Genomic DNA, 57,671 nt, shown 5'->3' on the forward strand with positions numbered 1-57,671 from the left:
GACGGCGAGTTGTTCCAGCGTCGCAGCGTTGGGGGCATCATCCGCAACGGGGGCAGGAATCTTTTCACCGTCGACATCCATCGTCACGATTTCCGCGGCCGCGATCTCAGTCGCCTCGGGAGCCGCGGTTTCGTCGATGGCTTCCTCGGCCGCTTCTTCAGCGAGCTCTTCGACGGCGAGTTGTTCCAGCGTCGCAGCGTTGGGGGCATCATCCGCAACGGGGGCAGGAATCTTTTCACCGTCGACATCCATCGTCACGATTTCCGCAGCCGCGATCTCAGTCGCCTCGGGAGCAGCGGTATCGTCGATGGCTTCATCCGAAACGAGTTGCTCCGCCGGTGCCGCGTTGGGGGCCGCGTCCGGTACGGGGGCCGGGATCGTTTCGTTGGCGACGATCATGGTCGGCACTTCGTCGGCCTGAGGAGCAATTTCGTCCGGCGTGAGGCTCGCGAGCCAGTCTCCCACCGATTCGCCGATGGAGTTGCCGAGGGCTGCGAACGTCAGGTCCGCGGCCCGTGCCTTCTCTGCCCAATCCGACGCGGTGTGAACCCATTCGTCGAGGAGGCAGTCAGGCGAGACGTTGACGGCCGGTTCGACGACATCGGCTTCTTCGGCAATCGCGATTTCCGTCGTTACGGCTTCGCTCGCGGGAAGATCGCTCTCAATTTCGATCGCGGCCGAGGCATCGTCCGCCAGGAATTCAGCGGGAGGCAGATCGGCGGGGGCGACCGTTTCGAGGTACTCGAGCGACTCTTCATCTTCCAACGCGAGTTCATCCGTCGCGGGCATCGTCACGTAATTCTTTGGCGTGATCGGTTGCACGGTCGAGAGATTCAGGTACTCCAGTTCCAGGTCGCGTTGGGCGATGTCGTAGGGCGAATACGCCTCGGGGATCGTGACGATCAGGGCCGCCGACCCGACGAGCGGGGCGTGATCGACCGCGTCGTCGGCTTCTTCGACTGCGGACTCGTTCATGTCCGCAGCGGTCGACGCGATCTCGAGGCTCTCATTCACCGCACTCTCAATCACCGCTTCGGAATCATCGACGGACTCAGCGGCGGCTGGTTCGTCGACGGCCAACTCATCGCTCTGCGGTGCTTCGCTCGCGACTTCGATGCTCGCGATTTCGACTTCGGCGGTGATCGCATCTTCGATCAACTCCGACGCGTCGGCGATGGCGGAACCGATCGCGGCTTCGGCTTTGGCGACGGGCTCGGATTCCTCTGGGGCCGGCGTCGACTCATCGAGCCACCATCGATTGAGCGCCACGGCTTCGGCGAGTTGTTGTGCCGACGGGATCGATTCGTTCAACACAGGTTCGACCGGCTGATCCGCAATTTGATCAGTCGGTTTGGCGGCGAGTTCCGCGGCGACTTCGGTCGATGGTTCGGAGGACAGTTCGGCATCGTTGGCGGGAACGGAGTCCAGCGGTGTCGTTGCTAACGGTTTCGATGCAATAGGTCCGACCATCGCAAACGGTTCGAGGAATTGCTCGACCGAGATTCCCACCTTGGCCGCCGAAGCGGAAACGGCTGCGGCGATGATTTCGTTGAATTGGTTTGACGTTCGGTGGGCCGCGACGTTTAGAGGTGTTTCGGCGGCGACGACGTCAGGGATGCTGTCGTGGGTGCCGACGGCGATGGTCGCGGGGGCGGCGTCGGCGATCTGGTCTTCGGTTGTGTTTGCTTCGGGGGCGGGTTCTTTGTTGCTCTTCTTTTCGACTGATGCGATTTTGGCATCGGCGGTTGTTGCGGCGTTGTCGATCGCGGCGTTCTTTGATTCGCTCGGTGTCGGAGTGAACTCGTGAACGAGGATCGAGATGCCGCCGCGGTTTTCGAAGGGCAATCCGGCCGCGGCGGATGTGGATGTCGCTGACCAGAATGTCGTTCCGCCGATGAGGGCAGCGAGCAAGAGGCGGCGGACGCGGCTGCGGCGATTTTTGCGCGAGCCGGCCGATCGTTGCGAAGCCGAGCGATTTGTGTTGGTACAAGAACGTTGGTTTGATAATTGCGTTTTCATCTGAATAATCCTTACGGTGATGAACCTTCGTGTATCGGCCGGTTGTGAACTCTTTCCGCCGGAAAACTCACGGGAATAATGGGCGAATACATCAAAGGTCAGCGGACAAATGAACGGCGTCCGCCGAGGGTGGGAACATTGAGGTGGGAGGCGATCGAGCGGAGGAAACAAGAAATCGGTAAATAGGATCCGGATAAAGATGAGCAACCGGATCGATCGTCCACTCGCTTCCATGCGTGATCGCTGCATAGCAGGTTATCGACGTCCTTGACGGGTGGGCGAAAAAGATCGGCCAGGGAAAGTTGCCATTCTGCTGAAAACAATCCGTTTGTGCGGATTAGGGAAGTCCATCGAGAGCGATTTGGTTCATGCCAGCACGGATGGACACTGGTCTTCGCCGATCGGACGCCTTTCGGAGTTCGCCGAGACAAGACACAATTGGAGTTCGGCCCGTTCCAATTCACTGATTTGATGGCAATCTGAGCATGGCTAAGGACTCGCAACTCGTTGATCCGACGATCCTGTTCCGATTTGAGGTGCGGCTGTTGCGGCATGAATTGAAGTGGACGTCGCGCGGTCTGACGCTGCCGGAGTCGTGTCGGTTGCCGTCGTTCGGCGCGTTATCGGGTGGGCCGATCTTTGCGGACCTGCGGGTCGCGTGGGCACCCGAAGGGATCGGGTTCACGGTCAAGGTCGCGGGAAAGCGTGCGATGCCGTGGTGTCGCGACACACGTTTGGACGAAAGTGACGGCGTGCATTTGTGGATCGATACGCGCAACAGCCCCAACATTCACCGCGCGACGCAGCATTGCCATCGGTTTTTGTGGTTGCCGGCGGGCGGTGGTCCGCAGCGAGAACGGCCCGTCGCACGATTGGTGCCGATCAACCGCGCCCGTGGTAATCCAAAACCCATCGGTGACAAGACGTTGCAGATTCATGCGGCACCCAAGCATGACGGGTATGAGTTGTCGGGCCTGATCCCGGCGAGCGCCATGACGGGATTCGATCCGATCGATCAACCGCGGATGGGGTTCTTCTACGCAGTTGCTGACCGCGAGTTGGGGTACCAATCGTTGACCCTGAGTGATGCGTTTCCGGTCGCGGAAGACCCATCGCTGTGGGGTGAAGCCGCCCTGATCTCGCCGTAGCGAACCGCTGTTTTGACGCCAGCTTCGCGATGGATCGATTGCTCGATCGGACTGATTGCGTCGTCGGGGGGAGCGTTCTTCGATGGGCCGCGTGACCTCGTTATGCGCAACGCCGCGTGAATCGATGGAACGATTCCTATGCCGAATTTTCCGCGGTGAAAGTGAGCGAAACGGGCGGGTTTCTTGTTGCAAAAGATTCCATTTCGTTTGAGGATGTCGTCCACTTTAAGAGCGTGCTTTGGATTTCAACTCGCCTTACACCTCTTTGTTTGGGCTCGTCGTTGACGTGTTGGTTGGCGGCCATTTTGTGGATGGTTAGAGTCTGTTGACCTGCCGCGTCGACGCTTCGGTAGCGCACGACGTTGGCATGAGACCTCACCGTGACAATCAGGAAACGCAACATGCACCGCTCAGATTTTCTATTGGTTTGTTTGACGATCGCAGGCACGTTTGCAATGGGCGTTGGCAACGTTCACGCACAGTCGACCGTCGAATCACCGTGGTATCAGGAAACTCAATCGCGGATTCGTGGAATCTACGAGCAGGGTGAGTTCAAGCCTCGCACGTTTGAAGCGACGTGGTTGCCTGATAGTTCGGGGTATGTCGTTCGTCAGCGTGATCCGAATTCAGATAAGACGACCGAGATGATTCACGACGTGCGTACGGGTGAAACGCGTGAGGCAACGAAAGCAGATTTGAAGTTCCAATCGGACGGTAAGACATCGCCCGACGGTAAACGTGTCCTCGAGCATCGTGGCGGTAACCTTATCGTCCGTGACCTCGAAAGCGGAACGCGGACGCGTCTAACGAATCGCCCCGAGGGCCGAGACATTCAGTACCGTGACGCGGAGTGGAGTCCTGATGGATCGTCGATCGTGTTCGTGGAGAACGACTCGACCGATGTGCGGCAGCGTCCGGTTTTGCAAACCGATGACCCGTCGTATCCGAGCGTTGAGTATCACCGGTTCGCTCGTGTCGGCGAGAAGATCGTTTCGCTTCGTGTCGGTGTGGTGAGCGCTCAGGATGGCGAGGACAACGCGGTTCAGTGGTTGCCAATCGAATCACCTGAGGAAGGTATGTATCTCGGCCAGGTCAGTTGGGCGGGGAACTCTTGTGAGGTGTTGATCGAAAAGATGAGCCGTTCGCGTGACCAACGCGAGTTCCTGATCGCCAATGTTGATGGCACGGTCAAAAAGATTTATGACGAAACCGATCCTGCGTGGGCGGTGGGTAGCCAAGGCAAGAACTCAGGATTGACGTGGGTTCAGGAAGGGAAGGCGTTTATCGTGGTCAGCGAAAAGGACGGATGGCGTCACGCGTTTTTGTGTTCGCGTGAGGGAAAGGAGTTGTCCACGCTGACTCCCGGCGAATACGACATCATCAATAAGGCGACGGTCGATGAAGAGGGCGGTTGGTATTACTTCTACGCGTCTCCCGAAAACGGCACCCAACAGTATCTCTACCGCGTGCCGTTGGATGGATCGGGAACGTTACAGCGAATCACACCCGAGGGACAACCGGGGACGCATGACTATGTGTTCTCGCCCGATGCGAAGTGGGCGTTTCACACTTACTCGTCGCTCGACACACCGCCGATCACTGAACTCGTCGAGTTGGCTGGGCATCGTGTTGTCCGTTTGCTCGAAGCTAACGAAGAATTGCATTCGCGTGCGAAGAAAGTGGTGACGCATCCGACTGAGTTTCTGCAACTCGACATCGGCGACGGTGTCACGATGGACGCGTCGTTAGTGAAACCGAAAGATTTCGACGAAACCAAGAAGTATCCCGTCTTCTTCTATGTGTACGGCGAGCCGTATCTGCAGACGGTGTTGGATCGTTGGGGAGCCGCACAGATTGATTTCCACCGTGTTATCGCCGATCTCGGCTACCTCGTTGTTTCGATCGACAACCGTGGGACCCCGGCACCGAAAGGGGCGTCGTGGCGACGAGCGAGCTACGGAAGCCTCGGTCCTTTGTCGACCGAAGACCAAGAAGCCGGCGTGAAAGCCTTGGCGGAAATGAAACCGTACGTCGATGCGTCGAGAGTCGGCATTTGGGGATGGAGTGGCGGCGGGTCCAACACGCTTAACGCGATGTTTCGCAAACCCGATACCTATCACGTGGGAATCGCCGTCGTGCCGAAACCGCAACCGCACCTCTACAACGCATGGTTCCAAGAAATCTACATGCGGACGCGGGAAGACAATCCCGAAGGGTACGAAACGGCCGCGGCGATCAATTATGCTGACGGGCTCAAGGGCAATCTGCTGATTATGACGGGGTCGGGTGAAACGAACACGCACATCCAGATCATCGAGGGGCTCGTCGATCGACTGATCGAACTCGGAAAGCCGTTCGACTACATGGTCTATCCGAATCGTGATCACGGATTGCGTGAAGGTGTTGGAACGTCGACGCACGTGCGGATGACGATTATCCGTTACTTGCTGGATCACTTGCCGCCCGGGCCGATGTAGCGACCTCGCTTTGCGTCAGCGACCTCGCTTTGCGTTATTGTCACACCGGGCAGGGACGTTGGGTGTGCGGTTAACGTTGGTCTCACCGATGCGGTTGCTCTCCTGAGCCGGGGGGCATGTGACCGAGGAACGCAGTGCTGCCTCGTCGAGTGTCATCGATCGCTGAGGTGGAAACGGGGATGTCTGAGGAACGCATCTACGAGCCGTTGTTCGTTCGCAATTTGTTCGACGAGATGTCGGCGACGTATGCGACGGTGAATTGGGTTTCGTCGTTTGGATTTTGTGAACGCTGGCGACGCCAGTGCGTCGAGCAGGTCGAGATGGCGAGCGGCCAGGTCGTGGTGGACTTGATGACGGGGATGGGGGAACTGTGTCCACGGATCGCGGCAAGGGTAGGGCGGCGGGGCAGGGTGGTGGCGATCGATTACTCTCCGGTGATGTGCCGGATCGCCAGACGCCGGATTGCAAAACACCAGAACGCAAAACACCGGATCAAGAAACTCGATCAGCAGGATGAGTCCGAGTGTGCGATTGAAATCACCGAAGCGGACGCGTTGTGCAGCGGGATTCCGAGCGGTTCGGCCGATGTGGTGATCGCTTCGTTTGGGTTGAAGACGTTTTCACGCGAGCAGATTCGAACACTGGCTGTGGAGGTGAAACGAATTCTGAAGCCGAACGGGAGGTTTTCGTTCATTGAGATTTCCGTGCCTGACGCGAGATGGCTCCGCATTCCCTATCTGTTCTATCTCAACCACGTGATTCCGGTGATCGGTTGGATCTTCATGGGCAACCCCGACAACTACCGCATGTTGGGAGTTTACACGCGTGCGTTTCGTGATTGCGGGGCTGCGTGTGATACGTTTCGCGATGCCGGATTCGAGGTCGAGACGCGATCCTTCTTCTGGGGCTGTGCGACTGGGGTGGTCGGGCAAAAGAAGCCCTCATGAGGCTGCCGTTGGTTGATGATCGTCGCACGCGCGATTGGCTTTGATCGCCTCACGACGAGCAATCGTTCCTCGTGGCGATCGGTGGCAGCAAATAAGGCACAGGAGAGCGGGCATCGAAGGGCACGGTGAACGGACGTGTTCGTTGTGTTATTATTTGGGGCCTCCCACGAAAATCCGGCATCCCCTGCCGTTGAATTCCCACCTGCATGACGTGAGCAAGATGAGCTGCAAGACGTATCGAAGCATGATGTTCGCCCTGATGTTGTTTCTGGGCCTCTCGACAACCGTGAATGCCGATGGCGAGTCGCTGCGGCTTGTCTATGACCAAGAGGCCCGGGCGTGGACGGACGCACTCCCCGTCGGCAACGGATCGTTCGGTGCGATGGTCTATGGAGGTGTCGAATCGGAACAGATTCAATTCAACCATGACACCGTGTGGGCCGGTGGTCCGAGATCGTATTCACGCAAGGGAGCGTCGCAGTATCTGGCTGAGATTCGGCAACTGTTGTTCGATGGGAAGCAGAAGGAAGCGGAAAACCTGGCGATGAAGGAATTCATGTCCGTGCCGTTAGGGCAGGCCGCCTATCAGCCTTTTGGTGATCTGAAATTGAATTTCGGATCGATTGAAAACCCCGTCGACTACACGCGTTCGCTCGATCTCGATGGAGCGGTTGCGGTAACGGAGTTTTCGTCAAACGGTGTCAGGTACACGCGAACCGTTTTCGCCAGTCATCCTGATGGCGTGATCGCGGTCCGGATTGAGGCCGACCAGCCGGGCAAGGTGAGCTTTTCGGCGACGTTGTCGACGCCGCATCAAAAGGCGTCTGGCGTCGGCAAGGTCGACGGTCGAACGTTGAAACTGCACGGCATCGTTGACGACCACGAGAGTCGCGGTTTCCGGTTCATTGGCGAGGTAGAGTTGGAAGCTTGGTTGCGAGTGTCGACCGAGGGTGGTCGTTCGAGTGTGTCGGAGCGTGAGATCTCGGTTCAGGATGCCGACGCGGCGACGTTGTATTTGGTGGGTGCGACGAGTTACGAGAACTACCGTTCGCTCGATGCGGATCCGGCGGGGCAGTGTGCCGCGACGCTCGATCGGATTGCGGAGAAATCGTACGAGCAAATCTTGGCGGATCATCAATCCGATCACCGTGCGTTGTTCCGAAAGGTGTCGATCGACTTGGGCGGCGGTCATTCGGCGGATCAGACGACGATCGAGCGACTCAACCAATATCAGGAAAAACCGGATCCGGATTTTGTGTCACTTTTATATCAATACGGCCGCTATCTCTTGATCGCCTCTTCGCGACCGGGTGGGCAGGCCGCAAACCTGCAGGGACTTTGGAATGACAGTAAGTCACCGGCATGGGATTCGAAGTACACGATCAACATCAACACTGAGATGAACTATTGGCCGGCGGAGGTTGCTAACCTCGCGGAGTGTCACGAACCGTTGTTTGACTTGCTCGATGACGTTGCGGTCACGGGGCAGGAGGTTGCGAAGGATTTTTATGATGCCGGTGGTTGGGTGGTGCATCACAACACGGACGGTTGGCGTGGGGCGGCGCCGATCAATCATTCTAATCATGGCGTGTGGCCGATGGGTGGTGCGTGGATGTCGACGCATCTTTGGGAGCACTACCTGTTCTCGGGTGACGAGGCGTTTCTGGACAAGCGGGCGTATCCGTTGATGAAAGGTGCGTCGGAGTTCTTTTTGGATTATCTGATCGAGGACCCGGTTAACGGACACGGTTGGTTGGTGAGTGGACCGAGCAATTCGCCCGAGCGTGGCGGTTTGGTGATGGCGCCGACGATGGATCATCAGATCATTCGTAGTTTGTTGAATGCCACCGCAGAGGCGGCGGAGATTTTGGGACGCGATGAAGAATTCGCGACCCGGCTGAAGGAAACGGCTTCGCGTATCGCGCCCAATCAAGTCGGTGCGGAAGGGCAGTTGAAGGAATGGTTGTACACAGAGGACCCAAAGACGACGCATCGCCACGTTTCGCATTTGTGGGGACTGCATCCGGGTTCCGAGATCACTCCGGAAACGCCTGAGTTGTTTGAGGCGTGCAAGAGGACGCTCGAGTTCCGCGGCGATGGGGCGACCGGTTGGTCACGCGGGTGGAAAGTCAACTTCTGGGCTCGGTTGCGCGATGCCGAGCACATGAACAAAGTCCTGACGGGCTTCTTTCAAAACTCCAGCGTGAAGAGGCAGGCGGGATTTTACAACAATTTGTTTGACGCCCATCCGCCGTTCCAAATCGACGGGAACTTTGGTTTGACGGCGGGAATTTCCGAGGCTTTGTTGCAGTCACATCGACGTGATTCCAATGGCAACCACATCGTTGATTTGTTGCCGGCGTTGCCCTCGGCGTGGCCGAGTGGATCGGTGTCGGGGTTGAGAGCTCGGGGCGGATTCGAGCTCTCAATGACCTGGGAGAACGGAGAGTTGACGCGGGCAGAAATCCGATCGATAGTCGGCAATCCGTTGGTGGTGCAGTACGAAAATAAAATCCAGACGTTGCAAGAATCGACGCGGCCTGGCGAAGTGTACGTGTTTGTTCCGTAGCGGAATTGCGTCGCGGTGACGGTCGACGCGATCGCTGAATCTTCGATCGGGTGACGCAAAACGTGAGTTCTGTGTCGCAAATAGCGGTTGATTAAATCGCGGTGGGGGGGCGTAATGGGACCCGCTAATTGAGTCGCGTGTGACGTGGCCGATGATGTCTCCCCAACCGCAGGTGAATTGTAATGCGACAGCTGTCCCTTTTTTCGATATTTCTGTTGGCAGGCTGGTTGTCGGCGGCGGATTCCAAGCCGAACGTCGTTGTCATTCTTGCCGATGATCTTGGGTACGGCGATGTTCAGTGTTTGAATCCTGAACGTGGGAAGATTGCCACGCCGGCGATGGATTCGCTTGCTAGTGAAGGCATGATTTTCACGGATGCTCATTCGGCCTCATCCGTGTGCACGCCGACTCGCTACGCGCTTTTGACGGGCCGCTATAACTGGCGGACGCACCTGCAGAAGTCCGTGTTGTATGGATTCGGTGAGCCGTTGATTGATCCAGACCGTTTGACGGTTGCCGGATTCCTCAAACAGCACGGTTACAACACAGCGGCGATCGGCAAATGGCATCTCGGTTTGGATTTGCCGAAGACCGACGACACTCCGTTTCGTGGGAACAATCCGCAGAACGTGGATTGGGACGGTGTGATCGAGAACGGGCCGGTGGACCGTGGGTTTGATTATTACTTTGGCATTTCAGCGTCGTTGGACATGCCACCGTACATCTACATCGAGAACGACCGTTTCGTCGGGAAAGGCACTGCGACAAAAGCGTTCAATCGTCGTGGACCGGCCGAGCCAGATTTTGAGGCGGTCGATGTGTTGCCGATGATTGGTAAGAAGACCGCGGAGTACATTGCGGCACAGGACGCGTCGACGCCGTTTTTCACATACGTGGCGTTGAACTCGCCGCACACGCCGATTTTGCCATCGGAGGAGTGGCAGGGGCGCAGCGACATTGGCATCTATGGCGATTTCGTGATGCAAACTGATGCGATCATCGGTGACATTGTGCAGGCGATTGATGATGCGGGTTTTCGAGAGAACACGTTGGTGATCGTCACGAGCGACAACGGGTGTTCCAAAGCCGCGGGGATTCCGGCGATGCAAAAACAGGGGCACTTCCCGAGTGCTCATTTGCGTGGTTCGAAGGCGGACTTGTGGGACGGAGGGCATCGCGTGCCGTTCATCGTTCGTTGGCCTCAGGCGGTGAAGCCGGGATCGCGATCGGACCAATTGGTTTGTCAGACCGATGTGATGGCGACGTGTGCGGACATTCTCGATGTCGAGATTCCCGGCGGGGCAGGGGAGGACAGTGTCAGCTTCCAACCCGCGTTGTCGGGGCTGCCGGTGCATTCATCCCGTGCGGGCGTGATTCATCACTCGATCGGTGGCTACTTCGCATACCGTCAGGGCAAATGGAAGTTGTTGTTATCGAAGGCGTCCGGCGGATGGACGTCGCCGACGGAAAAGCAAATGCCGTCGGGCAGTCCTCCCGCGCAGCTCTACGACATGGAAGCCGATCCGGGTGAGACGAACAATCTCTACACATCGAACCCAGAAGTCGCTGACGCGTTGCTGCAGCAGTTGACGTCGGATGTTGAGCGAGGTCGGAGTACGGATGGGCCGCCGGCTCAAAACGATGTCGATTCCATCCGCATTTGGAAGGGACAGGCTCCGGCCAATTGAACACGTGACAGCGAGTTAAACAGCGTCCCGCCAAGTAAGCGATTACCGGGCGGGAGCGAGTGACGCTGCTCGAGCGGAGCCGCGTTACTCTTTTAGTGTCGCGAGTGTTCGGCAGACGAGATGCGGGTGATGGTGAACATCAAAGTCTCGGCATGACGTGTTTTGTAGCGTCGTGGCGATGAGTTCACTGTCACCGCCGGTCACGACAACATGCTTGGGCGAGCCGTAGAGCCGTACAAGTCGCTCGATGCCACCGACGACGCTGGACAGAATTCCCAGCCGGATGGCGGCGGCGGTGTTGGTTCCCGTTTGGGTGGCCGAGTCGTCGCAGGCGGTTTGCCAGTCGAGGTGGGGCAGGGCGTCGGTGCCCGATGCGAGTGCGGCGGTTTGCATCTCGAGTCCGGGGATGATCGCGCCGCCGCGGTAGGTTCCTTTCTCATCGACCAAATCGACTGTCACGGTGGTTCCCGCGTCGACGATGACGAGCGGGAGCGGGTAGGCCGAGGAGGCGCCGAACGCACCGACGAGTCGATCAATGCCGACGCGGTCGGGATGATCGGTCGCGACCTCAATGGGAAGATCGACGCGTGTGATCCGGCGGAAGTCGATTCGGCCGTTGTTGATCTGGCTGTTGTCGAGTTGCTGAGTCGCGTCGATCAGTTCGGATGCGGCGGTGCGGTTCACGCTCGCGACACGCACGTCGAGGCGGCGGTGTTGTTCGGCGAGATCAACGAGCAAACGAGAGGTGTCGGGAATCGTTTGGCGATTGGCGACGCGGAGGACTTTCACATCATCCTGCGTGTCGATCGCAATTTTGATCGCTGTATTGCCGACGTCGATTCCAACAATCACGGATGCTCATCCGGATTGTCATCGTCGCCCGGTTGGGGTGTCGGCTGTGAAGGCGGCGTGGCGAGCGTTCGTCCCATCGGAGATTGTTTTCCCCAGATGGAAGGAATGTCTCGAGCCTGTTTGTCGTTGGACAATGACGAGGTGGGGCCGGACTTGTGTGGCGGGGTGCGTCGTGACGGTTTGGTTTCCGTCGGCACGTCGACTTCCCGGATCGGGTTGAGGTCTTCGCCGGCGTCGAGCATTTCTTGTCGTCGACGGGTCACACGCTGCATGATTTCTTCGACGAGATCATGCAAGCCGATTTCCGACGCGGCGCTGATCGCGAACAGTTCGCGTTCGTGTTCGACTTTGTTTTCAGCGAAGTGTTGTTGCAAGCGTTCGAAGACTTCGCGATCGGGATCGAGTTCACATTTGGTCAGGACAACCAGTTCGTCGCGTTCGCCGAGTTTGGTGTCGTATTGCCTGAGTTCTTCACGGATCGCGGAGTAGTTCTCGATCGGGTCGGTTCCGTCGACGGGGGTCGGTTCGACGAGGTGGACGAGCAACCCGGCTCTCTCGACGTGCCGTAGGAATTCGTGGCCCAGTCCGAGTCCCTCGCTCGCGCCTTCGATCAATCCGGGAATGTCGGCGGTCACGAACGATCGTTCTTGATCGACGTCGACGATTCCGAGGTTGGGGAATTTCGTAGTAAACGGATAGTCGGCGATTTCGGGCCGGGCGCTGGAGATACGAGACAACAGTGTGCTTTTACCCGCGTTTGGTTTTCCGATCAGTCCGACGTCGGCGATCGACTTCAGTTGCATGATCACGTGGCGGGTTTCGCCGTCGCCGCCGAGGGTTCGTTGCCGCGGGGTTTGGTTGGTTGCCGATTTGAATCGGGCGTTGCCGTGTCCGCCGCGGCCGCCTCGACAGATCACAAACTCTTCGCCGGGATGGGTGAGGTCTTTGATGACGAAACCGTCGGCGGTGTCGATGATGGAGGTACCGCAGGGCACGTAGAGACGCATCTCTTCGCCTTTTCGGCCGTGGCGCAGGCTGCCTTCGCCGTGTTTGCCCTTTTCGGCTCGGAAGAATCGGCGGTTGGCGAACATCGCGAGTGAGTTCACACCCACGCGGGCTTCGAGCACGATGCTGCCGCCTTTGCCGCCATCGCCTCCGTCGGGGCCGCCTCGGGGAACGAATTTTTCGCGACGGAAACTCATGCAGCCGTCGCCACCTTTACCAGCGGTGAATTCGACTTCGACGCGATCAATGAACATGAGGTTGAGAGTGGGGAAAGTGAGAGAGGGCCGCGTTCGAAAATGAAGCCGCGTGCCGGATGTTGAGCGATTCAATAAAAAGAGGACACGATGAAAACATCATCGCGTCCCCATTGGTTCTACACAGTACCACAATACTCGTGAGGCTGTGTTATTGTCGTGTTCTCGGTCTTAGGACGAGATGCGTGCGACCAAGTCGAGGACCTTGCAGGAGTAGCCCCATTCGTTGTCGTACCATGACACCACTTTGACGAACGTGCCGTCGAGTTGGATGCCGGCACCGGCGTCGAAGACCGAAGTGCGTGATTCGTCACGGAAGTCGGTCGAGACCACGTTGTCTTCGGTGTAACCGAGAACGCCCTTCATGGCGCCTTCGGATTCGGCTTTCATGGCCGCACAGATTTCTTCGTACGTCGCCGATTTTTCGAGTTCGACGGTCAAGTCGACAACTGAAACGTCGGAGGTTGGAACGCGGAAAGCCATCCCGGTCAACTTGCCGTTGAGTTCAGGAATGACTTTGCCGACTGCCTTGGCAGCACCGGTGCTCGAAGGAATGATGTTTTCGAGGATACCGCGTCCGCCACGCCAATCCTTCATCGAAGGACCGTCGACGGTCTTTTGCGTTGCGGTTGCTGCGTGAACGGTGGTCATCAGACCGCGTTTGATGCCGAACTTGTCGTTGAGCACTTTAGCGATTGGAGCCAAGCAGTTGGTCGTGCACGACGCGTTGGAAACGAAGACTTCGCCGTTGTAGCTGCTGTCGTTGACGCCCATGACGAACATCGGGGTGTCGTCCTTCGAAGGTGCCGACATGACAACCTTTTTGGCGCCGGCGTCGATGTGTCCTTGAGCCTTTTCGGCGGTCAAGAAAATACCGGTGGATTCGACAACGACGTCAGCACCGATGTCACCCCAAGCCAGCTTGGAAGGATCGGTTTCGGCGGTGATGCGAACGGTCTTGCCGTTAACGACGAGGCTGCCGTCTTTGACCGAAACTTCACCGTCGAAGCGGCCGTGAACGGAATCGTACTTGAGCATGTATGCTAGGTAGTCGACGTCCAACAAGTCGTTGATGCCCACTACTTCGATGTCATCGCGATTTACCGACGCGCGAAAAACCATCCGTCCGATACGGCCAAATCCGTTAATACCTACTTTGATAGCCACTTTGCTCAGATTCCCTATTAATTGAAGTTCAGTTACGACTGTGGCGCGAATTATAGGAACGTTCGCAAGAATTGAAACAGCCCCCGAACCCACCCCTGCGACAACAAGCCGTCTGCACCCGATGCCCGAACCCTCACCCGACGCCCCCGGTTCCCCGTCCCGCGGTTCGCATTCACGCTCTGGGCGGTCGGAAAAAGCGTCTTGGAGACGGCCGGTCGGTGTCGCCCCTGGAACATGGCGGTACGTTCACGAAGGGACGATCGCAACCCGCTACGACGAATTTGTGGCCGCCACACCGCTTTGTCAGGTGGATATGACGATGTTGTCGGAGGTTTTTCCCGGCGATCGGGCGGCCTCGGTTCCCGCAGAACGTGCCAGCGAGAGCGACGCGGCAGCGGGGCAGGGCAGTGCGGAAGGGATCACGGACCCCCTGCAAAAAAAATGGGTTTTCGATCTCGGTTGTGGCACCGGCAGGGCGTCAGAAGTGTTGGCAGCCAACGGCTATGAGGTCGCGGCGGTCGATCTGTCGATTCCGATGCTGCGCGAGGTCGCCGCGAGGCGGTTGTCGTCGGTCGTGACCATTCAGGCCAATTTGGTGGAACTCGACGCGATCGCCGACGACGTTGCGCACGGTGCGGTGTGCCTGTTCAGTACGTTGGGAATGATTCAGGGCAGGGCAAACCGTCGGCAATTCCTAACACACGTTCGCCGGATCGTTGCGCCGGGGGGCAAGTTTTATTTGCACGTGCATCATCGCTATTCGGCGCTGAGCAGTGTGCCCGGAATTAGGCAGCTTTTGACGACCGGGCTGCGGTCGCTGACGCGATCGGATTGGGAGTTCGGTGATGCGGTCTATGCGTATCGCGGGCTGCCCGACATGTTCTTGCATCAGTTCTCGCGCAGGGAATTGATGGCGGACTTTGCCGCGAGCGGTTGGCGGGTTGATCGATGGGTGGACTTGTCGATCGATGGGGCGAGTGTTCGCGATTCGAGATGGGGAATCGCGGGCGGGTTCTTGATTGTTGTCGAGTAGTGGTTGGTGCGTTTTGCCTTTTGCTGACTGTTTTGGGGCAGGTGGTGGGCTCGCGTGCTGTCGCCGAGGAGGCTAGCGAAACTGGTACGCGAGCAGTCTGGTTTATGCTGCACCTCGGACGAGGTGCAGCATGCATTTGATTAACAAGATCAGCAGGAAGAGGATCATCGAGTCACCACCGATCGTGCGCCCACTGCGATCCGCGTCGACGTCTCGGGGCTGATCGCGAGAGCGAGCCATCCGTCGCGGAGTTCGAGTTGACTAATCGCGAGACCGTTGGTCGCGGGATGTTCGATCAGTTTGGGAGTCGTCAGTGGGATGCTGCGGCCTTCGGCGAGGATCTTGTTAAACACCGCTCGAATCGGGATGCGTTGACGCATCGACATGCCTGGTCCGCTGATGCTGAGGTGACCGTCGCGGACGAGTTTGGCGTCGAGTCCGTCGATCTCGGGGCGATAGGCTGCCCGCACGATGAACCGTCGCAGCGACGGGCCTTCACCTTGCGACAGACTGACGACTCGCAGGGTGAGCCACATTTTGCCGTTTTCAATTTCGATCGTGACCGGGCGTGTCGATGCGAATTCGATCATCGCTCCGGCGGGCACGTCTTCGGGGAGGGCTTTCGCGTCACGACCGAACAGTTCCATCGTTTGGGTGTAAAACTGTTCGATGGTTTTGGATTGCCCGGTTGGCATCAAACGTTCCATCGTGTTGTTGATCGCCGATTGATGAACTTGCAAACTCATCCAACTGTCGCTCCACGCACGCGGGCGTGGCGTGTTGGACGCGAGTTGCCAATCGCCGGCCAAGCGGTAACGTGCGACCAGACGGCTGCGGGTCGTTTTCAGATCGATCACTTTGGGGTCGAGGTTCAATCGCCCGAGTGGTCCGAACACGAATTCGTCGAGTCGTGCCTCGGCCGCTTGAGATTTCTCGTTGAGTTGCGACTGCATCTCGGTGCTGACCTGATCGCGAATTTGGTTCTCGCTGATTTTTTCCGCGGCAGGGCGTGCGTCTTGGAATCGGCTTTCCGCGATACCGTGGACGAGCGAACCGAGGAGCGGCCATCGTTCGTAACGGCTGCGGATGCCGCGAAGTTGTTGGGATCCCGAAACGTCAACGTGCGTTTGGCCGATGTGATAACCGTTGGGGCGGATGATCAGCGGAGTCGTTGCGTTGAAAACGCTGTGCCCGTTGCTGAACACGGAGACGCCCGATTGTCCGCTTTGGCTGCGGGTATTGACACTGCCGTCGGTTGCGATTGCGAGGCTCCATGTGTCAGGCGACGGTTGCAAACTCAAGCTTAAGTTTGTGTTCACGGTGCTGGTCCCACGGACTTGGTTGCCCAAGACCGTGGTGTTGATCGGTTCGGTGCGCGGTTCAACGGGAGGTAGCAGCCGATCGATCAAGTCGACCGAGATCGCGGTCCGTACGTTGGCGTTTCGGTAAGTAACGTCGATGGCTTTGGCCACGCGAGCGGCGTCCGCGTCGTTTGAAAAACGTAACGACTGAAACGCTTCGCTGACTTTGATGGCCGCGAGGTCGATCGAGTCCGTTTCACCGCGTTCGATGTCTGAGAGCAAGCGAGCGTAATCGATCGGTTGAGCGGTCCAGGTTTGCATGACGGATGCCAACACGTGAATCGTGTCACGTTGCAGCCACTCGCGGTGAGCACCGTCCAACGAGTGATGATCCAATCGCGAGAGGAAACGTTGGGCGAGCAACGAACGTGCGTCCGCGTCGTCGCTGTCGGTTGCCTCGTTGATCTCGTCGAGCAGTAGGAAGTTGTTCCATCCTTCGACGTCGCCGGTTTCGACGAGTTCGTCACGCAACTGTTCGATCGTGTTGGTGATGTGATCGCCGATCGCGGGTGTTTTTTCGTGGAAACGGACCAGCGAATAGCCGTTGGTGTTGCCGAAGAGTCGTTCGCCGGGGACCGATGTTGCATCTTGGCTGATCGACGACGCGTTCTTGTCATCGGATTGGCGTGCCAATTGCCAGATCGGTCCCCAAACGGCGGCCCGACGCGAAAGAGCGTGCGATGCTCTGAGCCATCGGACTTGTTGGTCGCGTGCCGGCACGCGTTCGGCCAACTGCAACCCGGCTTCGGACAACGAGGCGAGTTTTCGAATCAGTTGTCCGCTGCGGTCATCACCGATTCGCGGTAGTGATCGCAATTGGTCGAGCGTGGTCTCGACGTTGTTGGCCCATCGGCCCATCACCACGGCGGTGGCTTGACGTTGCAGTGAACTGACCCCGTGGTCGAAATCGATACGTCGATTTCCGTCGGCGATCAGGTCTCGCATCGTGTCACTGGTCGGTCGATTGACCGATGTTAATGTTGCAATACCGTTGTGACGATCGAGCACGCGATTCATGTCGGCGTCCGACGCAATCAACGCGAGGTCTTGGCAGAGCTGTTTGGGTCGCGGCCATGTCACCGGGTTACCGACCAATGTTGCCGGACGCAGTGTCGCCGTTGCCGTTTTGAGGTCGGTGTTGCGGCGAGACTCGATGCGAATGGGTTGGCGACTCGGTTTGGCCAACACTTCCACGTTCTTCGGGATTAACGATTGAGGAAGGTCGCCGGGATGGAGGCGAGATTGGTCGTTCGTTTTCTCGTTCGTCGTGTTGTGTTCGCCAATTCCGGGCACGCTTTGGTAAGCAAGTTTCAACTCATTTTCGCCGGTCGTACCGGTGGCGGCTAAGGGATCGTCCACTCCAGGGCCGGGAGTGGCGAGGATCATCGAATCAGCCGTGGGCGCGGCGTCCGACGGCATGGGTGATGCCGATCCCGAATATCCCGCGAGCTCCGCCACCGGATCCAATACCGGTGCCAACAACATCCGAGCGATCACCTGGCTGCTCGCCTCCAGGTCCGCTGGCTCTGACGAGGTTGCGTTCTCGTCCAACATGATCCCCGCCTGGGTGGCACTTTTGTCGCCTGCCAGGTTTCCCGCCAAACGTTGCGGCATCGCAAGCCCACGCTTGCCCCGATCGGGACGATGGGCGGGTGCAACGTTCTGCAATGATTTCGTCATCGAGTCGTCCGCGAGTTCGTCACGTAGCAGCATCCCATGGTGCCGGGATGGACTGTCGGATCGATCACTCGGGCTGATCAGATGGTGCGCGATGCGAACAACACGTGCCAAAGTCGATGAGTCGATCGCAACACCGTGCGATCGGGAAGAATGTGATTGAGCGTCCCAGCAAAGGGGCAAAGTGGTCGCGGCGACGATAGCTGTTGAGCATATCACCGGCCACAAAATCAGTGCTCGTTTGACGTCCTTGTTCATCGTACCAATGCCCGTGGGAGCATCCATTGCAATCGGGGAGGAGGAGTGGGGCAGTCGTGATTTGCGGAGGTGGTGCATTCATTGCCCTCCGTGGTCAAACACGACTTTGTCGAGACTTGAATGGCTGTCGTGGATCTCACCACAGCTACCCTGATCCCGAGAGACGACGTGCCCCTTCAACTTTCACTCGTCGTCATGGCAGGTATCGTCGGTAAAGGGCTGAACAAAACAGAATCGATTGCCACGCCTGCCCATCACGCACGAACGACGGATTGAGCACGACGAGATGATTAGGAAAAGGTGGCGAAGGCGGACGGAAACGCAGGACGCGCGCATTCAGATCATTAGGAATACCTCTGTGGTGTTGCGCCGTGAAACATTGTGAAACTTTGGGGGTTGGCAGGGAGTTGGAAGTGGTGGGGCAGGGCGGCCATCTGTTCTGCGATTGGTTGCTCACGCAGGGATCCCGAAGGGATCGAAGAGAGTAGCCGTAGGTCGCGTAGCGCACCTACGGATGCCGTGCGACGACCGGATATTTTCGACCCCGGATGGGGGCGCAGAATTGCAGCGTGTTGTTCTGCGACCACCTTCGGGGTCGAGGTGCGTTCGTTTGAATTGATCCGGCAGTGTTCGCTTTGCTCGACTGCCGGCTATTGTCTGAAACGCCTTCGGCGTATTGACTCGTGTTGGATAGACGGTTCGCGAAGCCGTAGCGCTGTCGCTCTTCCCGGCGCCGCAGGACCGAGGTTCTGGTTGCGACTCTTTCGGGGTCGGAGGCCTGAGCCGGGGCTGAGAAGGGCAGGGGAGTTGTTGCCTGCGGGCTTGGTCTCGACCCTCGCGACCTGCGGGGCAGGTCGGAGGGGAGAAGGATGGAATGCTCGCGTCGGTGGATAAGAGATTCGACGCGGGCGTTGGTTGGCTTAGCCGGCGACGCGGAGTTGCGGGCGAGTGGCTGAGCCGAGGAGTTCACGCAGACGCTCGAACTCTTCGGCGTCGTTAAAGTGGATCGTGATTTTGCCGCGGCTACGTGCCGACGCTTTGATCTCGACCTTCGTACCGAACACCATCCGCATCTCTTGCTGCATCGCTTCGATGTGCGGCGGGATCGGTTTGCGTTTTTGGCGAGATTTGTTCGTGACCTTCAGTCCCGTCTCGGCGTCTTCTTCGGCACGCAACAATTCGCCCACTGCGTTCTCGGTCATGCGGACACTCCAGGTTTCCGAAACGATCTTGGTCGCCATCTGCATTTGGATTTCTTCCTCACCGATCGGCAGCAAGGCGCGAGCGTGGCCGGCACTGATCTCGCCTGCGGTCAGCATGTCCAAGATCGATTGCGGCAGCTCGAGCAAACGCATCAGGTTTGCGATCGTGCTTCGGTCGATGCTCAGGCGGCGAGCCAGGTCATCTTGTTTGCATTGGTGCTCGTCGATGTAGCGTTTGAACGACATCGCTTTTTCGATCGGGTTGAGGTCCTTGCGTTGCAGGTTCTCGATGATCGCCAATTCAGCGACGAGTCGATCGTCTGCCTCGCGGACTTCCGCCCGGATGGTTTTCAGTCCGGCGTGGATGGTCGCCCGCAAGCGACGCTCGCCACTGATCAGTTGGTAATTGCCGTCGACGATGCGAACGAGAACCGGTTGCAATTGCTGGTGGTTCTTGATGCTCTCGGCGAGCGACGCGATCTCGTCAGGATTGAATTCGCGCCGTGGTTGGAACGGGTTCGCGCCGATTTGATCGATGGGCAGTTCGAGCGTTTGGACCGACGAGGCGTTCTCGTTGTCGCCGGACGCGGCTGCCTTCTTCGGTTTGCCCGATCCGCCTTCGGCACCGAACGAGCTGCCTTCGTCGATCGGCATGCCGTCGTCGTCCATCGGTGTACCCAACAATGCGGCGAGACCTTTGCCGAGGCGTCGGTCCTTGCCGCTGCCGGTGCGTGACGCGCCGCCACGTTGAGATGAGCCTGACGAATTCCCTTGCGAGGATCCCTGGGTCGTTGCACTAGTCACGCTGCAGCACCTCCATGCACAGTTGAGTGTAAGCGAACGCACCGCGACTGCGCGGTGCGTATTGAAAAACAGTTTGGCCGTGGCTCGGGGCTTCGCACAGAGCGACATCCCGCGGCACGACGTTTTCGAAAACGATGTCGCCGAAGAAGTCACGGACGTCTTCGTCAATCTCCCGAGTTAGTTCGAGAGACTCGTCATACATGGTCAACAGGATGCCGCCGAACGTGAGTCGTCCGTCGGTCGCTCCGATGACCTTCTTAATGGTTCCGATCAATTGGGCGACTCCGACCATCGCAAAGTACTCGCACTGAATCGGGATCAGCACTTCGGTGCTCGCCGTCAATGCGGTTTCGGTCATCGCTCCGGCACTCGGCGGGCAGTCGATGAGGATGTAGTCGTAGTCGTCCATGACACTGTCGAGGTGGGCTCGCAGTTTGGTCGTGGCGTGTTCGTCCGAGTTCGCCATGACGTCAGCGTCTTGGAATCGCCGACTGCCGGGAAGCAGACTGAGGTTGTCGGTCTCGGTCGTGATCACGGCTTCGGCCAGCGGTGTGTCGCCGAGCAGGGCGTGATGGGCGGCGGGATCACTGCCGATGGCGCCCGTTGCGTTGCATTGCGGGTCGATGTCGATCAGCAACGTGCGGTTGCCCGACAGAGCCAGCGCGGCAGAAAGGTTGACTGACGTCGTGGTTTTACCGACGCCCCCTTTCTGATTCACAACGCTGAAGATCCTAGCCACGATTGATGTTCCTGATCGTGTCCTTCTGGGCCGCGGGATTGCGATCCATCTCTTTCGGACACGACCGGGAAACTAAGTGAAACGCGCGCTGGGAAACAAGGTCGGTTTCATAAGAAACCGGGGTTGACGCGGTCGTGCGATTCTGAATCGCGGTTCCCCGTGGAACGTGGAGGGGTTTTGAGGTTGCTAGTGGCTAGTGGCTAGTGGCTAGTGGCTAGTGGAGGGCAGAGCAGGGCGGGGGAACTTATTCGGGTTGGCGGATCCAGTGGCGTGTTCTTGTTGAGGGAACCGGTTGATGGGCTGCTGACGCTCTTGGTTTCGATTCGCTCGCGAGTTGGCCCTGGACCGTTTGTTCTTGATTCACTTGATTGGTATTCATTTGCTGGTTCTGGGAATCCCGGTGTGTCGGGGCTGGGCCGAACATCGAAGTGGAGGGCGGGGCAGCGGCAAACGCGGCGGCGGTCCGGGGGGGCGGCGTGGTCGCAACAGTGCCCGGTCCTGCGGAGTCGGCAAGGATCGATTGCGGAAGGTCGCTGTCCATCTCCCATGGGGCTCGACGTCGGTCGACAGAGTCCGATGGATCGGCTGCAACTTTCATCGATTCGTATCCCCGGGGGATGCCGTTCGAGCGGGGCGTTCGGTTCGCGATCGAATCCGTTGGGGATTGAGCGAGGGGGCTCGCGTTTTGTCTGGCTCGGTCTTGATGCGTTGCCAGTGCGTCGAATCGCCCGTCGGTGAAATGAGGCGTGTTCAGCGGCACGGCCAAATCGTCGTAGGACAGAGGCACACGCAGATCCCGTCGTGGTCGAGCGACGGCGTTGGAGGGAATCCCCTGGGGAGCGTCGGCGGACCGGACTTGCGACGCCAGCGACGTGGGGGACCCGGCGGCACTGCGACTTGGAACGCCGTAGTTCGATTCGGACGCCACCCACAGTTGTTCGAACGGGACCGAATCACCCGTCGTGGTGAGGTCAGACGACGGACCGGTGGCCAAGACGGATTCGTTGTTTTCGGGCCCGGTGGCGACGGAGGCTCGTCGGAAGGGCAGGGCAGCGACGGTGCCGCCGATGATGATCAGGGCGCCGATGGTGAGATTTCGCACGATAGGGGACTCGTCAGCTGGATGGTGGAGGAGACCAGCTTCGTCCTTGAAACGCACATTCTTTCGCTTCATGCGTGTGCTTGTCTCTCCTTCATCGGCGCGCACGCCAACGGAAATTTCCAGAATTCAGTTCCGGCGGCAGAACCCGTGGATGCGCAAAAGTTGCCGACGGCCGGTGGGAGGCTCGGCGGCGGCAGAATCGGAGGCCGTGGAGAGCGAGCAAAGACGCTCGCCGGAACGTGGTCCACCGTCGGGTGGCAGTGGCGACGGCAGAGACGAAGTACTCTGTCGAGGCAGCCGATTTGGCTCGGCGGCTGATTTGCCTAGGCAGCTCGGGCGGCCGGTTCGGCGGTGAGGCTGCCGATCGCGTCGCCGATCTTGTCGAGCACGAGTTCGCGGCGGATGACCGGGCGAGCCATCCAGGCGCGATTGAGCACCAACTCGATGCCGAGATACACCTCCTGCGAAAATAGCCCCCGCATCGCTTTCGTCAGCGAGTCGTTCGTGCCGCGGCCCGGATGATTGCGGCGAACTTTGAGGTCAGGCGAAATCGCGTACAGCTCTTCGATCAGATCCAGGCACCAATCGACTTCATCGGGATGTGACGGATCGTAGAGCAATCCCACGTCGCCGCGTCGCCATTTGCCTTGACTGGTTTTCGCGTCGTATGTCCTCACCGACAGATGAACGACGTACGACCAGCCGGTCAGCAAGTGCAGGATCGCTCGCTCGACTTGATTCCGATACGGCACGTAGATCTCTTCGACGATCGCGTCGCGGGTTGACTGGGGCAGGGCACGAACGGCGGCCGGGTAGAGTTCGCGGTGATGCAACGAATGGCCTACATCGATCAGATCGCCACGGTACTCGTTGCAGACGAGCATCGCGCCGCTGCGATAGGCGAGCCGACGAGCGGCGAGGTTGGATTCGCGATCGATGCCCGTGCGGAGCATGAGACCCGTTTGGGCCTGTGTGTCGAGTTGAGCCGAGACGTCAGGTTGAGCCTGATTGTCAGGTCGAGCGTGTGAGCCCGCGTGGGGCATCGGTTCGGTGTGCAGCGTTCCGGCGATCACCGAGCGATCACGCATCGTGTCAGCGGACTCGAGTTCGGTGCCCTCGAGACGTGAGCGTAGACGCGAAGGCGTTTTCCATCCGCCCGTGTCGCAGGTGATCAGCAGGCTCATGACGCTCTCGCTCCGCCGATGCGATTGGTCGTCCACGTGTGCGATCGGCCGGTCAGTGATTCCAAATCGGCCCAGAAGTCGGGGTAGGTTTTCCGGGTGCAGGCAGGGTTCAAAATCTCGATGCCGGGAATTCGCAGGCCCAGCAACGCGAAGCTCATCGCCATCCGGTGGTCGTTGTAGGTCTCCATCACGACGTCATGCCGGTGGCTCGATTGGGCGTCGCTGGAGAGCGGATGGATCGTCAGGCCGTCGTCATGCTCGTCGACGCGGCCGCCCAATTTGCGAAGCTCGATCGCGAGGTTGCCGATGCGGTCGGTCTCTTTGAAACGGTTGTGGGCCACGCCGCGGACCCGGGTCGGACCGTCGGCGAACAACGCGACGACCGCGAGCGTTTGCACTGTGTCGCTGATTTCACCCATCTCGACATCGACGCCACGTAGCGGGCCGCCTTTGATTTCGATCCCGCCATCGCGAACGATGAATTCGCAGCCCATCGTCTCCAGCACTCGAGCAAACCCGACATCGCCCTGGGAGGCGTTTTCATCGAGTCCCTCGACGAGGACCGAGCCGCCCGAGATCGCCGCCGCCGCCCAAAAATAGCTGGCCGCCGACGCGTCGGGTTCGACGTCGAATTCACATCCCTGGTAGGACCCGCCCACCGTGACGCTCCGCAGTCCACTCCACGGTTCGTCGCCGTCGAATTCCCATTCGCAGGTTCCGCCGAACGATTTCATTAATCGGGCGGTCATCCGAACGTAAGGGATCGACACCATCTCACCGACGATCTCGATCCGGATTGGTTTGCTAGCAATCGGGCCCGCCATCATCAGGCCGCTGAGGTATTGGCTGCTGACGCCGCCTCCGACTCGCATCGGTTGGCCGGTCCATCCGTTGGAGTCGATATCGACGGGCGGGCATTTGCCGTCCGAGGTCGCTACGATCCATCCGTCGAGGGCCGGGGCGATTGCGTCGACCAGGTCACCGATCGGTCGCTCGTGCATCCGGTCTACGCCCGATAGTTTGTATTTGCCACCAAATGCCGAGAGGGCCGCCGTCAAGAATCGAACGGTCGTGCCACTGTTGGCGATGAACATTTCGACGGGGGCGTCCGAGCTGATTTTGCGAGCGTCGTCGCTGACCACTCCGCCGACACCTTCCACGACGAGCGTTCGGCCGCCATCGACTGGTTTGATCGAGACGCCGATTTTCGCCAGCGAGTCGATCATGACTTCGGTGTCTTCGCTGACCAGGGTTCCGGCCAACCGGCTCGTGCCGCTGGCGAAGGCCGCACAGATCAACGCCCGGTTGGTCAGGCTCTTGCTGCCTGGTGGGCGGATCTTGCCTTCGACGGGGCCGCCAGGAACGACGCAAACTCTCGTGACTGTCGAGGCGGCGGGTTCGATTTTGACGGCGGGTTGAGTCATAAATTTATCCCGCGAAGAACGGGTCGTTGGATTCGCTAAGTGTTTTCTGGCCAGGGATCCACAGCGATCCGACCACCATCAACGACAACGTCGTCGTGTGGATCAGCCACGCCGCATTCTGCATCATAACCGTATGGGCCGTCACGAGCGTCATCACGACCAAGACGGCCAGGAATCGGCGTTCGGCCTTGCGTGCCGCTGTCCCGGTGGTCAACTTGGCTAGCAACAACGCCAAGAGAGCGACCATGGGCAGTCCGAGTGCACTGAATGCCGACGCGATGAATACGATTTGAGCCATTACTTTACTTCCTTGTACTGAGCAGAAAAGACTCGAGCGATCCTGCTCGAGCGTCGGGCGAGCCATCCTTGCCGGCCGCGACAATTTCTTTCTCTCGTATTTGGCCTCTCGCGGGGAAGGTCGAACTTGAGTGAATTTTGGAAAAAAATGCCAGAAAATTCGTTGCGACCGGATTAACCCGCAAATTCTTCCCAGTTTGACTCAACGGGGGCGGGGCCAAACGCCGAAAACGAGAGTGATCCCCGTCGAACGGCTTCGCCTCCCAAAAAACTTACGTTTTCGGTGCTCCCATGGCTAACAACTCAACCCACAACGCTGCTGATCGCGTTTCCCGCACGAGTGTCGCCTCACGGCAAATTCCCGCGTTGAACCTCGCCGCGCGAGTCAATCCGATGCTGTTGGCGTGCGTTTTTCTCGCGATGCCCGTTCTCGCGTTGATGGGCGGATGTCGGTTGTGTGCCGATTGCGATCTGGAATCGTATCCGTCGTACGGCGGAGCGTGGCAGCGGACTCTTCGCGATTCGGGCCGCGTGGGCAGTATCTTTGATCCCGGCGGCAGTCGAGCGTCGGACCTTTCCGCTCGCATCGATTCCGATGCGGCGGACGAGCGATATCGCGACCGGATCGGCGGGACCGAGGGCGATGACGAGCGCGACGGCGATGAGGCCGAAGGCGATGACATGGAAACGCCCGAAGAACCAGAACGCGACCTCGAGCTCGATGACCGCGACATGCAGGAAATGCAGGATCGATTCCGCAATTTGGAATTGCAGGACATCGATTACGAAGAAACGGGCGAATCGCAGCAGGGCTGGCAGTAGTCGAACACGCGTTGCGAGTGAGTTACGCGTAGCACGGCCAGAATTTGTTGTGGCAACCGTCGCCCGTCGGTGGACCACGTGCTGGCGAACGAAGTTGCTTTTGAAAACCTACGTCATTTGCAGGGACGTCCTCGGCCGTCAATTTCGGCGAATCCCGGGACTCTGAGCGGGCAAGTCGCCTTCTGAAACGCGCTCGCAAGATTTCCCTGGGCAAGAATCGGGATGAGCTGAGCGGCGATTCGTTTTGGATCTACAATTCGGTGTTCGATCTCACCGTGTGAATCGCAGCCCTCAGATGGCCTGCCCCTTCGAGAAATTGGTTGGGGGTGTTATGAAAGTGGCCACTCTGCATTTTATCGTTGACCCGGCCACGCACCCCCCAAGGCAACCGTCAATTGTTCAAGGTCGATCCGCGCAAACTCGTTGGCCCAGCCATGGCGTTGGTCCTTTTCGCATTCGCGATCAGGTTGCTGATCACCGAAGCGGGCAAGATCACGCATGAAGAATTCGTGGGCGGCATCACCAGCATCGAGCCCGCCTATCTGTTGATTGCGGCGTTTTTGATCGCGTTGAACTACGGATTGTTGACGTGCTATGACCTGCTCGCGCTGCGGTACGTTTGCCGTGTGCTGCCGCTGCGGCGTGTCGTGTTGGTCGCGTTCCTGGGCTATTCGCTCGGCAATAATCTCGGCACGCTGATCGCAGCGGCACCGATTCGATACCGGTTTTATCATCGCTGGGGGCTGACGCACACGCAGATCGTTGCGTTGATGTCGGTGTTGGCGTTGACGTTTTGGTCGGGCGTTTGCGTGCTCGGCGGTGTCGCGTTGACCCTTGCGCCGATCGAGTTGCCGGCGAAGTACGCGTTGCCGTTTGGGACCCGGACCCTCGGGATCATCTTGCTGTCGGTGACGTGTTTCTACGGGTTGGTGTGCTTGTTCTGGCACAAGCCGTGGCCGATCGGAAAACTGCATCTGCGTCCACCGTCGGTCGGGCTCGCGTCGGTTCAGGCGTCCGTCGCGGCGGTCGACTTATTAATTTCGGCCACGGCACTGTATCTCGTGATGCCGGGCAACGCGGACGTTCCGTTCCCGATGGTGCTCGCTGCGTACTTGGTTGCGATTGTCGTTTCGCTGATTTCTCAGGTCCCCGGCGGGCTCGGTGTTTTGGAGCTGATCCTCTGGACGCTGCTGAAAGATACCGTCGGGCAGCCCGTGCTCGCCTCCGTGCTAATATTCCGTATCCTTTACTACATCCTGCCTTTATTCGTTGGCATGATCGTATTGGTCGCGCACGAGATTTACAGCGGTGCGGTCGAAGCGCAGGCGGATGCGAGGATCGAAGAGAACCGCCCCTCCGAGCCGCTTCGCCCTGAAAATCCTGACCCTCCTTTTATAGACGCATCATGACATCCGAATCGAACAGCGACGCCCCGAAGTACAACGAACTCGACGCCGAAGCGGCACGGGTGATCTTGCATAAGGGCACCGAAGCACCCGGGCCGGGCGGTTACACGAACACGAAAGACGCCGGCACGTACATTTGTCGGCGATGCAACGCGCCGCTGTATCGAAGCGACGACAAGTTCGATAGCCATTGCGGATGGCCGAGCTTCGATGACGAAATCGAAGGTGCGATCCTACGTGAAGTCGACGCGGACGGACGCCGTGTTGAAATCATGTGCAACAACTGTGGCGGACACCTCGGTCACGTCTTCGAAGGCGAACGGTTGACGGGGAAAAACACGCGTCACTGCGTCAACAGCATCTCGATGCGGCTGATCCCCGCTGGCGAACCGTTGCCAGAAAAGATTGTTTAACGCGATTGCGCTAAGCAACGGGTAGCAACTTCACGTTGTGAAAAGGGACAGACATCCGAACACGCGACGTATTCGCGGCGTCCCAAGCTAGAAGCTAGAAGCTAGAAGCTAGAAGCTAGAAGCTAGAAGCTAGAAGCTAGAAGCTAGAAGCTAGAAGCTAAACACCGAAGCCGCCGGTGGTGATGATGAACGCGGCCAGCATGCACAACCAAACGAGGTCGAGAAAGTGCCAATAGTGGGCTGCGAAATCGACCGGCCAATATCTTTCGTGGTCGTATCGTCCCATCGCGGCCCGCACGCCGACGATCCCCAGCGACACGACACCGCCGGCGACGTGCAACGCGTGTAGAAACGCGAGCACGACGACCATGCCCGCCACGCCTTTGCCCGTGCCGCCGTGCATCGCCGGGCCGGCGAGCAGTTCGAGCATGGAGTCGTATTGGATCAGCATGAACAACACGGCCGATAACGCGCTGACGGCGAGCAGAGTGGCCGTCATGATTCGCTTGCTGCGGCGAACGGTACGCGTGGCCGCGTGAACCAGAGCACTGATCCCGATCAGGATTCCTGTGCTGAGCAGGAAACTCCGCGGCAACGCAACGGCGCTCTGCGGATCGCCTTGTCGTGATGCCGCATAAATCCCGTATAGCAACAGGCTGCTGAGGAAGAAAACCAGCAACGTGCCCAAGAACAACCAACCGCCTTGGCGGTAGCGGAGGTCGGTCGGAAGACGTGAGACAGTGTTCGGCACGGAGTTGTTGACCCGTTGTGTGGTGATCAATGCGTGTGTTTACAAAATTGCCAGCGGGTCGCGTTTCGCTTCCAACGTCCCACGCGTCACACCGACGCGGTTATCCGCCGACAGCCGACGCCATACTTCCGGCCCACTGACATGACCGCATAATAGATCGCGATACAACTGAATCATTTCGCCGGTCTGATGAGCGTTTTCTTCGAGCAGTTCCACCCGGAACCATGCGACGCCTCGCTGGATCAGCGATCCCACGACGTCGGCCGCACTCTGCGGTGTCGCGTTATAAAGCGTGTTGCGGCAGGCGATATCGGCCTGCAGAACATGTAGTTTGCCGACTCGGTCACGCAGTTGGACGACGTGATCATCGCAGGGACGGCCGCAGTTGGTTTTGTTCGTTCCCGGTGACAAGACGCTGCAGAATACGCAGTGCTCCATGTGGAACATCGGCATGTGTTGATGCATGACGACTTCCAGCCACTCACCCGGGGTCGCCCCCACGAGGCCGTCGAGTTGATCAGCATTCAAATCGTACGACGTTGTCACACGTTTGACTCCGCGGCCGATCAACCACTCCGCCGATCGATGATTGGCAACGTTCAGCGAAAAGTCCGCAACGACCGGGATGTCAGCGGCCATCGCTGCGTCCATGACGGCCAGGTTGCGTGCCAGCACGGCGTCGGGTTTGTATTTCAGTAATTGCCGGATCAAACCAAATTCACCGGGCTTTTGCATCCGGATCGACGCGAGCATCACGTGCACGCCGCCTTCGCGTGCCACCCGAACCGCTTCTCGGTGCGTGCGGACGTCGTGGAAATCGGCGATCACCGCGTCCGCGCCCGCGGCGACCGCGGCTTCGAGTTGTTCCAGCGTGCGGCACAGTACGGACATCTTGGGGACGCCTGGCGACTCCGGTGCAGATGCCGGTACTTCGCAGGCCGAGTCACGCAGACCCGTGACCATTGCCCGTCCGGCCTCTGTGTCCACCGTCCGTGTTGGCGGTTCTTCGAGTCGAGCGGTCAATTGTTCAATCAAGTCACGCCGAATCGAATTGAGCAGTCCCAGCGGAACAAGGGGGCCACCAATGATTTTCGCAGTGAGGTCCGCGAGATGAAAAGGCGTGCCGCCGAGTCGGCCGAGTTTGTCCGCCAACACGTCTTGAGCGATCGCGTGTTTGCGTGCCACCTCCAGCGGCGTGTCCGCGACCACGGTTACCGCGAACCGTTCTCTCGACGCTGCTGCAGTCACGCCCGCAGATGGCTCGCCCGTTGCCTTTGATTTCGGTTCGTGAATCTGCGCTGTCACACGCAGCGGTTGGCCGGCTTGGGCGAACACGTCGATGTCGATCGCTCGGGTGCGGCGCGGTTTTCCGCCGAACGTGGAGGCGAGCTTCTTGTTCAGTTTGGGATCGTCGTTTTTGAAAACCGAGGCACCTTCATTGATCCGCGAAAAGTCGATCGCTCCGCGTCCGAATCCGATCCAAACGTCGTCGCCGGAGGTTGCCGCTTTCAACTTTTCGTTCTTCCTGCCACGTCCGGCAGGCCGCAGCGAATAGATTCGACCGCCTTGGTGGTTGTCCGCGAAACCGCTGCCGGCGTACGCGTCATCGCCCCGATTGCCGCGGTATTCCGCTTCCGATGCGATCGCCAATCCGTCGCCGAGTGCCACGTCGGCGGCGATTTGGACTCGAATTTCATCGCCCCGAATCTCGTCGACTTCGCCCAGCACGATTCCCTGTTTCGCCGCTCGGATTCCCGGCACCAGTCGTTTGTGATCGTTGCCCTCGAGCCATCCCGGTGCGAAACCACGAGAGAACGACAGTTCCATTTCCTGCCGATCGCGTTGGCTGACCCGCACGGCGCCGTGGGCGACGGCTTGGTCGATCGCTCGGCGGTAGTGGCCTGTGATGTTGGCAACGTATTCGGGCGTTTTCAGACGCCCTTCGATCTTCAGGCTGTCGACGCCCGCGGCAATCATGTCCGGGATCGCCGCGTAACCGGCGAGGTCTTGCGGTGACAACAAATAGCGGACGTCGCCGAGATCACGGTCCTCGCCGTCGCAGACCAATTCGTACGGCAAGCGACACGCCTGGGCGCATTGGCCGCGGTTTGCACTGCGGCCGCCCAACGATTCGCTCGTCAAACATTGCCCCGAGTAGGCCACGCACAACGCTCCGTGAATGAACGCTTCGAGAGGCATCGACGTCGCCTCGCGAATTTTGGCGATTTCGCGTACCGACAATTCACGAGCGAGAACCACACGGGCGAGTCCCAGCTCCTCGGCGACTTGGATCGTTTCCGCCGACGTCAAACTCATTTGCGTCGAGGCATGAATTTCCAGGTCCTCGCACATCGCACGGACCACGCGAGCGACGCCGAAATCTTGAACCAGAACCGCGTCGACGCCCGCTTTGGCGATCGCGTCAACGACCTCGATCAAGGAAGGCATCTCGTCAGGAAAGACCAGTGTATTGAGTGTCACGTAGCCCCGCACGCCTCGAAGGCGGAGCATCCGCATTAGGTCAGGTAAGTCACCCAAACCAAAGTTCGCGGCTCGGGATCGCGCGTTGAATCCGCGGTCGACGCCGAAGTAAATCGCGTCCGCTCCGTTTTCGACGGCAGCCTCCGCGCACTGCCAACTACCCGCCGGCGAGAGCAGTTCGGGAATGCGAGCGGGGTGCAAAGCGTCGGTCGTGCGAGCAGGAGCATCGGGTTGATTCATTCCCACAGAATAGCAGTCGCGACAAAACCTTAATACTGCTTCCGTTCGGGCAATTCCGTTTATCAAAGACGATCGGTTTGAATGACCCGGACCACGCCGCCCGGCACGCGCAATGGTGTCGGCGGGGCTCCGTTTCACGGGCGGTTTCACTGGTCGCGGGATCGCCGATTCTGCTCAAGATGAACGCTCACCGAGGTCGGTTTTCATCTTTCCGCGGTCGCTTCGTTTTTGTTAACACGCGAAGTTGATTGTGGATCCATGGCACTGTACATGGCTTCACCTTGGTCAGCCGGGCCGATCGCCGGTGACAATTTGTTTTTATGAGGCATGTCATGCATACCCGTCACGCTGGTTTTCGATTGTTCGCCGCAGCGGGAATCGTTTGCTTTCTTACCGTTTTCGCGGCGCCCCCCGTATCGGCCCAGTCCGTGCCGACGCCTGCGCCGTCGTGGCAATCGGGGCAATCGACGTGGAACGGGTCGGGGTACGAAACACTCCCCTCACCGCCTTCGATTAATGAATTGCCGGATGAATGGAACGATAATTTTGGACTTTCCGACGCCCAATTGCAGCAACCCGTCGTCGACCTGCCGCTAACCGATCCAGGGGGGGCGTCCGGTGCTCCGCCGATCGAGCCGATTCCGGAGCCCTCGATGCCGATCGGGGCCGCGATCGCCGATGGAGCGACGTTGGATGAACCGCCACTCCGCGAAGAAATCGTACGTTGGTATCAAGTTCCGTGGCGATGGATGACCAAGGGGTGGGAAAACCACGCCGAATTCGGACTCGATGGCAGCAGCGGAAACGCCGAAACACTCGCGATCCAAACCGGTCTCGAAATGAAACGCAAAACGGATCTCTACACACTCGCTCTTGATATCGACTACCGGCAAGCCAGTGCGCAAAGTCAGACGACCGAGGACAACGCCCGGCTCAACCTCGACTACGACCGAATGCTCGGCGATTCCAATTGGACGATGTTTGGAAAGTTCGGCATTGAATACGATGAATTTAAGTCGTTTGACCTGCGTTTGAACTTGAACGGCGGTTTGGGTTACTACTGGATTCGCAACGACAATACGAACATCGTCACCCGAATCGGTGCTGGTGCGTCGAAGGAAATCGGTTCACCTGACGACAGTTGGACGCCGGAAGCCGTGTTCGGGCTCGAGGCTGATCACAAGCTGTCGGCGCGTCAGAAACTCAAAGCGAAGATTGATTACTTCCCGACGTTCGAAGACTTCAGCGATTTCCGACTCGTGACCGATGTCGCATGGGAATCGCTCATCGACAGCTCCGAGAACCTGTCGCTGCGTTTGTCGGTAACCGACCGTTACGACAGCACGCCCCAAGGTGCGTTGGCGAACGACTTCTACTATTCGGCGTTGTTGCTTTATAAGTTTTAGGTCGATGTTCTGGGTGGCAGGTGGCAGGTGGCAGGTGGCAGGTGGCAGGTGGCAGGTGGCAGGTGACGGGTGACGGGTGACGGGTGACGGGTGACGGGGGTGGGCGGCTTCATGCCGCTATCCGGTCGTTTGGTCTGACGTATACTCGATGCTCATCAAGCTCCTAGACCGCTGCGAATGAGTTTCGATTTATGAATCGACTTGCGTTGACTGTGACGCCAACTCGATTGAGTTGGGTGTTCCTCTTTGTGTGCGTGCCTGTGTTGTGTGCGGAGGAGGAGTCGCCGCGTGATGGCTCGAACGCCGCACCCAACATCATTCTCGTCATGGCCGATGACCAGGGATGGGGAGATGCCGGTTACAACGGGCACCCGTTCGTGCAGACGCCCGAAATTGACGCGATGGCGAACGACGGATTCGTGTTCGATCGATTCTACGCCGCGGCGCCGGTTTGCTCGCCGACACGAGCGAGTGTGATGACCGGACGGAATCCGATCCGTTGCAAGGTGCCCAACCATGGACGCTACATGCGACCTCAGGAACAAACGATTGCTGAATCGTTGAAGGCCGCCGGATACGTGACCGGAATCTTCGGCAAGGTTCATCTGGGCTCCGGGCAACCAGACTCGCCGTGCAACCCTACCGGCATGGGGTTCGACGAATGGTGCATCGGGTTGAATTTCTTCGACAACGACCCCTACCTCAGTCGCAACGGAAAAGTCGAACATCGCATCGGCAAGGGCTCGGTGCTCGCGATGGACGATGCGATCGAGTTTGTTTCGAGACATAGCGATGCGAACCAGAGCGACGCGAATCACGACAGTCGCGATCAACCGTTCTTCATGACCGTTTGGCTTCCGTCGCCTCATGACCCGCACCAAGAAGTCCCCGATGGCCCGCCGCTCTATGAGGGAAAGAAGCACGCCGGGTACTATCGAGAGATCACGCTGCTCGATCAGCAGCTCGGGCGACTGCGGAGGCATCTGCGTCGATTGAAAATCGCGGACAACACAATCCTGTGGTACTGCAGCGACAACGGTGGGCTGAATCGAGAGACATCGGGCGGACGCGACAAGAAGGGAAGCGTCTACGAAGGCGGTCTTCGCGTTCCCGCAATCATCGAGTGGCCCGCTCGTCAACTGCACGGGCGAACGGCCGTTCCCGCGTGGACCTGTGATATCTATCCGACATTGCTGTCCATGGCGGGCGTCGAAACACCTGATGACGTGGAGGATCGCGGGCACACGGTGCATCCGCTCGACGGAATCAACATCAGCGGCATCATCGCGGGCGAGTCCACGTCCCGCGGCACGCCGATGGGGTTTTGGCATCATTTCCAGCCCGGCCAAGCGACGTACAGTGACCGGATATTGAAAGGCATCATGGAGTCGCAACAGGCGTCAGCGCCGCTGCCGCACAACCAATACCGGATGCAAAAGGACGTCGCGGACTTCCCGCAGTTCCCCGAAAACACGACGACCGGCCACGCCGCCTGGAACGATTGGCCATGGAAGCTTCATCGCATCAACGGCAATCGATTTGAGCTCTACAACTTGGTGGACGATCCCATGGAGACGAACGATCTCGCGGGCGCTCCCGCTCACCAGGGACGCTCGGCTCGCATGCAAGACGCTCTCGACGCCTGGATGCGATCGGTCGTTCGCAGCATCAACGGGGCCGACTACTGATTGGCGTCAAGGCTGTGCCGATCGGCGTCAAGGCTGCGGCGATCGCTGGGCTGCCCAGTCGGGTCCTACGACAAAAGCATGTTGATCGGTTGATTGTATGAGTTTATGATGAGAGGCATGAGTCGTTACCCAAACATTACCCGAGGCCCGGCCGGTTGGACGGTGCGGATACTGCGCAACGGTCAGTTGCATTCGAAGTATTTCCGCTTCACCAACGGAGGGGTCCGGAAGTCGCTCGCTCAAGCCCAGAAGTGGCGAGATAAGAAGCTCGGCGAATTAGGCGAGCGTCAGTGGCGCAAAGGCCCGCGGAAGAAAGCGTCCAACAACACCTCCGGAACAACGGGCGTCAGCAGAAACTTTTACGGACGTTGGGTTGCCACATGGCAGGAAGACGGTGTGCAGCGCTTCAAAACCTTCAAGAGCAAGAAGGACGCCGTCGCGCATCGCAAGGCAATGGTCGAACCAAGCTAGATAGGCGAAGTCAGCAACGCAGCGGAGGGCTTCTGCGTCCTCTACTTCGATTGATCGCTCTCCGCGAGTTGTCGCAGGATCGTCATCGCTTCGCCGGTTCGCGACACCGGCACGAACAGGTGGTCATGGTAGAAGCCGGCGACGACGTTTGCACTGATCCCGCGTTCTGATAGTGCGCTGGCGATCGCGGCGGTCAGACCGACGGCTTCCAAGTCCGAATGCACGCCGAGCGAGAGCAAGCCAAATTCGCCGGCATAGGATTCGCCCGCTCGATCGGCACGATCCTTAGGAACGATAAGCGTCAGACCCTCACGCTCCACAAACGACGCAATTGGCTCGAGCTCTCCACCGTCACCATACACCGCCGCGGGACGCGTCAGGAAAACATATGTCTTTGGAGACAACGCCGGGGACAGCGACGCGAGCAATCGCGATAGGTCCGAAATGCCGTTCATGGAAAACCTGGTTGTAGCGACCGAGGAAGCCTCATCTGCGTGTGGTGCTCCACCCTCTCGCGATTGTTGCTACCTGCGTGGAATTCGTAAACTGCTACACGTTCGCTTTCAGACGGCGGGTATATAGCTCCGACGACCGCACCATCAAAGTTGAGGCGATACCACACGAATGTTTCCGTGTAGTGGTGTCGGCGAAATCGAACAGGGACACATGCTGTGGCAACGCGGAGACGAATTCGACGGCGCGACGGAGACGCAAAACGATCCGTCTGTGACTACCGTTTTGCGTACCAAAATCGATGGATACTAAGTTGCCATTTCGACTGACGTTCGTAAGTGATTGGGTTAGGACGCGATGTTCGAGGTCATAGATTCCAGCTATCGCTTTGAATGGGAAAAAGGTCGTTATCCACAGTTCAGAGTCGGTGACGACGACCGACAAGCAGTTTGAAGCACCACCGAAGCGTGTAAACCATGAACTGTGTGATGTACCGGAGGCAAAGCGTTCGCGAAATACAATCGTAACATTCGAGAGCGGAGGAAAGTTTTGACTTTTACGTGATCGACGCCAAAGAAGAAATGCGAGCCCAATGACGTTCCAAACGATCACGCACAGAAATATCGCTGAAGTGTTGTTTTCGATGAAGCGAAAAAATGGTTGCCTCAGTTTGCTGCAGGATTAGAGCGAGACCATGTAGTGCGATCTATCTTGCTGTGTCACCAAAGACGCTGACATCGTGGTTTTCAGCATCCGGGAACCAGTGGCGGTGAAATCTCTCTGCCACTTCGCGGTCAGAGAAGACATTTTTGAAGTGCCAGCCGTCGCGAACGCCGTATCCCATCGAACGCACGAGTGCGGTTCTCGGAACGTTGTCATCCAGCCATTGGCGGAACGCGGCAGCATCGTCGGTTCGTACGTCAATCCGGTAGACTGCCATTGAATCTAGTTTTGAGAGTTCGCGTGTGGATGTTCATATCCAAAACCGTTGTCGCCAATCACCACGGTGTCCGGAGCCAGGATGAGTTTGGCTCGACCGGCGGGCGCTTGCAAGGTTTGACGTCGAGGTTGGCTTGACGGGGGATGAGGTGGGCGGGATGTTTTGGTTGGTTTTTCGTTCTTCTTGTTGATTTTGAGGCTCGTTCGTGGTGAACCAAAATTCTTCTTCTGGTCCAGGCCCTTTGTTTCAAGCGGAAGTGGTTCTTGGGCTATGGCCGATCGCGGGTGTGACCACGGTCGGCGTGACTCCGGAGGATGCGAAGCGGACGATTGACACCGCGATCGAACTGGGGATCTCCACCTTTGATACCGCCTACAGTTATGGATTGAACGGTGAATCCGATCGCTATCTCGCCGACGCGATTCGTGGTCGGGCGGATCGTTTTCATGTGATCAGCAAAGTCGGGCAGCGGTATCTCGACGACGGGACGCGGACGGTCGATTCCAGTCCGGCGACGTTACAGGCTGACGCTGAGGAGTCGCTCCGTCGTCTCGGGATCGAACGATTCAATACGTTGATGTTGCACAGCATCGACGAAAACGTCGAAATCGAATGCAGTGCCGAGGCGTTGTGCGAACTGCGGGATCGCGGGCTCGCCGATCGAATCGGGTTGTGTAACGCCACCGACGAAGAGCGACGGCGATTCCAATCCGTGTGTGAGTGCCGGGCGATCCAGTGTCCGTTGAACCTGTTGGAATCCGGCACGTTGCAGAGTGTGATTGCGGGAGCCGCGGCCAATGGTTGTGATGTGTTGGTGTATTGGACGCTGATGAAAGGATTGCTGGCCGGGAAGATTTCACCGGATCATGTGTTCCCTGAGGGCGACAGCCGACCGGGGTACGCGGTGTTTCAAGGCGAGCGTCGCGCGACGGCGCATCGGGTTGTTGACGGCTTAAAGGAAATCGCGGGCGAGACGGGACGCACGGTCGCGAGCCTGAGTGTGTCGTGGACGCTGTCGCAACCCGGCGTCACGGCTGCGCTGGTCGGGGCACGCCGGCCGGATCAGATTCGCGAGGTCGCCGACGCCCGGCCGCTCAACGAGGAAACGCTGCAACGGATCAACCGTTTGGTAACCGGCACGTCAGCGTAGAATGCGTGTTGTCCGCCGTTGCCTCCGTCACCAGACGGAGGGCCACGTTTTGCCGAACGTGGCCACGTATCAAGGGCTTTGTCGCCACAAGAACAGTTCACGCAGCGATCATTCAGGCGATCTCGTTAGGGAGTAACCGGCTGAAGGACTTCGATGCTGCGGAAATCGATTTCGAGATTTTGATTCCCGTGCAACTGCAACGCGATGACACCTGATTCGGCCAGGTCATTGACCACGAGGTCCGACGCCAGGCAACCGTTCAGGTGGGTGACGATCCGTTTTCCGTCGACACTGACGACCATGGTTTGCCACGGTGCCTCTTTGTTTTCGTCATTGGAAGCTGAATCCGGTGCGGGCGACTTCGTTTTCAGGTCCGCCAACGGGACGCCGCTGCGTGCCTGTTCCCAGCGGAATCGAACGACGTCGCGGCGATCAGGTGGGAATCGTTTCTCGAGATAGTGCAGCGGTTTGGCGAGCCAGCCCTTGCCACCGGTTTGGTATAGCCCGGCGACTTCGTCGGTGCCGTCGATCTCGCACTGCACGCCCGCAATGAAGGGGTTTGCTTGAGTGATCTTGCTGCGAACGAAAAAGCCACTGTCCCCTTCCTTGAAACGATAAACGATTCGGACCGTTGCGTTGGTGAACTCACGAGTCGAATACAGCAATCCGTTCGGCTCGTTCGCCTCGATGCTGGCGCGGCCTTGCAGGATTCCGTCGTTGACGGTCCACGTGCCTCCGCCGATCGCTTTCCAACCCGGAATGATTTCTCCGTCAGCGGTCTCGCCCGCGTTGGTCTCGGCATTGAAAAGGGGCACCCATTGTTGTTTTCCGAGGTCGCGAACGATCAGGTTGCGGAACCGGTAGGTTTGTCCTTTCTCGCCGTGGTGTTGCAAACCGATGCGGCCGCTCAGGTCGGCGGTATCGAAATAGTCGGTCGTCGGCACATCGTTGACGAAGAACTGAAGGTGATGACCGACGCAGCGGATTCGAAATCGATTCCACCGGTTTCGGTCGAACGCCGCTTGAGCTTCGTTCTGTTTCCATAGCGGGTTGAGCCATTGCCGGCGGCTCTCGTCGTAAAGGCCACCTGACCAACGTCGTTCCGTTGGGTCCGCTTCGGCTTGGTATCCGTAAACCAAATTGGGCATGACTTGCCCGCGGGCCATGAACCCGCTGTTCGATTTTCCTTCGGGCAGTTTGAGTTCGCCTTCGAACTCGTAGTCGTGATATTCCTTCTCCGTGACGAGAAAGAACTTTCGTTCGGCCGTCAGGTGGATTTCCCCGTCAACGACTTCCACTTTTCCCCATTCATACGGGTTGGTCCAACCGGTCAGCGATTTCCCATCGAAGATCGGTGTTCGCTGGGGCGTCGCGGGTGGTGTTGGTTGAGCGGGGCCCGCGTCGGGAGAATCATCGGTGGGCGTTTCCGGTGCTGGCGTTTCCGATGGCAGATTTTCCGTTGACGGGCTTTCGGTTTCGTTTGCGGTTTGGCTGGGGCTTGCCGGTTCGGCTGGTTTCTCCTGAGCCGGATCCGCAGCGTTATCGGACGGTTGGGAATTATCAGACGTTGGTGGTTGATCGGCGGTTTCGGCGGGGGCTGTTTGTGTTTGTTCAGCGTTCGCGGTGACTGCCGGGGGTGCGGGGGTGGGATTGTCGGCGTAGGCTGTGATCGAGAGGCCACAGAGTGTCAAAACGCAACAAAAAGCGGGGGCAGCGTGGCAGTTGAAGGTTTTAGTAGCGAGATAGCCCCAGTGCCGCGGAGTGTTGCAGTCGTCGACGACTGCGCAGAAGGTTCGCGCGGTGTGGCGACGAACGGGATTCCGTTGCGGGAAATTCATGTTGAACATGCAGTGGAAATTGGTCGAGGTGAGTAACGACAGATCGAGTAGTATAATCCGCCACCCTTCTAGTTCCGAACAGCCCTCCACGGCGGCAATGGCAATTTATCAGAAGCTATTTCAAAAACTGCTGCAATCCGCCGTCCGAGAGTTGGCGGAGGGGCGAGGCGGCGAGTCACGCGAATCTCGCGCCAATGCGAATCAATCCGACGCATTTGGAAGCGATGCGGTTCATGGAAAACCGATGCGGGGGGCTGAGATGCCGAAACGCGAGACTCGGGATGGCAAGGCGAAAGCGGGCGGGCGGCGATCGAGTTCACGTGCTGCTTCTCGGCCGAGCGGCAGTTCAAGCACTGCGAACGAGAAGACTGCAAAGGAGAACTCGAGAAGCGAGGCCGCAAAAAGTTGGGCGTTTCGTCGCAGGCTCGTTGGTGGGGCTTCGTTAGTGATGTTGCTTGTCGCGGGAACCGGTTACTTCACCGGTACGTTGGAGGACTGGACGGGATCGGCGTCGACTAGCCAATTCGCGTTGGCCGCGTTGACTCGAATCGGGCTCGTTCTTGGTGCGATGTGGTTGGCGTGGGACTCGCTGAGAAAGCCTGCACGATGGTTGCCTCCTGGGCTCGCGATGATTGGCGTGGTCGGGATCGTGATGGTTGCGGCTCAACCCAAACTGATCATCGCGATCTTGCCGATGTTTGGGGTGATCACGGTATTGACTTCCGTGCTGCGTGCGTTTCGCCGCGAGAGTTAATTGCGAGAGTGAAGATTGCTGTCGCTTCCGCATGGGCGTCATCGATGGTGGTAGCGGCTCGCACGGTGGTAACAGCGGCCGTTGAAAGCCGGTATACTTTCGTTCCTTCGGTTGGCCGGTCGGGGATCTCCCTAGAACGGTCACAACATGTTTGCGTTTCCCCAGAAGATTTATTAGGAAATCCGATGAGCAATTACCTCGAGAACGTTAAGAAATACGTCGACTCCCCCAACGAAGCGGCTGTCGAGGCCTTGGTCGGGCACTTGGGATTGGCGTTGCAGAGTCGCGATTCGGCAGTTGTCGCAGCGACGGATCCCGAAGAGCTCGCGCGGATCAAGAGCGGCTACTGCTCGAAGACGCTCGACCTGACGCCCGAAGAAGCCGACAAGGCGATGGACGCGGTTTGCGCGAAGATGCAAGGTGACACCGCGAAGTGCCGCGTAACGTTTTATTATTTGCTGGCCGAAGCAAGCAATTCGATGGACCGTTTGGCTGCGTAAGCGGTCCAGAACGAATTTCCCGTCATGGGTGGCGGAATGAGAGGCCGATGACGTCACTTTGATGAATTTGGTGCTGAGCGAACGCCGATGCGAGACGAGAGGCCATACCCAGCCTCGTGTCACGTTTCTCCGCTCATGCCCCCTAGGTTCACCGAGATGTCGCAGCGCCCCCAGACGCCATCCGCTGTCTCTCCGTCGACGCAGCCTCGAATCCGTCCCCGCCGTGCCTCGACGCATGATGATCCGATCACCGGATTGATTCAGCCGGGGTCTGTCTTGATCGAAGACAACGGAGCAGTGCACCGCGTCGATCGCCAGGGCGGGAAGCAGGCAGGAAGAGGCGACGGACGCGTGAACGTCGAGGATCAGGGCACCGCTCCGGTCGAAATGGCGGTGCGGTTGATCAGCGAAACGGCTCACGATCTGCGGTCTCCCTTGGCCAGTGTTGCGGCGACGATGGAGTTGATTCGCGACGGCCAACTGGGCGAGATCACGTCGATGCAGAACGATGTTTTGCAGGCGGCGCTGCGTCAGTGTGATTACCTCAACGCCCTCGTGGGCGAAATGTTGCACGCCGATGGCTTGATCGGCGGTACCACTACGATGCACCGGCGCGTGGTTCGCCGGAGCGAGATCCAGGAGATGGTCAGCGACGCGACCGCGGCCGTGCTCGCGACGAAGCGGATTGAATTGTTGTTCGACGGTTTGGATGCGAACGCATCGCCGATCTACGTAGACGCGACGTTGCTATGCCGGTTGTTGGTGAATTTAGTCGTGAACGCGGAGCGTGCCAGCGGCGAGGATTCGACGATCCTGATCAAGGCACACGACGATCATGAATCGGGTGTGGCGCGGTGGTCGGTCGTTGATTGTGGCGGCGGTATCTCGGGTGAACGGTTGCGTCAGTTGGCCAATCCCAATCTCAAGGCGAAGTCGAAACGGGCGAACGCCGATTACGGCGAGCGTTCGTCGGGCACGGGGCTGGGGTTGATGATTTGTCGCCAACTCGCGACGTTGCATTTCTCAGACCTGACGATTCGTTCGCGTGTTGGCAGTGGAACGGACGTGATGTTCGAAACCCCGCTGGCGCATCCCACCGCCGTCGCGACCGCGTTCGCTCGGTTTCGTAATCAAGTTTTCGGTCCCACGGTGCGTCCCACCGCTGTGGCGCCGACTGCGAACGAAGTCCGAGTGCGAGATGGTGCGGCGACGGCTTCGTCTTGGGAAGAGGTGACGCTCGGGTTTGTCGGTGCGCCGCCTCGATGCGGCAGTCGCGTGGCGATCGGAACGACCACGATCGCAGGCGACAAATCATCCGCCGCCGTGGATACGTTCGATCGAATCTTGCAGAGCCGATTGGGGCGGTTTGAGATGAGTTATCGAACGACGCGCCGCACGTGGGTGTGGGTTCTCGACGCGGATCACCGCAACGTCGGCGAACGGCTGCGGCAGTTTGATTCGTCGTTGGGCAAGTTGCTCGAAAACGTCGAGGTGACGTGGGGCGAACCGACGGTGGTTCCGGTGGGGCATCGCTCATTGCAGAGCCTGCTGATCGATCGCATGACGACGCAGGCCCTGTCAGCGGCCACGTCCGAAATATTTGGACACGCAATGGACCGAGACACGGTCCGCCCGGGAACCGATCCGATCGCTTCATCGCCCGTCGCGGCCACGCGGCTCGACGAAGAGTTGCGTCGCCTGACGGTGCGGATGAAACAGCACGCCAATCGGTTGAAATCACAATCCGCCGCAATGCGTCCGCCTGGACGTTGAGTAAACGTGGTCTCTAAACGCGGTGCGGCTGCGTATTGCGCCATTGAACCGGTGGCGGCATCGTAAGTAGGCGTAGGCCGGATCAAGGACGCTAATCGTGCCGGAACTGCGCAAACGGTCGCTTCACCGAACGAATCGAAATGTCCAAAGACGTTTTCAATCGCGTCCGCCGCTTCGGCATTCGAGTTGTTTGCTTGGTCCGGCCTACGATATCCGGAGGCGTTGTTAGCCGTAAAGAACCGATCCTCGCCTGCGAGTCATGCAGTAACACGTTTGAAAACTCGCGTTCAACGTAGGCCGGATCAAGGACGCGAGGCGTGCCGGAACTGCGCAAACGGTCGCTTTGCCGAACGAATCGAAATGTCCAAAGACGTTTACAATCGCGTCCGCCGCTCCGGCAATTGCGTCGTTTGCTTGGTCCGGCCTACGAAAAAAACTCAATTCAACGCTCACGCGGCGTTTGAGAAGTTTTGCGAGCACGCTTTGGGTGCGCGGGACAACGCGATTTCAGTTATCGTGTCTTTGGCGGAAAAGTATCGAATCGTATTCGTGACACTTTTCAACGGAGACCGAAATGTCACGCAAGAGAAGCATCGTTTTTAAGATCAGCGTTTCCGCGATCACCCTGATGGTCGTTGGAATCGGATCACTCGTTGGTTGGGCTCAGTTCCGAATGCGGGCCGCTGAAACCGGCACGAGTGTTTCGTTCGAACACGGCGGCATGGAACGTGAGTACCGTATTCACGTTCCTGCCAATCTACCGGCCGATCGCGACGTTCCGCTCGTCGTTTGTCTTCATGGCGGCGGTGGGAACTCGAGGACGGCTTCGATGATGGGTTTGACCCCGATTGCCGATAGAGAGGGGTTTATCGTCATCTACCCCAACTCGATCGACAAACATTGGAACGATGGACGCGATTCACCAAAGTTTGCCGAACACGACGAAGCGATTGACGATGTCGCCTTCGTGATGGACTTGATCAGAAGCATTCGTGAACAGTACCCGATCGATTCGAATCGCATCTTTGCCACGGGGCTGTCCAATGGCGGATTCATGACTCAGCGATTGGCGATGGAGCATTCGGAAACCTTCGCGGCCGTCGGCGTTGTGATCGCAACGATGGGTGAGCCGATTAGCGAGCGATTTGCGCCGGAACTGCCGGTCTCTGTTCTCTATCTCAACGGAACCGAAGACACATTCGTCCCCTACGAGGGCGGACCGGTCGGAATGCCCCTGATGACGCGGTTCAACCAAGTCGAGGGCCATGAGGACGCGCCGCGGGGGCGTGCGATCTCGACGGACGATGCCGTCTCGTTGTGGGTGAAACGCAACCAAACCGATCCCGAGCCGATTGTCGATTCGATTCCCGACACGGACAAAGAGGATGGCTCACACATCGTAAGCAGTCTTTGGGAAAACGGAGAGCGTGGCACGGCCGTGATGCTGCACAAAGTGATCGGCGGCGGTCACGGGATACCCGGTGGATCTCAGTACCTTCCCGCTCGTCTGATCGGATATTCCAACCAAGACGTCAACGGTTTCGATTTGATCTGGGATTTTTTTCAAAACCATGCTCGTCAACCGGCCGAGGGCAACGTCCAGTCGGACTCCGGTGCAGCGAAAATGCCTTCGTCGACAAACGTATCGTCGAATGAGGATATCCCGGTTGACGATTCGTCACTGGTGTTCCCCGGTGAGAGATGGGAAATCGTAGACCCCGCATCGATCGGAGTTGACGCTCGGGCTCTCGATGTGGCGCTCGACTTCGGCATGAAACGCAGCTCATCGGGCATTGTGGTGGTCGTCGACGGAAAGGTGGTCGCTCAGCGGCACGCGGCGGTGAGATCGCCCGGGATCGTCTATCGCCGGACGCATCAGGGAACGAACGCCGAGGGCAACGCGATCGAAGACGTCGCGTCAGTGCAGAAAAGTATCACCAGCATTCTGTTGGGCATCGCACTCAGCAAAAACTTGCTTAGTCTGGACGATTCAGTCGACCGTTATCTCGGCCGGGGGTGGTCTGACGCGACCGCGACACAGGAATCTGCGATCCAGTTGCGGCATCTGATCACGATGACGTCGGGAGTGGATGACAAATTGAGGTTTGTTTCGCTGCCGGGCACGCAGTGGAAGTACAACACGAAAGCCTATCAGTTGACGATGGACGTGATCGCGAAGGCGTCCGGGTTATCACGGGAGGAGTTGACTCGTCAGTGGTTGACCGAACCGTTGGGGATGGAGGAGTCCGAATGGAAGGCACGCAAGAGCATTTTGGGGACAACCAACGGTTATGGGTTCGTGACGACCGCACTCGATCTCGCCCGCGTCGGCGTGCTGATGCTCAACCAAGGGCACTGGGACGGGCGAAACGTCGTGAATAACCCGGCGTATTTGACTGCGGCGACATCGCCATCGCAAAAGTTGAATCTCTCGTACGGTTATCTGTGGTGGCTCAACGGGCAAGACTCCATGGTCCGACCAGGGAAAGGGAAGGCCGACGGGCCGCTGATCAAAAACGCACCGAGCGATTTGTATGCCGCCGAAGGAGCACTGGGCCGGAAACTGCACGTGGTGCCCTCGATGCAATTAGTCGTTACCCGTTTGGGTGACAATCCGGCGGTGCGAGGCGGACCGGCGTTCGATGAAGAGTTTTGGCGTTTGCTGATGAAGGCGTTTTGATCGCCCGGGGGAGACGGATCGCGTGCGATCTCAACATCACCGTCTCAATCCTCACATTCACGCCGACCGGTCAGTTGTGTCGAGATTGCTCGTCAGCGCGGTCGGAAAGGGGGACTCTCCCGGTGAATCCGTGACCCAGGATTCCAAGAGCGAGATTTTTCGCTGGGAAATTCTGAGTCAGTTGGATTGCGGAAGCGATATCGATGAAATGCAAATCTTGCGGCGCGCCCGTAAAACGTTTGGGCCGATCGGGACGTTATAGCTGTGACTATTGTGACAATGAAGCGGTTGCGACACCGATCGAAAACTCTCTCGATGGTCTCGTTTTAACGGGTACCTATGCAGAAACACCATGTTTGTGCTGTGGTGAAGCGCATTTGGAAATCGGTTCGCTCGACACGTTTCCGATCCAGGGCTGTCGTCGATGCCAAGGCGTTCTAATTAAACGATCGTCGTTCGCGCGGCTCGTGCAAGGCCGGCGTGAATCGTACGAAGGTCCCGAACGCAACGGCGAGTTTGATCCCGCGCTCGACGGACCACGTGATCACCATTCACGATTGACCTGTCCCCAATGTCGAATTTTGATGGACTCGTTCTTCTACGCGGGACCGGGACGCGTGGCGATCGACTCGTGCAATCGGTGCGAAACCGTGTGGTTAGATTGCGGCGAAATTACCTCGATCGCCGAGGCTCCTGGACGGCGGTAAAGACCACGTTAAACATGCCGTGAAAACGCGTGGTAGGGCCGCCTTTGAGAATCTCGCCTGAGATCGTTTGAGGCCGCAAATAACGTTGTTTGAAGGCGTTTTTTGCGGGCGATTATCCGTTCTGAATTCGGAACGCGAGCTGTTGCAATTCGCTGGCGAGATCCACGTTAATGACGGCAACAGACGACGACACCCGCAGCGTCGTGGGGGCGAAATTTAAGATGCCTTGAATGCCAAGGGCAACGACGCGTGAGGCGACGTCCATCGCCTCTTCGCTGGGCACCGCGAGAATCGCCAATTCGGGTTTGAGTTCACGCAACACGGGATCGAGCTGATCCATTGCGAGGATGCGTGTGTTTCCCACGACGCGGTTAATTTTCGACGGATCGGTATCGAATGCCGCTGCGAGGGAAAACCCGAGTCGTTCGAACCCGCGGTATCTCAAAAGGGCGTTTCCGAGATAGCCGACGCCGATCATCACGGCTTTCCAGTTCACGCCGCTGCCGAGCACGACCCCGATGTGATGGGCCAGTGACGCGACGTCGTATCCGACCCCTCGGCGGCCCACCGATCCGATCGAGCTGAGGTCACGCCGAACGACGGCGGCCGAGACGTTCACCATCGCCGCCAGGTCGCGACTGTTGGTGGACATTTGCCCGGCGTCGAGAAGGCGATGTAGCTCTCGGTAATAGAGGCTCAGACGCCCCACGGCAGGTGTAGACAGATCCGCCCGCGCAACATTGGGGGAATCGCCATCAGCGGGGATTTCTGGCTGTTTTGACGGCGTCATCGAGCGATTCTCCCTGAATCGTGGCGTCATGATCGTTACAGGCGTCACGAAAGTAATGGACGGAATGTTCACCCGTCCTAGCCCGCCTAATTTACCTGGACGGGCACGTTTACGTGTTCAACGGTTACTCCGTAGACGATTAAGTCTGTGCATCGGAATCGTTTTCGCTATCCCGCAAGCTTTGTGCATGTGTTAGCGGCGAGTGATTGCTACTCGACCCTCCCGCTCTTGTCAGCAACCGAACGGCTTTAGTGTGGCCGACGGGCACCCTGCGGACAAGAGAGTTATCGGGGATGCGACACGGCACCTGCCGTTGGCGTGCATCGAGGAGTGGGTTGGTGGATTTTGGTTTCGATCGTGAAGGGCTATGCCGGGGGGTTCCGGCGGCCAGTGGAAAGCTATGTCTTGCGACGCTCGAAGCGTTGTATCTAGAGAGGAATTTGATATGAAAAGGTTGTGGTTACTGCCCGCCCTGGCGATCATTGCGATCGTATCGGGCGCCAATGCTGCTCACGCTGCGTACAGCAGCGCGATCAGCTACCAAGGTTGTAGCAGCTGCGGTGGCGGCGGAACTGTTGTTGCCGGCGACTCGGTCGTTGCAGCAGCTCCAGAAGCTATCGTCAGCGAAGGTTCAGCTGCCGGAAGTGGATCGTACACCGTAATGCGGACTGTTCGCGAAACCGTGATGGAGCAAGTCGAAGAGACTCGCACTCGCGTTCGCAACGAAACCTACTACGTTGACCAAGTCGTCAACCGCACACGAATGGTTCCTGAAACCGTTCAACGTGAGGTTCAGTACACGGTCATGGTCCCAACGTACGAAACACGCGAAAAAACGATCAACTACACGGTCAACAAACCTGTGTACGAAACTCGCTCGCGAGTGATCAACTACACCGTTAAAAAGCCAGTGTACGAAACTCGTCAAAAGACGATCAACTACACCGTGTGCAAGCCTGTTTACGAACAGCACCAACGGGTGATCAACTACACAGTCAAGAAACCTGTGTACGAAACACGTACGAAGACGATCAACTACACCGTAAACAAACCAGTTTACGAAACACGTACGAAGACGATCAACTACACCGTGATGAACCCAGTGTACGAAACACGTACACGGAACATCAACTACACGGTTTACAACACCGTTAAAGAGCAAAAAGTTCGCACCGAGAACTACACCGTTCGCGTTCCTCAAACGTACACCAAGACCATCACGGTCAAGGGTGGACATTGGGACACAGTCACGGAAACGGTTCCTGGCCCAATGATCCGTCGCACCGTGCGTGAGCCCGGTACGTCATACTTCGACGCCGCGACCTGCAAGACCGTGTACTGCCCAGGCAAGTGCCGCGTTGAGTGTGTCCAAGGTTGCCCGAAGACGATCTGCAAGAAAGTTTGGGTTCCTACCTGTGAGCAAAAAGAAGTTTGCTGCACCAAATACGTAACCGAATGCCGCACCCGCGAAATTCCTTACACCGTGTGCCGCCGAGTTCCTGAATGCCGCACCAAGGTTTGCGAATACAAAGTTTGCCGTATGGTTCCTGAGTGCCGCACAAAGACCTGCAACTACACCGTTTGCAAGATGGTTCCTGAGTGCCGCACGAAGACCTGCGAATACAAAGTTTGCCGAATGGTTTGCGAAAACCGTCAAAAGACTTGCAACTACACGACCTGCAAGATGGTTCCTGAGTGCCGCACGAAGGTTTGCAACTACACCGTCTGCAAGATGGTTTGCGAAAACCGTCAAAAGACTTGCAACTACACCGTTTGCAAAATGGTCCCAGAATGCCGCACGAAGGTTTGCACCTACAAGGTCTGCAAAATGGTTCCTGAGTGCCGCACCAAGACCGTTTGCCACACCGTGTGCCGCAAAGAGTGCTACCAAGAAACGATCAAGGTTGCTAAGTGCCGTAAAGTTTGCGAGCCTTACACCGTGACCAAGTGCGTTCCACGTGTTGTTTGCCGTCAAGTTCCTGTCACCGTCTGCTGCCCAGCACCTTGCTGCGACGCACCAGCTTGTGGCGACGCTTGTGGTGGATGTGACTCGTGCGGTTCGTCTTCGGCATGTGGCTGCGACGCAGCTCCTGCTTGCGGATGTGCCGACGCATGCTGCGAACCAGCTCCTTGCTGTGCACCTAAGAAGCCATGCTGCCTGAAAGGCTTGTTCGACAAGCTCTTCAACAAGCCAGCTGCTTGTGGTTGCGGATGCGAAGTCATCGAGCCTTGCTGCGACGTTGCACCAGCTTGCGGATGCTAATCACGAATCCTCACGGATTTTAAGTTAGCTCAGTGAAATAGGACGCTTTCCACGCTGGCCCTTTTCCCCTCACGAATTCGCCGACCGTGTCTGCTCGGACAACTCAACGAACAACGAGCGACCGGCGGCGGATTCAACGGGAGATAGCCCGCTAGCGACGAAAGAATGTCTCAAACCAAATCGGGGTTGAGTTTCCTCTGGAAGGAAACTCGCCCCGTTTTTTTATGCGCCGACAGAAGTGCCCTGCCCACGCCGGTCGTCTCCATGTGTTCGCCGGTTCGGAGCGAGAGCACTTCCAATTTTTTTTGTTGTAGCCACCGTCGCCCGACGGTGGGCCACGTGCGTGCGAACGTAGCAACACGAGCCTTCCGGATTGATCTTACCGTTCCGGTATGCCGTTCGGTTTGATGGGGGCTGTGTTACGGGGCCGTTCTATGGGGCCGTGTCACTCAGCATCGTGGCGAGTTTGAAGTTTCCGATCGTGCTGGGTTTCGCCGTTGACGGAGTTTGCTGGCCTTCGGTGAGCTTTTGCACCCGATTGCTAATCTGCTGATCGAGTTCGATCAGATTGATGAACCCATCTCCGTCAACGTCGCTCGATGCCGCATTCATGCCATCGAGAATCGCGCGGGTGAACGCACCATGTCCCCAAACGTCTGATTCCATGCTGAGTTGTCTCGGCTTGCTGCTGGCAAACAGGACGGCACCGATCTCATCGGAAACGATATCGCTCCATGGTTCTTGCCCGAACGCTCGCGTCGCTCCGCGTGCACCGGTCGCGGCGCCCGAGTGACACGTGTCCGCGAAGAGCAGCACCTTGCAGGGCAAATCTTGGATCAATTGTTCGATCGCGCTGTAGGGCAACGCGGATGAACGCAATCGGTCAGGGTCTACCTCGTGCGAGCAGAAGTAATAATTGCTTCGTGTGTCGAATGTGGCGTGGCCGGCGAGGAAGACCATCGCAAGGTCACGCTGCGTCACCGACGTGATCAGCCAATCCATTCCGTCGAGGATGTCCGGCTTGGTCGCGTTCTCATTGACCAGGACTTTCGTTTCGACTTCGCGGTAGAACGGGCCTTGTTGCGGTTTCCACAGTTCCGCGAACGATTCGGCGTCGACGGAAGGGTATTTCAAATCGAAATTATCGTTGGCGTAGTCGGAGACTCCGATCGAGAGAATGAACAACCGTGGCTGCAGTTCACCGGCGGCTAAGGTTTGTGCCGTGCACTTGACGTTGACGCTCCGCCGCGGGCTCGATGCGGCTTCGTTGGTTGCGATGAACGACAGTTCGTTGTCGCCCGAATTCAGTTTGATTCGTGTCGTGAGCACGAGATGCCCGTTGTCGAGTCGTTCGATATTCTCGATCGTGCCGGTTGGCCGGCCTCCCGAGAGCACGATGATTTCACGCACGCGGAGGTCGTTCTGCGGTGCTGCGGTGACGACCAATTCAATCTCTCGTTCACGGGTCTTTCCGCTGTCGGGGATGCCCTCGATGCGAATTTTCGGCGGCAAAATTTCATTGAACGCGGCGGGCTCTCTCAAATCGGGAGCCGGCGCGGCGTTGCTCGGCGGCGGCATGACCGCGTCGCTCGAGGCATCGGGGATCGCGGAGTTGTCTGTCGCGGACGTTCCGGGTGATGCGGAAGACGCCGCGGTTGAGACGCCGCGGCCGAGGATTTGACGGACGCGTTCTTGAATCAGATCGGGACGCTGCAGTTTGCGGCGGAGCATTTGTGCGGCGAAGAACTCCGCGGTTTGATCAAACTCGCGGTTACGTTGCCATCCGATCAATCGACTCGCGTTGGGTGATGCGTCAAAGACACCTTCGGGGGTGAAGAGAATCCATTCGCCGTCGGAGGTCGACAGAAAACTCAATACGGGATCAATCGATCGGATGAACCAATCGTCAAACGCGATGTATTTCGCTCTCGCGATTTGACCGTTCTCTCGAGTCACCTCGATGGGAGTTCCGGGGACCACGTTGCGTTCGAAACCGAAATCGCTGCTCGATCGCCGTGAATGCAGCATCGGTTCGATGCCGTCAATGGCCGTGATCATGTCGCCGACTCGAAGGCCACCACTGGCGCCGGCGTCGTGGATTTCAATGATCTTAACCACGCCGATCTCATCCGTTTCTTCATAGGTAAACGGGAGTTGAAAACCGGCTTGTGGTTTGATGTCGGCGTTGCGATAGATACGGGCGATCCCGTCGCTCCACGCGGTGACAACGTATTCGTTTTTCTTTGTCGGCGTGATGTCCGTGGCGATCGCTTCACAGTCCGCGGACAACAACGCGACGACGTTGGAGTGGGATGGTTTGGTGGTGCCGAGCGTTTCGGCTTGTAGGAAACTGGTTCCGCCGTAGAGGATTAAGGGTGAACCTTGAATGCCCGGTTGGAAGTGCCAACTGAAGATCATGCTGCCCTGTTCTTCGGTGTCCAAGATCGTTTTCTGCGGCGTCGATAACCGTAGGCGGTAGTATTGCTCCGCCGTTTTCATTTGCTGCACCGACACGTTGATCGGGGGCGGGAATGAGGTCACCGGCTCACGGAAGTGACCCCGACTCGGGTCAACGAATTGTCGATCGACGAGATCAAACGCTTGTTCGATATCAGCGTAGTCGTTTTGTTTCCATGCGGCGCCGGAGTGTGGGCGTCGGCCGAGTCCGAGCAGACCCGTGTCGACGTCGATCGCAGCGGCATAGAGAGGCCGCAGTGACGGGCGTTTCGAAAAAATTTGCTTTCCCGATGCGACGTCGATCACCTGGAAATTACCCAACGCATCACCAATTGCGAGCCGTTGGCTATCAGCGGAAAGGTCCAACGCGGTGACTTCCCAGTTCACACGTTTGTAGACGTTGAATGGTGTCAGGGAGTCGCCACGATAGAGCTCGACCTGGTAACGGGCGGTGCCACTGCTGCCGATGGTGGACGCGGCGGCGGCGATTCGGCTGTTCACGTCGGCGTCCAACCATGTGAGTTCGCCGTCGGTCCTCTCTGCCTTTGCTGTGGTGTGTTGATAGAGTCGCCGGACCCATTGTGCCTCCGAACCGATCGCACCAGGCAGGATCTTCCTCGCCTGGATGTCGAGCGTGCGGTCGCCGATGGCGTCATAGCCGTATCGATTCGATCCGTAGAATGTCGGCGCACCGTTGACTTCACCTCGCGGGTCGGCCTCTTCAAAGATGACGGGATCGATCTCGTCGTCGGCAGGGTTCTCGACGAACCCGTACAACGTCTGGTTATAGATTGTTTCGGTTGTGTAGTCGTCTGGATCGTCGTTGATGTATTCTTCGAAATAAGTTTGCGTGAGGAGGTGTTTGCCGTCGCCGGTGAAATCGAGCGTATATGCGCCGCGAGCGTATTCCATTTCGCTGCCGGTGTATCCGAACGTCGATGTGTAGTCATCCGTTCGGCAACAACGGATGAAACTGCCACGCGCGGTTTCGATCCCGATCATCAACCATGTGCCGCCGGGGCTATACGCGAGGTCAAAGACGGCACCCGAATTCGGGTCGATGGCACCTCGAATTTTGGTGACCAACCGGTCGTTCTCGATGTCCCAAATTTGCGTTTCGCCACCACACGCGACCGCGAGGTGTTTGCCATCGGGGTGAAAGGCCATGTCAGCGATCAGGCTCGAAAAACCTTCGAGGTTATTGACCAAGCGAGGCAGTTCGCGGATCGGCCCGCTTCCGGCAGCGTCGAAGCGTTCTTCTTCAAACCGAGTCTTGTCGACTTTCTCTTTTTTCGAGGAACTGAAATCCAAATCCGATTGGGCTGTCGCGATCGACTTTTCTTCGTCGGCCGAAACACGGAGCGAACCGCCGGCGAACGTGATCGCGACGAGCAGAATCGCCAGTGTGCTGGTCAGGGGATTTCGGTTGCTAGACCGGGCGAGACTGATGTCACCGATCGAAAAGGCCAACGCTCGTCGGCCAATGGAAGGAGGTAGACCAATGGAAGAAGATTGCCCGGTGCGATGCATCGTGTCACTCTTGAGATAGAAACATGGACCCTCATGATGGTGCCCCGCTCCAAATCGTAGTCGCCACCCGAGGGATGCGTCAACGATTCGGGACACCTATCAGAGAAAGGCGTTTCTGTGAGCGTCAACGGACACCGAGAATCCAAAGCGGTTTCAGATAAGACACCGCATCGCGAGGCCGTATGCCTGCGAGCTATTGGGATTCGTCGCGAGCTATCGGGATTCGTCGCGAGCGGCGGCCTCAGGCGAATCGCCGTCCGCAGCGTCTGCGTTCGGCGCCGAATCGGTGCTCGATGCGGAGTCCGCAGTCGTTTGCAATCGGATTCCGCGGCGGGTGGCTCGTTCTTCCCATCGTTTCCGGGCGTACGATTGCATGTCGACTTGAGCGTCCGACTCGTCCACGATTTCGAGGCCGAGTAGCGTTTCGACCAAATCCTCGAGTGTGACCAACCCGACAATGCTGCCGTACTGGTCACTGACCATCGCCAAATGAAATCGTCCTTCGAGCAGCATTTCGAGTAGATGCGGCAACGCCGTGGTCGCCTGGACGGTTTTGATCGGCCGCGAGAATTCGCTGAGTTTTCGGTCCGATTCCCCGTTGGCTCGGGCCAGCAACAGATCGTTCTTCAGAACGAACCCGGTCAAGTCATCGAGTTTTTGGTGGAAGATCGGAATTCGCGATACCGGCAGATCATCGGTGGAATCGAACAGTTCGCCGATCGTCATATTGTCCTTGTAGCCGATGACGACAACCCTCGGCGTCATGATGTCGCTGGCCGTGAGTTCGGGCAGTTTCATCAGCGATCGGAAGACGCGAGATTCGTGATCTTCCAGCACGCCTTGCTGCACACCGATTTCGGCCATCGCCGACAATTCATCACGGGTCAACGCGTGTGTGGGATGACCACCGGACAGCAGTTTAGTCAGGATTTCGCTCAACCAAACCAACGGATACAGCAACCAGATCAGCCACTCAACCGTCATCGCGATCGTCGGGCCGAGTCGACGCCAGTGCAACGCACCGATTGTCTTGGGGATGATCTCGCTGAAAACCAGGATCAGCAGCGTCATCACGGCACTGGCGATGCCGACGGCGTGTTCACCGTATCGGCCTTGGCCGTAAACGACTGCGGCTTGAGCACCGACGCCCGCTGCACCGATGGTGTGGGCGATCGTGTTCAGGCTGAGGATGGCCGCGAGAGGTCGGTCGACATTCGCCTTGAGGCGTTGGAGTCGCTCGGCCGCTTTGGCGTTTGTGTCACGCAGCGTCGCGATGAAAGATGGCGTGATCGACAACAGCACCGCCTCGGCGACGCTGCAGTAGAAAGAAAAACCGATCGCCGCGACGAGGTACGTCAGCAGTAAAAACATAGATGACCCAATAGAACCCGGCTTCCGCTACCACCGTCGAAGAAATACCGGGGTGGCAAATGTCGGCGACAGTGTAGCAGGAAAGAGTTTTTGGGGAGAGCGTGGATAGAGGCCGATGTTTAGGCAGCCATCCGGGCCTGTTCGCTGGCGGTCAATTCCGGTGCGTTCATCGCTTCGCGGCTCTCTTCTTGTGCGATCACTTCTTCGGCCAGCGATTGGTAATCGACGGCCCCGTTGCTCTCGGCTGAGTAGTCGAAGATCGATTTGCCGAAACTCGGTGCTTCGGCCAAGCGAATGTTGCGACGGATGCGAGTGTCAAAGAACTTGGCGTTCCGGAAGAACTCACGTGAATCTTTCGATACGGTGAAGAACTCATCGATGTCCGTGCTGACTTCGGCGGCCAAACGCGTGTTCGAGTCGTACATGCAGAGCACCACGCCCGAAAGACGCAGTCGGCTGTTCATGCGGCGCGAAACCACTTCGATGGTTCGCAACAGTTTGCTCAATCCGTGCAGGGCGAGAAAGTGCGGCTGCAGCGGCAGGAACACTTCGCTGACCGCGACGAGTGCGTTGATCGTCAACACACCCAGGCTCGGCGGGCAGTCCAAGATCAGGTAATCGAAATCGTCCTGGTCGTCGGCGAGTTTGTCACTGAGGATCATTTCCCGACCGACTTCGCAGGCGAGTTCCATTTCGGCGGCGGCGAGGTCGAGGTTCGAGGGCACGACGAACAAGTTTTCATCGACTTGTTGACGGGCATCGGCGATCGACGCGTCACCACAGAGCACCTCGTACATGGTCGCTTCGCCGTCGATTGCGGTGATCCCGAGGTGCAGCGACGCGTGAGCTTGCGGATCCAAATCCATCACGCAAACCCGTCGTCCGGCGCGAGCGAGCGCGGCGGCCAGGTTCACGCTGCTGGTCGTTTTTCCCACGCCGCCTTTTTGATTGATAACAGCGATCGAACGCATGACAAATCTCCGATTTGAGGGCTGAGGGCTGATTGTGAAATCACAATCGATGTCTGGAGGCTGGTTGTTTAAACCGATGAGTGTCGGAGCGATTGATACGCCAATAGCACTTCGTACAGGTCGGCATCGATCTTCACGCAATCGTCTGCGAAATCGTTTAACCAAGTTCGATTGGTTTCCGCCGCGTCGATCAACACACGAGTGATCTGAGCGAGCGGGATGGAAACCGTTTTCGGCTCGGCCGTTCCCGCCACTCGATCCATCTCCATTTCACGAACAAAGCTGTGTTTCTTAATTCGAGTGGGATGCGTTTTCACGGCGGTTCAATCTTTCGGCTAATAACGAGGCGTATTCGCTCGGTACTCCCGAGGGGCATAGTTCCCTCGGTCGGTACGGTGCTGTTTAGCAAGGCACGACACTTCGTCGCCAGAGCGTCCTGCACAGGAGGTATCGACTTTGACGATTAGGCGACTTGATCGGATTCTGCCGGTTTGTCCGGATTGGTCGAAAATGAGGCTCTTAACCCGTAGGGTGCGGTTGCGGGGCGGATTTCGGCCGGGAGCCCTCCGGGAGGCTCTCGAGCTAGTATTTCGCATGGAATTTATCTACTCAACGGTCATGATGCGTGGCCCGTTCTCGCTCGCCAACGAAACTTTTTTGCCCAAATTTTGACCACCCAAGAAAATCGAATGACCCGTCTGTATGGGGAGCGTACAATGGTCCCCAATGGATCAACGATGCACTCTGAACCCATTCCCGCCGATGAATCGCCTAAGAAGGATCCGCAGACGCGAGTTCCGCGGTCCATCCTTCCTGCCCCTCTGCCGCCGGCAAACACCGGCCGGTATGTGACGGGGGCCGGCGGCCACGGTGACGTGATCCTCGACGGTGGTCTGTCGGGACAAGAAAACGCGGCACCTCAATCCACGGGCGACGCAAATTCCGATCGCGATTTTCGCATCGATGGTGCGTCTGGTGCTGAAGGCGAGTCGGATCTCGGGAATCGTGCCGAAAATCCGCTTCTGGAGAGTACGGACGCGATCGATCCTGCCGCTGATCCGGTTATTTCCAGTGACGTCGGTGAGATTCCCGGCGAACTTTCGTTTGATGATATCGCCGTCGATGAGATGGTCCGCGATTTGGAATTGGAATCCGAGGCGGAACAAGTCGGAATCTCTACGGACTATCCCACCAGTGCCAGCGAAGATGACTTTGCCGTCGTGGGCGTTCGCAACTACGAGTGGCGGTTGTCGGTCATTCGTGTTGCCGCTCATCGCAGTGCCGACGCGATTGCCGCGAGTCAGTTGGTGGAACCTTCGGGAGACAAGGAGGAGAAGCTCGCTCGGATCGTTTTGTCGACTTACCGTTTGATTGATCCGCGGTTTCGAGTTAGCTATTTTCAGCAAGTTCGCGTCGGTCGTTTGTTGCCGCTCGCGCTGCAGCGAGTCGCGTGTGTCGATTTCACGCCACCGACCTTGCAGACGCGGAGTCGTTTTTCGCGGAATGATTCCGTGCGATTGTTCGGCCATCCGTTCCCGGTCAAAGTTCATGGCAAACATGACTCCGTTGTCCGCAAAAAACTTCGCCGCGGCTCGCGAAAGGGCGACGTCGTTTCCGGGCGTGCCGAAGCGTTGGAGGTGCTCGCGGAGTTGCGGTTGCAGTCATCCGGTTCGACACTACGTCGGTGGGTGCACGACACTCGTTTTCTGACGGCAATGATCGTGGTGATCGCCTCAACGACGGTCGGGTTGGGATTGTTCGCGGCCCGTCGAAGTTTGATCCGTCCGCGGCCTCTCCCCGATCATTCCACGGAATCGCAATCCACTGAATCAATGGGTACTGGAAATGCGGTCGCGTCGGTCGGCGGCCCTGGCCCTGAGATCTTGGCGTCCTCAGACATTGAATCGGAACTCGTTGCCGTTGACCCGGTCGAGTCGGCGGACGTGGAGGCTCTTGACCATGCGATGCCTCATGCCGAGACGTTGAGTCCCGAAATCACGAATCCGGTGATGACGACGGACGAATTGCTCGCCGCGCTGGCGGATGTCGTAAAAGGAACACCCATCGTTCCACCGACGCCCATCGCAATCGAACACGAGCTCCCCGATTTAGCCCCCGTAACCAGCATCGCGGACGCGTCAACGGACATGCCCTTGGGCGGATCGGGTGATCGAGTGCCAGGCAAGGGTTTTCCAGGAAGTGTCTCGCCGGGTGATCTCGGTCCAAGTAATCTTGGCCCAAGGATGATCGCTCCGGGTGATTTGAGCCCGGAAGTTTTAGACGGTAACCCCAACGCGGATCGGGAGGCTGCTGATCCGGGCATCATCGGCGGTGAATCGATGGTTGCGTCGTCCAATGCCGAAGGCGTCGCTGAACCGACTGGATTGGCTGGTCCAACGGGGCTGGGCAATCCAGCAACCAACGCCGAGTCGTCTGGTGAGGCGAACGTAACCCGTTCTAATTCGCGAAGCGGTATGTCTTTGGACAAACTCGCGCCGAAGTCGCCTGCTTATTCCGACGATGAAATCGCGACGGCGGTTTCGGAATTGTGGGCTGAGACGGATTCGGCGGCTCGGCGGTTTACCGTTTCGACGGTCGCGGGTTTGATC

The 57,671-nt window shown here is 58.2% G+C and carries 42 protein-coding genes (1 of these 42 only partly in view); 21 read left to right on the forward strand and 21 right to left on the reverse strand.

Annotation, left to right across the window (positions count from 1 at the left end):
* The coding region (locus FHS27_RS27850) for a hypothetical protein (RefSeq protein WP_184309230.1) at positions 1 to 2,019 on the reverse strand (2,019 nt) is incomplete at its 3' end.
* Between the two features lie 602 nt (positions 2,020 to 2,621).
* Here FHS27_RS27850 and FHS27_RS27855 point away from each other — a divergent pair.
* From FHS27_RS27855 to FHS27_RS27875, 5 genes are all read left to right on the forward strand, one after another.
* On the forward strand, positions 2,622 to 3,167 hold the full coding sequence (locus FHS27_RS27855; RefSeq protein WP_184309299.1) for a hypothetical protein: 546 nt from the start codon (positions 2,622 to 2,624) through the stop codon (positions 3,165 to 3,167).
* 401 nt (positions 3,168 to 3,568) lie between these two features.
* Positions 3,569 to 5,644 carry a S9 family peptidase gene (locus FHS27_RS27860; RefSeq protein ID WP_184309232.1) on the forward strand — a complete coding sequence of 692 codons (2,076 nt, stop codon included), beginning with the start codon at positions 3,569 to 3,571 and terminating at the stop codon, positions 5,642 to 5,644.
* A 179-nt stretch (positions 5,645 to 5,823) separates the two neighbouring features.
* A complete protein-coding gene (locus tag FHS27_RS27865) occupies positions 5,824 to 6,591 on the forward strand; it encodes a class I SAM-dependent methyltransferase (RefSeq protein WP_221225444.1) in 768 nt (255 codons plus the stop codon).
* 220 nt (positions 6,592 to 6,811) lie between these two features.
* A complete protein-coding gene (locus FHS27_RS27870) occupies positions 6,812 to 9,160 on the forward strand; it encodes a glycosyl hydrolase family 95 catalytic domain-containing protein (RefSeq protein WP_221225446.1) in 2,349 nt (782 codons plus the stop codon).
* A gap of 182 nt (positions 9,161 to 9,342) precedes the next feature.
* Positions 9,343 to 10,848: a sulfatase family protein gene (locus FHS27_RS27875; RefSeq protein ID WP_246421123.1), complete on the forward strand. Its 1,506-nt coding sequence runs from the start codon at positions 9,343 to 9,345 to the stop codon at positions 10,846 to 10,848.
* Between the two features lie 84 nt (positions 10,849 to 10,932).
* On the opposite strand, the gene FHS27_RS27880 is transcribed toward FHS27_RS27875, so the two are convergent.
* The 3 genes from FHS27_RS27880 to gap all read right to left on the reverse strand — a co-directional run bounded on the left by FHS27_RS27880 (position 10,933) and on the right by gap (position 14,126).
* Positions 10,933 to 11,700 carry a type III pantothenate kinase gene (locus FHS27_RS27880; protein WP_184309236.1) on the reverse strand — a complete coding sequence of 256 codons (768 nt, stop codon included), beginning with the start codon at positions 11,698 to 11,700 and terminating at the stop codon, positions 10,933 to 10,935.
* Positions 11,697 to 12,959 carry a GTPase ObgE gene (gene obgE / locus FHS27_RS27885; RefSeq protein ID WP_184309238.1) on the reverse strand — a complete coding sequence of 421 codons (1,263 nt, stop codon included), beginning with the start codon at positions 12,957 to 12,959 and terminating at the stop codon, positions 11,697 to 11,699. Before obgE ends, FHS27_RS27880 begins: the two co-directional genes overlap by 4 nt.
* A gap of 171 nt (positions 12,960 to 13,130) precedes the next feature.
* Complete coding sequence (gene gap, locus FHS27_RS27890; RefSeq protein ID WP_173405366.1) at positions 13,131 to 14,126, reverse strand: type I glyceraldehyde-3-phosphate dehydrogenase; 996 nt, start codon at positions 14,124 to 14,126, stop codon at positions 13,131 to 13,133.
* A 121-nt stretch (positions 14,127 to 14,247) separates the two neighbouring features.
* Here gap and FHS27_RS27895 point away from each other — a divergent pair, with 121 nt between their 5' ends.
* Positions 14,248 to 15,159, forward strand: a complete 912-nt coding sequence (locus FHS27_RS27895) for a class I SAM-dependent methyltransferase (RefSeq protein ID WP_246421125.1) — start codon at positions 14,248 to 14,250, stop codon at positions 15,157 to 15,159.
* Positions 15,160 to 15,323: 164 nt separating this feature from the next.
* Here FHS27_RS27895 and FHS27_RS27900 read toward each other — a convergent pair whose 3' ends face one another.
* The 7 genes from FHS27_RS27900 to FHS27_RS27930 all read right to left on the reverse strand — a co-directional run bounded on the left by FHS27_RS27900 (position 15,324) and on the right by FHS27_RS27930 (position 25,208).
* Positions 15,324 to 18,482, reverse strand: coding sequence for a hypothetical protein (locus FHS27_RS27900; RefSeq protein WP_246421127.1), 3,159 nt, complete (start codon positions 18,480 to 18,482; stop codon positions 15,324 to 15,326).
* Positions 18,483 to 19,375: 893 nt separating this feature from the next.
* The gene (locus FHS27_RS27905) at positions 19,376 to 20,326 is read right to left on the reverse strand and encodes a ParB/RepB/Spo0J family partition protein (protein WP_184309309.1); all 951 of its coding nucleotides are present in this window, start codon (positions 20,324 to 20,326) and stop codon (positions 19,376 to 19,378) included.
* Positions 20,327 to 20,453: 127 nt separating this feature from the next.
* Positions 20,454 to 21,200 carry a ParA family protein gene (locus tag FHS27_RS27910; RefSeq protein ID WP_083904981.1) on the reverse strand — a complete coding sequence of 249 codons (747 nt, stop codon included), beginning with the start codon at positions 21,198 to 21,200 and terminating at the stop codon, positions 20,454 to 20,456.
* Between the two features lie 244 nt (positions 21,201 to 21,444).
* Entirely contained in the window at positions 21,445 to 22,302 is an 858-nt protein-coding gene (locus FHS27_RS27915; protein WP_184309241.1) for a hypothetical protein, read from the reverse strand.
* A 323-nt stretch (positions 22,303 to 22,625) separates the two neighbouring features.
* Positions 22,626 to 23,486, reverse strand: coding sequence for an N-formylglutamate amidohydrolase (locus FHS27_RS27920; protein WP_184309243.1), 861 nt, complete (start codon positions 23,484 to 23,486; stop codon positions 22,626 to 22,628).
* Complete coding sequence (gene aroA / locus FHS27_RS27925; RefSeq protein WP_184309245.1) at positions 23,483 to 24,910, reverse strand: 3-phosphoshikimate 1-carboxyvinyltransferase; 1,428 nt, start codon at positions 24,908 to 24,910, stop codon at positions 23,483 to 23,485. Before aroA ends, FHS27_RS27920 begins: the two co-directional genes overlap by 4 nt.
* A gap of 4 nt (positions 24,911 to 24,914) precedes the next feature.
* Entirely contained in the window at positions 24,915 to 25,208 is a 294-nt protein-coding gene (locus FHS27_RS27930) for a hypothetical protein (RefSeq protein WP_009104055.1), read from the reverse strand.
* A gap of 290 nt (positions 25,209 to 25,498) precedes the next feature.
* On the opposite strand from FHS27_RS27930, the gene FHS27_RS27935 reads away from it, so the two are divergent.
* The 3 genes from FHS27_RS27935 (at position 25,499) to FHS27_RS27945 (ending at position 27,848) form a co-directional block, all read left to right on the forward strand.
* Positions 25,499 to 26,029, forward strand: coding sequence for a hypothetical protein (locus FHS27_RS27935; RefSeq protein ID WP_184309247.1), 531 nt, complete (start codon positions 25,499 to 25,501; stop codon positions 26,027 to 26,029).
* A 434-nt stretch (positions 26,030 to 26,463) separates the two neighbouring features.
* Entirely contained in the window at positions 26,464 to 27,438 is a 975-nt protein-coding gene (locus FHS27_RS27940) for a UPF0104 family protein (RefSeq protein ID WP_246421129.1), read from the forward strand.
* On the forward strand, positions 27,435 to 27,848 hold the full coding sequence (locus FHS27_RS27945) for a methionine-R-sulfoxide reductase (RefSeq protein ID WP_184309249.1): 414 nt from the start codon (positions 27,435 to 27,437) through the stop codon (positions 27,846 to 27,848). The genes FHS27_RS27940 and FHS27_RS27945 overlap by 4 nt, the downstream gene beginning before the upstream one ends.
* 157 nt (positions 27,849 to 28,005) lie before the next feature.
* Here the strand turns inward: FHS27_RS27945 and FHS27_RS27950 are convergent, their stop codons facing one another.
* Positions 28,006 to 28,599 (reverse strand): cytochrome c oxidase subunit 3, encoded by a 594-nt coding sequence (locus FHS27_RS27950; protein WP_044257039.1) that lies wholly within the window; start codon positions 28,597 to 28,599, stop codon positions 28,006 to 28,008.
* Positions 28,600 to 28,638: 39 nt separating this feature from the next.
* The gene (locus tag FHS27_RS27955; protein WP_184309252.1) at positions 28,639 to 31,320 is read right to left on the reverse strand and encodes a U32 family peptidase; all 2,682 of its coding nucleotides are present in this window, start codon (positions 31,318 to 31,320) and stop codon (positions 28,639 to 28,641) included.
* A 332-nt stretch (positions 31,321 to 31,652) separates the two neighbouring features.
* Here FHS27_RS27955 and FHS27_RS27960 point away from each other — a divergent pair, with 332 nt between their 5' ends.
* The 3 genes from FHS27_RS27960 (at position 31,653) to FHS27_RS27970 (ending at position 34,885) form a co-directional block, all read left to right on the forward strand.
* On the forward strand, positions 31,653 to 32,726 hold the full coding sequence (locus FHS27_RS27960) for a DUF481 domain-containing protein (RefSeq protein ID WP_184309254.1): 1,074 nt from the start codon (positions 31,653 to 31,655) through the stop codon (positions 32,724 to 32,726).
* A gap of 191 nt (positions 32,727 to 32,917) precedes the next feature.
* On the forward strand, positions 32,918 to 34,414 hold the full coding sequence (locus FHS27_RS27965) for a sulfatase-like hydrolase/transferase (protein ID WP_184309256.1): 1,497 nt from the start codon (positions 32,918 to 32,920) through the stop codon (positions 34,412 to 34,414).
* Positions 34,415 to 34,531: 117 nt separating this feature from the next.
* Positions 34,532 to 34,885: a hypothetical protein gene (locus tag FHS27_RS27970; RefSeq protein WP_246421131.1), complete on the forward strand. Its 354-nt coding sequence runs from the start codon at positions 34,532 to 34,534 to the stop codon at positions 34,883 to 34,885.
* Positions 34,886 to 34,926: 41 nt separating this feature from the next.
* Here the strand turns inward: FHS27_RS27970 and FHS27_RS27975 are convergent, their stop codons facing one another.
* Positions 34,927 to 35,340: an ACT domain-containing protein gene (locus FHS27_RS27975; RefSeq protein WP_184309260.1), complete on the reverse strand. Its 414-nt coding sequence runs from the start codon at positions 35,338 to 35,340 to the stop codon at positions 34,927 to 34,929.
* Between the two features lie 169 nt (positions 35,341 to 35,509).
* Here FHS27_RS27975 and FHS27_RS27980 point away from each other — a divergent pair, with 169 nt between their 5' ends.
* Complete coding sequence (locus tag FHS27_RS27980; protein ID WP_184309262.1) at positions 35,510 to 35,650, forward strand: hypothetical protein; 141 nt, start codon at positions 35,510 to 35,512, stop codon at positions 35,648 to 35,650.
* A 394-nt stretch (positions 35,651 to 36,044) separates the two neighbouring features.
* Here the strand turns inward: FHS27_RS27980 and FHS27_RS27985 are convergent, their stop codons facing one another.
* Positions 36,045 to 36,278 (reverse strand): hypothetical protein, encoded by a 234-nt coding sequence (locus tag FHS27_RS27985; protein WP_184309264.1) that lies wholly within the window; start codon positions 36,276 to 36,278, stop codon positions 36,045 to 36,047.
* Positions 36,279 to 36,486: 208 nt separating this feature from the next.
* Between FHS27_RS27985 and FHS27_RS27990 the strand changes: the two genes are divergently transcribed.
* A complete protein-coding gene (locus FHS27_RS27990) occupies positions 36,487 to 37,428 on the forward strand; it encodes an aldo/keto reductase (protein ID WP_315854725.1) in 942 nt (313 codons plus the stop codon).
* A 125-nt stretch (positions 37,429 to 37,553) separates the two neighbouring features.
* On the opposite strand, the gene FHS27_RS27995 is transcribed toward FHS27_RS27990, so the two are convergent.
* The gene (locus FHS27_RS27995) at positions 37,554 to 39,275 is read right to left on the reverse strand and encodes a 3-keto-disaccharide hydrolase (RefSeq protein WP_184309268.1); all 1,722 of its coding nucleotides are present in this window, start codon (positions 39,273 to 39,275) and stop codon (positions 37,554 to 37,556) included.
* Positions 39,276 to 39,363: 88 nt separating this feature from the next.
* Here FHS27_RS27995 and FHS27_RS31275 point away from each other — a divergent pair, with 88 nt between their 5' ends.
* The 5 genes from FHS27_RS31275 to FHS27_RS28020 all read left to right on the forward strand — a co-directional run bounded on the left by FHS27_RS31275 (position 39,364) and on the right by FHS27_RS28020 (position 45,680).
* Positions 39,364 to 40,020, forward strand: a complete 657-nt coding sequence (locus tag FHS27_RS31275; RefSeq protein ID WP_246421135.1) for a hypothetical protein — start codon at positions 39,364 to 39,366, stop codon at positions 40,018 to 40,020.
* A gap of 185 nt (positions 40,021 to 40,205) precedes the next feature.
* A complete protein-coding gene (locus FHS27_RS28005; RefSeq protein ID WP_184309270.1) occupies positions 40,206 to 40,520 on the forward strand; it encodes a DUF2853 family protein in 315 nt (104 codons plus the stop codon).
* Positions 40,521 to 40,676: 156 nt separating this feature from the next.
* Entirely contained in the window at positions 40,677 to 42,293 is a 1,617-nt protein-coding gene (locus tag FHS27_RS28010) for a sensor histidine kinase (protein ID WP_184309272.1), read from the forward strand.
* Between the two features lie 574 nt (positions 42,294 to 42,867).
* Positions 42,868 to 44,973: a serine hydrolase gene (locus FHS27_RS28015; protein ID WP_184309274.1), complete on the forward strand. Its 2,106-nt coding sequence runs from the start codon at positions 42,868 to 42,870 to the stop codon at positions 44,971 to 44,973.
* A 203-nt stretch (positions 44,974 to 45,176) separates the two neighbouring features.
* Positions 45,177 to 45,680, forward strand: a complete 504-nt coding sequence (locus tag FHS27_RS28020; protein WP_184309276.1) for a zf-TFIIB domain-containing protein — start codon at positions 45,177 to 45,179, stop codon at positions 45,678 to 45,680.
* Between the two features lie 112 nt (positions 45,681 to 45,792).
* Here FHS27_RS28020 and FHS27_RS28025 read toward each other — a convergent pair whose 3' ends face one another.
* Positions 45,793 to 46,470, reverse strand: a complete 678-nt coding sequence (locus tag FHS27_RS28025) for a redox-sensing transcriptional repressor Rex (RefSeq protein ID WP_044257032.1) — start codon at positions 46,468 to 46,470, stop codon at positions 45,793 to 45,795.
* Between the two features lie 445 nt (positions 46,471 to 46,915).
* On the opposite strand from FHS27_RS28025, the gene FHS27_RS28030 reads away from it, so the two are divergent.
* Positions 46,916 to 48,733, forward strand: a complete 1,818-nt coding sequence (locus FHS27_RS28030; protein ID WP_246421136.1) for a hypothetical protein — start codon at positions 46,916 to 46,918, stop codon at positions 48,731 to 48,733.
* 432 nt (positions 48,734 to 49,165) lie between these two features.
* Here the strand turns inward: FHS27_RS28030 and FHS27_RS28035 are convergent, their stop codons facing one another.
* The 4 genes from FHS27_RS28035 to FHS27_RS28050 all read right to left on the reverse strand — a co-directional run bounded on the left by FHS27_RS28035 (position 49,166) and on the right by FHS27_RS28050 (position 55,379).
* Positions 49,166 to 52,660 carry a caspase family protein gene (locus tag FHS27_RS28035; RefSeq protein WP_184309315.1) on the reverse strand — a complete coding sequence of 1,165 codons (3,495 nt, stop codon included), beginning with the start codon at positions 52,658 to 52,660 and terminating at the stop codon, positions 49,166 to 49,168.
* A gap of 273 nt (positions 52,661 to 52,933) precedes the next feature.
* Positions 52,934 to 54,091: a CNNM domain-containing protein gene (locus FHS27_RS28040; RefSeq protein ID WP_184309281.1), complete on the reverse strand. Its 1,158-nt coding sequence runs from the start codon at positions 54,089 to 54,091 to the stop codon at positions 52,934 to 52,936.
* 119 nt (positions 54,092 to 54,210) lie between these two features.
* On the reverse strand, positions 54,211 to 55,062 hold the full coding sequence (locus FHS27_RS28045; protein ID WP_184309283.1) for a ParA family protein: 852 nt from the start codon (positions 55,060 to 55,062) through the stop codon (positions 54,211 to 54,213).
* Positions 55,063 to 55,130: 68 nt separating this feature from the next.
* Positions 55,131 to 55,379 (reverse strand): hypothetical protein, encoded by a 249-nt coding sequence (locus FHS27_RS28050; RefSeq protein WP_009104105.1) that lies wholly within the window; start codon positions 55,377 to 55,379, stop codon positions 55,131 to 55,133.
* Positions 55,380 to 55,799: 420 nt separating this feature from the next.
* Between FHS27_RS28050 and FHS27_RS28055 the strand changes: the two genes are divergently transcribed.
* Positions 55,800 to 57,671, forward strand: partial view of a hypothetical protein gene (locus FHS27_RS28055; protein ID WP_246421145.1) — the 5' portion only. 846 nt of this gene lie beyond the right edge of the window; 1,872 of the gene's 2,718 nt are visible here — the first part of the coding sequence; the start codon lies at positions 55,800 to 55,802; its stop codon lies off the right edge, out of view.

Origin of the sequence: Aporhodopirellula rubra, assembly GCF_014192335.1 — a bacterium.
Classification (GTDB): Bacteria; Planctomycetota; Planctomycetia; order Pirellulales; family Pirellulaceae; genus Rhodopirellula; species Rhodopirellula rubra.

Excerpts from the sequence above, each read along its gene's own strand:
- FHS27_RS27870 (WP_221225446.1), top strand. The coding sequence starts at position 6,812 with ATGAGCTGCAAGACGTATCGAAGCATGATGTTCGCCCTGATGTTGTTT.
- FHS27_RS28010 (WP_184309272.1), top strand. The coding sequence starts at position 40,677 with ATGTCGCAGCGCCCCCAGACGCCATCCGCTGTCTCTCCGTCGACGCAG.
- FHS27_RS27905 (WP_184309309.1), bottom strand. The coding sequence starts at position 20,326 with ATGGACGACGACGGCATGCCGATCGACGAAGGCAGCTCGTTCGGTGCC.
- FHS27_RS27935 (WP_184309247.1), top strand. The coding sequence starts at position 25,499 with ATGGCTAACAACTCAACCCACAACGCTGCTGATCGCGTTTCCCGCACG.
- FHS27_RS28005 (WP_184309270.1), top strand. The coding sequence starts at position 40,206 with ATGAGCAATTACCTCGAGAACGTTAAGAAATACGTCGACTCCCCCAAC.
- FHS27_RS27970 (WP_246421131.1), top strand. The coding sequence starts at position 34,532 with ATGAGTCGTTACCCAAACATTACCCGAGGCCCGGCCGGTTGGACGGTG.
- FHS27_RS28045 (WP_184309283.1), bottom strand. The coding sequence starts at position 55,062 with ATGCGTTCGATCGCTGTTATCAATCAAAAAGGCGGCGTGGGAAAAACG.
- FHS27_RS28015 (WP_184309274.1), top strand. The coding sequence starts at position 42,868 with ATGTCACGCAAGAGAAGCATCGTTTTTAAGATCAGCGTTTCCGCGATC.
- FHS27_RS27940 (WP_246421129.1), top strand. The coding sequence starts at position 26,464 with ATGGCGTTGGTCCTTTTCGCATTCGCGATCAGGTTGCTGATCACCGAA.
- FHS27_RS27860 (WP_184309232.1), top strand. The coding sequence starts at position 3,569 with ATGCACCGCTCAGATTTTCTATTGGTTTGTTTGACGATCGCAGGCACG.
- FHS27_RS28020 (WP_184309276.1), top strand. The coding sequence starts at position 45,177 with ATGAAATGCAAATCTTGCGGCGCGCCCGTAAAACGTTTGGGCCGATCG.
- FHS27_RS28030 (WP_246421136.1), top strand. The coding sequence starts at position 46,916 with ATGAAAAGGTTGTGGTTACTGCCCGCCCTGGCGATCATTGCGATCGTA.
- FHS27_RS28025 (WP_044257032.1), bottom strand. The coding sequence starts at position 46,470 with ATGACGCCGTCAAAACAGCCAGAAATCCCCGCTGATGGCGATTCCCCC.
- FHS27_RS27960 (WP_184309254.1), top strand. The coding sequence starts at position 31,653 with ATGCATACCCGTCACGCTGGTTTTCGATTGTTCGCCGCAGCGGGAATC.
- obgE (WP_184309238.1), bottom strand. The coding sequence starts at position 12,959 with ATGTTCATTGATCGCGTCGAAGTCGAATTCACCGCTGGTAAAGGTGGC.
- FHS27_RS27945 (WP_184309249.1), top strand. The coding sequence starts at position 27,435 with ATGACATCCGAATCGAACAGCGACGCCCCGAAGTACAACGAACTCGAC.
- FHS27_RS27995 (WP_184309268.1), bottom strand. The coding sequence starts at position 39,275 with ATGTTCAACATGAATTTCCCGCAACGGAATCCCGTTCGTCGCCACACC.
- FHS27_RS27965 (WP_184309256.1), top strand. The coding sequence starts at position 32,918 with ATGAATCGACTTGCGTTGACTGTGACGCCAACTCGATTGAGTTGGGTG.
- aroA (WP_184309245.1), bottom strand. The coding sequence starts at position 24,910 with ATGACTCAACCCGCCGTCAAAATCGAACCCGCCGCCTCGACAGTCACG.
- FHS27_RS27920 (WP_184309243.1), bottom strand. The coding sequence starts at position 23,486 with ATGAGCCTGCTGATCACCTGCGACACGGGCGGATGGAAAACGCCTTCG.
- FHS27_RS27930 (WP_009104055.1), bottom strand. The coding sequence starts at position 25,208 with ATGGCTCAAATCGTATTCATCGCGTCGGCATTCAGTGCACTCGGACTG.
- FHS27_RS27980 (WP_184309262.1), top strand. The coding sequence starts at position 35,510 with ATGTTTCCGTGTAGTGGTGTCGGCGAAATCGAACAGGGACACATGCTG.
- FHS27_RS27865 (WP_221225444.1), top strand. The coding sequence starts at position 5,824 with ATGTCTGAGGAACGCATCTACGAGCCGTTGTTCGTTCGCAATTTGTTC.
- FHS27_RS27895 (WP_246421125.1), top strand. The coding sequence starts at position 14,248 with ATGCCCGAACCCTCACCCGACGCCCCCGGTTCCCCGTCCCGCGGTTCG.
- FHS27_RS27985 (WP_184309264.1), bottom strand. The coding sequence starts at position 36,278 with ATGGCAGTCTACCGGATTGACGTACGAACCGACGATGCTGCCGCGTTC.
- FHS27_RS28040 (WP_184309281.1), bottom strand. The coding sequence starts at position 54,091 with ATGTTTTTACTGCTGACGTACCTCGTCGCGGCGATCGGTTTTTCTTTC.
- FHS27_RS31275 (WP_246421135.1), top strand. The coding sequence starts at position 39,364 with ATGGCAATTTATCAGAAGCTATTTCAAAAACTGCTGCAATCCGCCGTC.
- FHS27_RS27975 (WP_184309260.1), bottom strand. The coding sequence starts at position 35,340 with ATGAACGGCATTTCGGACCTATCGCGATTGCTCGCGTCGCTGTCCCCG.
- FHS27_RS27900 (WP_246421127.1), bottom strand. The coding sequence starts at position 18,482 with ATGGATGCTCCCACGGGCATTGGTACGATGAACAAGGACGTCAAACGA.
- FHS27_RS27955 (WP_184309252.1), bottom strand. The coding sequence starts at position 31,320 with ATGAATCAACCCGATGCTCCTGCTCGCACGACCGACGCTTTGCACCCC.
- FHS27_RS27875 (WP_246421123.1), top strand. The coding sequence starts at position 9,343 with ATGCGACAGCTGTCCCTTTTTTCGATATTTCTGTTGGCAGGCTGGTTG.